This is a genomic window from Klebsiella electrica, assembly GCF_006711645.1.
Lineage (GTDB): Bacteria > Pseudomonadota > Gammaproteobacteria > Enterobacterales > Enterobacteriaceae > Klebsiella > Klebsiella electrica.
Genome location: NZ_CP041247.1, coordinates 4,870,516 through 4,927,621, shown reverse-complemented (window position 1 = coordinate 4,927,621; position 57,106 = coordinate 4,870,516). Strand labels below are relative to the sequence as shown.

Genomic DNA, 57,106 nt, shown 5'->3' with positions numbered 1-57,106 from the left:
GCCAGCTCAACGGTGTTTGATAATTCACAATCGGTCACGCCGATCGTGGCTTTTTTGCCTGCCGCGGGGGAGGTGCATTTATCACGCGACGGGCGTCTGCTGAGCGTCCAGAACTTTGTGATGGGTAACCACGAAGTGGACACCCGGGGGCTGCCATACGGTATTTATGATGTGGACGTTGAGGTTATCGTCAATGGCCGGGTGGTCAGTAAGCGCACCCAGCGGGTGAACAAACTGTTCAGTCGCGGACGCGGAGCGGGCGCACCGCTGGCCTGGCAGGTGTGGGGCGGCAGCTTTCATATGGATAGCTGGTCTGAGAGCGGTAAAAAGACCAAACCGGCGAAAGAGAGCTGGCTGGCGGGCCTGTCGACGTCCGGCTCCGTGGGCACGCTCAGCTGGGCAGCAACCGGCTACGGTTACGATAGCAATGCCGTCGGCGAGACGCGTCTGACCGTCCCGCTGACCGAGTCTGTCAACGTTAACCTGCAAAATATGCTGGCCAGCGATAGCTCCTGGAGCAGCATTGGCAGCATCAGCGCTTCGTTGCCCGGTGGTTTCAGCACCATATGGCTTAACCAGGAAAAAACCATTATTGGCGCCAGGTTACGCCGCAGCGACGCCGACAACCGGGCGATTGGCGGAACCCTTAACCTGAACCCGCTGTGGTCAAAGCTGGGGACCTTTAGCATTAGCTACAACGATGACCGTCGCTATAACAGCCATTACTACACCGCGGATTATTATCAGACTCTCTTTAGCGGCGCTTTCGGCTCGCTGGGTCTGCGTGCCGGTATTCAGCGCTTTAATAATGGCGGCGGCGAGAGCAGTAGCAGTACCGGGAAGTATGTCGCGCTCGACTTCTCACTCCCGCTGGGCAACTGGTTCAGCGCCGGTATGACCCACCAGAACGGTTACACCATGGCAAACCTGTCCGCCCGTAAACAGTTTGATGAGGGCGTGGTACGTACCCTTGGGGCCAATATTTCGCGGGCGATCTCCGGCGATACCGGTAATGACAAAACGCTGAGCGGCGGAGCCTATACCCAGTTTGATACCCGCTATGCCAATGGCACGCTCAATATTAACAGCGGCGCTGACGGCTATGTGAATACCAACCTGACCGCCAGCGGTAGCGCCGGCTGGCAGGGGAGGAATCTTGCCGCCAGCGGCCGCACCGACGGCAACGCTGGCGTGATTTTTAACACCGATCTCGATGATGACGGCAAGCTGAGCGCCAGGGTCAACGGACGGGTCGTCCAGCTTACCGGCAAACGCAACTATCTGCCGCTTTCACCGTACAGCCGTTATGAAGTCGAGTTGCAAAACAGCAAGAACTCACTCGACAGCTACGACATTGTCAGCAACCGCAAGAGCAGTCTGACGCTCTACCCGGGCAACGTGGCGGTGATCGAACCGGAGGTGAAACAGATGGTGACCGTTTCCGGGCGCATCCGCGCCGAAGACGGCACGTTGCTGGCTAATGCGCACATCAATAACCATATTGGCCGGACTCGTACCGATAACACGGGAGGATTCGTGATGGACGTGGATAAAAAATACCCCACCATCGATTTTACCTACGGCAATAACCAAAGCTGTGAAGTCGGGCTTGAGTTGAGTCAGGCGCGCGGAGCGGTATGGGTCGGCGATGTCGTCTGTACGGGTCTGAAAACTTACGCCAGCGCGCAGCAGGCAGGAGAAGGTCATGAAAGCTAAGTGGTTCCCGTTGGTTTGCCTGTTTATCGTCGCGCTGTGTGCGCCGCGGGCAGAAGCGGCGGTAACGAAAACAACCTGGGCGGATGCGGCAGCGGTGCAGTTTGTTTTTGTGGAAAACAACTCCGATGATAACTTTTTCGCCACGCCGGGCGGCGTGCTGGATCCGCGCATGACTGGCGCCAGTCGTTGGACCGGACTGAAATACACCGGTAGCGGCACTATCTATCAGCAGAGTCTGGGCTATATCGATAACGGCTTTAACACCGGGCTGAATGCCAACTGGAAGTTTGACATGTGGCTGGAAAATTCGCCGGTGTCGAATCCCCTGAGCGGCCTGCGCTGCATCAACTGGTACGCCGGCTGCGATATGGCGACCAGTCTGATTTTGCCTCAGGTCACGGATGCAAACGGCTTTTACGGTGTGACGGTGACCCCCGGCGGACAAAAATGGATGCACGGCATGATGTCGGACGCTTTCTACCAGTATCTACAGCAGATGCCGGTTGGCGGCAGCATGTCGATGACGATCAACGCCTGCCAGACCTCCATCTCCTACGATGCAAGCCGCGGGGCGCGCTGCAAAGATCAGGCCTCCGGCGCCTGGTACGTGCGTAAAGTGACCCATACTAAAGCAGCAAACTTAAAGCTTGTTAACACCCATTCGCTGACCGAAGTGTTTATCAATAGCGATGGGGTTCCGACGCTAGGCGAGGGCAGCTCGAACTGTCGCGCGCAGACGATTGGTAGCCGTAGCGGCCTGAGCTGCAAGATGGTCAACTATGCCTTGCAGCATAATGGACTGAGCAACACCTCGATTCATATTTTCCCGGCGATTAACAACACTTCGCTGACATCGGCGGTGAATATCTATGATATGCAGTTCAGCCTCAATGGTAACAACTGGAAGCCGGTCAGCGGCAATGCCTACTACTATACGTTTAACGAGCTGAAAGCCTCGGATTCGGTCTACATCTTCTTTTCCAGCAACTTCTTTAAGCAGATGGTGGCGCTGGGCATCAGTGATATTAATACCAAGGATCTGTTTAACTTCCGCTTCCAGAACACCACCTCGCCGGAGTCCGGCTGGTACGAATTTTCCACCTCCAACTCGCTGATTATCAAACCGCGTGATTTCAGCATCAGCATTATTTCCGATGAGTACATCAGCTCGCCGTCGCGCGAAGGGTATGTCGGCGCGGGGCAGCCTTCTCTGGATTTTGGCTATATCGTCACCACCAGCGGCAAAACCGCCGCCGATGAAGTCTTGATCAAAGTCACTGGCCCGTCGCAGTCGATCGCCGGGCGTTCATACTGCCTGTTCAGTTCGCCGGACGGGGCGACAAAAGTGCCTTTCCCGGCGCTGCTGACGTTTACCACCCGCAGCGGAACGAGCAAAAATTATGACGCCGGCTGTGATGACCGCTGGCGCGATATGACGGATGCGCTGTGGCTGACGACGCCGTGGACGGATGCCTCCGGCGATATTGGCGTGATGAACAAGACGACGGTGAAATTTTCTATACCGATGAACGACAATATTTCGTTAAGAACGGTAGATGACGATGGCTGGTTTGGTGAAGTGAGCGCTTCAGGAGAGATTCATGTTCAGGCGACATGGCGCAATATTAATTAACCTGCTCCGGGCCGTCGCGTGGTTGCTGCTTCTGGGTCTGCCAACGGCGGGAAGGGCGATTTCCGTCGGCAATTTAACCTTTTCGCTGGGCGCAGAGGAGAGCTTTGTCGCCAAACGGGTACTGAATAACAACTCAAGCGCGCGGCTTTATCAGGTTTCGGTCGTCGGAATAGACCGACCGGGGAGTCACGAGGTCCGCTCTCGTCCGGCTGATGGCGAGCTGCTCTTCGCCCCGCGTCAGCTCACCCTGCAGGCCGGGCAAGGGGAATATTTTAAATTCTATTATCATGGCCCGCAGGATAATCGTGAGCGCTATTACCGGGTGTCGTTTCGTGAAATTCCTACCCGAAACCGCATTGGCCGCACTGCGGCCGGCGGGTCTGTCGGTATTGATCCGGTGGTGGTGATGGACACGATTCTGGTGGTACGCCCGCGGCAGGTGCAGTTCAAATGGGCCTTCGATCGGCAGGCGGGAAGCGTCAGCAACAGCGGCAATACCTGGTTTAAACTGCTGATCAAGCCGGGATGTGATGCAACGGAAGAAGAGGGCGAGGCCTGGTACCTACGGCCTGGAGAGGTGGTTCACCAGGCGGCGCTGCGCCAGCCTGGGAATAAATATATTATCTATAATGATAAATTTATTAAAATATCAAAGGATTGCGAGTAGCATTTGTCGGTAAATAAAAAAGCCTCCCGTGGGAAGCTTTTAGCGTATCAGGTCATGACCATCGGCCATTCTGTCGGCGTCTGACTCATGACTTCGATCATGACGTCTTTGATATTGCCCCAGATTTTGGCGATATCCAGCAACGTGATCCCCAATAAGCCGGTGGCGAACCAGCAGGCCGCAACCAGACCGAGGCCGCTACAAATAACGGCTAAACCGGCATACTCACTTTTACGTAGCTGAATGTTCATCGAACTGGCCAAAAACATCAGAACCGCGCTCACCAGCGGCCAGCGCAAAAGTATGACACTGGTAGTTATGGAAGCCATCAACCTCATCCTCAAAGAAAATCGGGTGCCTTTGACAACCTGGTGAGACTGACGATGACGTGGCGCTCTGGCTATCTACGGGCAATCAGGGGAATAATGAAACATTGTTCTTGTTTCATTATGTTGTGTGAACTATATCACATTTGCTGTTTTATTCACCAGTCAAAAATGTGCGTTTTTAGCGGTTTTTAATGCCATATCTTTATTGTGGGTAATAATGGAATGTTCATTTGCCGTGACGTCAAACAGGTAGCCGGGGCTTCCCGGCGTGTGATTTCTTTTTTGTGCTCGTTATCTGCGGCTTTGATTACTTATTCTTACAGATCGTACGGATAAACCGAATCAGAGAACGGCTCTTTCTTATAATGCGGAGAATGTTTCTTGATTCCCTGCGCAATCAGTATTATTCATCATTATTGATAATGGGGTTTTTACATCAAATGGCGGGTTACTGAAAATAGTCTCTGTTGTATAACAACGAGTGTGATCTTTTACCGTGATAAGGTATGTCGCATGGATAAAAAACGGAAATGAATCGTCGCACACTGCGTAACGCGTTGAGAATACTGGGAATGACGCTGGTGGTTCTGCTCCCCATTGTGCTGGCGCTGTGGTTTGCGCAAATCAGAGCAAAAGCAGAAACCTCCGACCGGCTGCATGCATTTTCACAGCTGGCGCTGCAGAAAACGGAAATGGTGGTTGATGAGGCCGATTGCGCGCGCGAAAAAGCCTTGCAGTTTAAAGGGACAATATGCTCTCCCGGACATCAGCAATATATGTTGTCTATTGTTCGCAGCCTGCTTTATATCGATGATTTAATTTATGCCGACGGTACGCGTTTGTTTTGCTCAACTGCGGTCCGCACCGATAGCGCATGGCGTATTCCTGCGGCGAATTATACAAAAAAGCCGGACATCGCTATCTACTACTATCGCGACACGCCTTTCTATCCCGGCTTTGCGATGAACTATATGCAGCGCGGGCACTACATTGCGGTGATTAATCCGCTCTCCTACAGTTCGTTAATATCGAGCGATAAAGATTTATCCTACGGCTTGTACGATACAAAAACCTATCAGTTTTTCTCCACCAGTAAAAATGCCGACGCTCCGGCACTGCATGGCCTGATTCGTCAGGAAGATGCCTTTTTCCGGCAGGGTAACCGGGTGTACACCGTGGCCCATTCCGCCATTCGCCCGATCGCCGTGATTATGTCTACCCCGTACGCCAGCTATTACCAGAGCTTTTATGATCAGGTGACGCTCACCCTCCCGCTGGGGGGCGTTTGCAGCATTCTGATTTTACTGGTGTGGTCGCGCAGCCGACAGCAATACCATTCGCCGCGCAATATGCTGCAGCGCGCGCTCAACCGGCGTCAGCTGTGCCTGCATTATCAGCCGATAATCGATATCGAAAATAACCTCTGCGTCGGAGCCGAAGCGCTGCTGCGCTGGCCGGGATTTGACGGACCGGTGATGACCCCGGCGGAGTTTATTCCGCTGGCGGAAAATGAAGGGATGATTGCGCAGGTCACCGATTACGTGGTGGATGAGTTGTTCTCCGGGCTTGGCGAATTTTTGGCCGCACATCCACATCTGTATATTGCGATTAACCTGTCGGCCACCGATTTCCACTCTTCGCGGCTTATTAGCCAAATCACTGAAAAGGCGCGGAATTACGCGGTGAATAGCCATCAAATTAAAATTGAAGTCACCGAGCGCGGATTTATTGACGTACAGAAAATTATGCCGGTCATCCAGGCATTCCGCGAAGCCGGGTATGAAATTGCCATCGATGACTTCGGTACCGGCTATTCTAATCTGCAGAATCTCCACTCGCTTAATGTAGACATTCTGAAGATCGATAAATCGTTTATCGACACGCTCACCACCAACAGTGCCAGCTACACGATCGCCGAGCATATTATTGAAATGGCTCACAGCCTGCGCTTAAAGACCATTGCCGAAGGCGTCGAAACCGCGGATCAGGTCAACTGGCTGCGAAAGCGCGGGGTCCGGTATTGTCAGGGCTGGTACTTTGCGAAAGCGATGCCGCCGCAGGAGTTCAGGCAGTGGCTGGCCAACGCGCCTGGGCTGCTCAGCCCTTGTATGTGAACGCTCAGGCGGAAATTTGATGGCGATAATCGCTGGGGGTACGATCGAACTCCCGGCGAAATACCCGTGAGAACGTCTGCTGCGACACATAGCCCAGATCCATCGCAATATCAAAGATCGGCCGCTGGGTCGTGCGGAGTGCCTCCGCCGCCAGCAGCAGCCGCCGCTGGCGGATGTAATCGCCCAGCGTTTGATGCATCACGGCGCGGAACATCCGCTGGAGGTACCATTTTGAATACCCCGATTTTCTGGCGACTACATCAATGTTAAGTGGTTGATCGATATGTTCATCAATCCATTCAATAAGCGTTTGGATAATATCCTGATGGGACATAAAGCGGCCTCTCTCAATTCTCGATTCGTCGTTTTGTCTGCGGGCGAGTATAATTCCTCAAGTTAACTTGAGGTAAAGCGCTTTTATGGAAAAGAAATCCCCCCGTATGAAAATGCTGTTGACCCCCGGCGAGGTGGCAAAACGAACCGGCGTGGCCGTCTCTGCCCTGCATTTCTATGAAAGCAAAGGGTTAATCCACAGCCAGCGTAATGCCGGTAATCAGCGGCGCTATCGCCGCGATGTGCTGCGCGCGGTGGCGATCATTAAGATCGCTCAGCGAATCGGCATTCCGCTGTCGACCATTGGCGATGCGTTTGGCGTGTTGCCGGAAGGGCATAACCTCAGCGCGAAGGAGTGGAAGCAGCTCTCATCGCAGTGGCGGGAAGAGCTTGATCGGCGTATTCATACCTTGACGGCGCTGCGCGACCAGCTTGATGGCTGTATCGGCTGCGGCTGTCTGTCGCGACGCGACTGCCCGCTGCGCAACCCGGGAGATAAGCTGGGTGAAGAGGGGACCGGCGCGCGACTGCTGGAGGATGATGTATAAAACTAAAGCGCCACAACAGGGCGCTTTAGTTGTTTTCCGGTCTTTGTCTTTAACATTATCCTGATGGTTCGCAGGAGGGTTTCCCCCGACATCGGCTCCCCTCGGTATTGCGCAAGATGTTGATGGAGGTTCCGGATTGCGCCGACAATTTAATTGTGGCACAGCCCGGCGTTTTCACCCGTTTATTTTGGCGAAATTTTTCCGCTAACCACCGTCAGTTCCTGTCGTGAATTTGAACGAATAACCGGAGAACCGTCCATACTGACGGTACACCCTCCCAATCCATTGCGATCCCAGCGCGTGCGGTGGGCGTTTGAAGAACGCCAGCTGCCTTATCGTATTGTCAGCTACCCGCAGTGAGGCAGTGATTTTTGTGATGACCGCAGTGAATTGCTATCAGCGCAATACAAAAATGTTACCTGATTGCGCATGGACGATAACGTTTGCGCATCGACTGGTTATTTGATGAACGCCATAAGCAAAATTTAGCGAATTAACACAAACTTCAGTTGAAAAGGCGCGTCTAAAGGCTGGATAATCGTTTGCTTTTGTATTTTGCTCACTATTTACCCCGCTTTGGGGGGAGCAAATGCATTCTGACCACCGTATTGTATGCGCGGAGTTAAACGTTTGCTTTTTGCAGCCCCCCTGGCGCTGTGAGAGAGCACAAGGAGATCGCGTTTAACTGGCAGTGGATGGTCCACCACGCATACGGACGAACGATTAAAATTTTCAGGGGAAGTTTTCTATGTCTACGCCTTCAGCGCGTACCGGCGGTTCGTTAGACGCCTGGTTTAAAATTTCAGCTCGTGGCAGCTCCGTGCGTCAGGAGATTGTTGCCGGTTTAACCACCTTCCTGGCGATGGTGTACTCGGTCATTGTGGTCCCGGGCATGTTGGGTAAAGCCGGATTCCCTCCGGCAGCCGTGTTCGTCTCCACGTGTCTGGTCGCCGGCGTAGGCTCTCTGGTGATGGGGCTGTGGGCAAACCTGCCGCTGGCCATCGGCTGCGCTATTTCGCTGACCGCGTTCACCGCCTTCAGCCTGGTGCTGGGCCAGCACATCAGTATTCCGGTTGCGCTGGGCGCCGTGTTCCTGATGGGCGTGCTGTTCACCGTTATCTCCGCCACCGGTATTCGTAGCTGGATCCTGCGCAATTTACCGCAGGGCGTTGCGCACGGCACCGGGATAGGTATCGGCCTGTTTCTGCTGCTGATCGCCGCCAACAGCGTGGGCCTGGTGATTAAAAACCCGCTGGACGGTTTGCCGGTCGCGCTGGGTCACTTCAACAGCTTCCCGGTGATTATGTCGCTGGTGGGGCTGGCGGTGATCATTGGCCTGGAAAAAATGAAAGTGCCGGGCGGTATCCTGCTGACCATTATCGGCGTGTCGATCGTGGGGCTGATTTTTGACCCGAACGTCCATTTCTCCGGTATTTTCGCGATGCCGTCGCTGAGCGACGACAAAGGCAACTCACTGATTGGCAGCCTCGATATCATCGGCGCGCTGAACCCGGTGATTCTGCCAAGCGTGCTGGCGCTGGTGATGACGGCGGTATTTGATGCCACCGGCACCATTCGCGCCGTAGCGGGGCAGGCAAACCTGCTGGATAAAGACGGGCAGATTATCAACGGCGGTAAAGCCTTGACCACCGACTCCCTGAGCAGCGTCTTCTCCGGCGTTGTCGGGGCGGCGCCGGCGGCGGTGTATATCGAATCGGCGGCGGGGACTGCGGCGGGCGGTAAAACCGGCCTCACCGCGGTAACCGTTGGCGTGCTGTTCCTGCTGATTCTGTTCCTCTCTCCGCTCTCTTATCTGGTGCCTGCGTATGCCACGGCACCTGCGCTGATGTATGTCGGTCTGCTGATGCTGAGCAACGTGGCGAAAATCGACTTTAACGATTTCGTCGATGCGATGGCCGGGCTGATCACCGCGGTCTTTATCGTACTGACCTGTAACATCGTCACCGGCATCATGATCGGCTTTGCCACCCTGGTGATTGGCCGTCTGGTCTCCGGCGAGTGGCGTAAGCTGAACGTGGGGACCGTCATCATCGCGGCCGCGCTGGTTATCTTCTACGCCGGCGGTTGGGCCATTTAAGCTTTTCTTGCGCATCGCGGGCGGCTCAGGCCGCCCGTTTTATTTTTAAGCCACATCCTGTTTCCTTTTGCGTTAATCTGAGTAGCGTATTATCCAGAGACATGACGGCTCCGGTGTATACCCGTCATACTTCAAGTTGCATGAGCGTTGGCTGTTCTCGCTCACCCCAGTCACTTACTTCAGTAAGCTCCTGGGGATTCCCTGCGTCGCTGTCTGCCTGCAACTCGAATTATTGAGGGTATAAAATAAGAAAACCCAGCAAACAGGGAACACATGGAAATATTCTTCACCATACTCATTATGACCCTCGTGGTCTCTCTCTCCGGGGTGGTTACACGCGTACTGCCCTTTCAGGTCCCACTACCACTGATGCAAATCGCCATTGGCGCGCTACTGGCGTGGCCGACGTTTGGTTTGCACGTTGAATTCGACCCCGAGCTGTTCCTGGTCTTGTTTATCCCGCCGCTGCTTTTTGCCGATGGCTGGAAAACGCCGACCCGCGAATTTATTGAGCACGGACGAGAAATCCTCGGGCTGGCGCTGGCGCTGGTGCTGGTGACGGTGGTGGGGATTGGCTTCCTCATTTACTGGATCGTGCCGGGTATTCCGCTGATTCCCGCCTTCGCGCTGGCGGCGGTGTTGTCACCGACCGATGCCGTGGCGCTGTCAGGCATCGTGGGCGAAGGACGCATTCCGAAAAAAATTATGGGGATTTTGCAGGGCGAGGCGTTGATGAACGATGCCTCCGGCCTGGTCTCGCTGAAGTTTGCCGTCGCCGTGGCGATGGGCACGATGGTCTTTACCGTCGGCGGTGCGACGGTCGAGTTCCTCAAAGTCGCCATCGGCGGCATCCTCGCCGGGTTTGTGGTGAGCTGGCTGTATGGTCGTTCGATGCGCTTCCTCAGCCGCTGGGGCGGCGATGAGCCAGCGACGCAGATTGTGCTGCTGTTCCTGCTGCCGTTTGCCTCCTACCTGATCGCGGAACATATCGGTGTATCCGGGATCCTGGCGGCGGTGGCGGCGGGGATGACCATCACCCGTTCCGGTGTGATGCGCACCGCGCCGCTGGCCATGCGCCTGCGAGCGAACAGTACCTGGGCGATGCTGGAATTTGTCTTTAACGGCATGGTGTTCCTGCTGTTGGGCCTGCAACTGCCGGAGATTCTGTCGACATCGCTGGTGGCGGCGGAAGCAGATCCTAATGTTGAAACCTGGATGCTGTTTACCGACATTATCCTGATCTACGCCGCGCTGATGCTGGTGCGTTTTGGCTGGCTGTGGACGATGCGCAAATTAAGCCAGCGTTTCCTGAAAAAGAAACCGATGGAATTTGGTTCGTGGACCACCCGTGAGCTGCTTATCTCCTCCGTTGCCGGAGTCCGCGGGGCGATAACCCTCGCCGGTGTGCTGTCGATTCCGCTGCTGCTGCCGGACGGCAACGTCTTCCCGGCCCGCTATGAGCTGATCTTCCTGGCCGCTGGGGTGATTCTGTTCTCGCTGTTTGTCGGGGTGATTGCGCTGCCGATTTTGCTCCGCCACATTGAATCGAGCGACCACGTTCAGCAGCGGAAAGAAGAGCGGCTGGCGCGCGCGGCGACGGCGGATGTGGCGATTGTCGCGATTCAGAAAATGGAAGAGCGTCTGGCGGCCGATACCAAAGAGAATATTGATAACCAGCTGCTGACTGAGGTCAGTTCGCGGGTGATTGGTAACCTGCGCCGCCGCGTCGACGGACGTAACGATGTGGAAACCTCGATACTCGAAGAGCAGCTTGAGCGTCGGTTCCGCCTGGCGGCGCTGCGTTCAGAACGCGGCGAGCTGTATCATCTTCGGGCGACCCGACAGATCAGCAATGAAACGCTGCAGAAGCTGCTCCACGACCTTGACCTGCTGGAAACGCTGCTCATCGAAGATCAGTAATCGCGTACCTTCTCCCCGGCGGCGCTTTTGCTTGCCGGGGAAAAAGGCGCGTGCGGGACGGGTTGGGGTGAAAGCGTCGCTCTGATAAGGCGTTTACGCCGCGACCCGGCACGAAGCCGCCGCGCGCCGCCTCCGGGAACTTACTTCAGCCAGAACGCCTTACTGCATTCCAGCCACGCCTGCGCGCTGTGCGACAGATAAACGCCTTCCCGCCAGATCATCCCCAGCTCCCAGTGCAGCTCGCTCTGCAGCGGTATCGAGCAAAAATTCTCCGCATCGAGACGTTCACAGATCGGTTGCGGCAGGATAGCCACGCCGATGCCCGCCTGCACCATAGCCGCGAGGAAATCCCACTGGCCGCTGCGCACCGCGATGCGCGGCTTCACCTCATGACAGGTAAACAGCGCCATCAGCTGCCGGTTCAGAGCGAAACCTTCGTTATAAATGACCAGCGGATGGGCCGCGAGCGCTTCCGGCGACAGTGACTGAACGCTTTCCCACTCCTCCGTTCTTGGCGTCAGCACGCACAGCGGATGGTTGAAGAGCGGCAACGTGCTCAGGCCGCTGTCTTCATCTACCGGCAGCGCTGTCATGGCGAGATCCAGTTCGCCGTTGCTCACCGCCTGCTGGACCGTCAGGCCACCGAACTCGGCAATTTTCAGCTCCACGCCCGGGTAGCGCTGGCGAAACAGGCTAATCGGTTCGGCCATCAGCATGCCGACCATCGGCGGGATCCCCAGTCTCAGGACCCCTTTGTACAGGTGGTTAATATCATTCAGCTCTGATTCCAGCTGATGAAACTCGCCCAGAATCGCCTGCCCACGCTCGAAGACAACCCGACCGGTATCGGTCAGCAGGAGCCGGCGGCCATCGCGAATCAACAGGGTGCAGTTCAGCTCATCTTCCAGATTTTTGAGCATTTTGCTGATCGTGGGCTGTGTGACGAAAAGTTTTTCCGCAGCGCGCGTAAAACTCTGTTGACGCACCACTTCGACAAAATAGCGCAGCGTTCGGATATCCATAATTATTCCCTGAGACTATACCTGTGATGATTTTAATTCATTTTTGTCCGTTCGGGCGGCTCTCTATACTTTACATCTTGCTTCTTTTTCAGGAATTTCGCTCATGGCCTTCGCGCCAGCTCGTGTGACCCCCTTCGTTGTCCAGCGCCTCCAGGTCCCGGTTCAGGTGCTGATATATGCCGGATTGTTCGTCTGCGCTGAATATTTGGTTAACTGGCTGCATCTGCCGCTGCCGGCGAACCTGGTCGGCATGTTGCTGCTGCTGACGCTGATCGTCTGTCGGGTTATCCCGCTAAAATGGGTGCGGGCTGGCGCCCGCTGGCTGCTGGCGGAAATGCTGCTGTTCTTTGTTCCGGCAGTGGTGGCGGTGGTGAACTATACCCAGCTGCTGATGGCCGACGGCTGGCGGATCTTGCTGGTGATTGCGCTGAGTACCCTGATGGTGCTGGGGGCAACGGCATGGGTGGTGGATAAAGTGTATCGCTATGAAGTCAGCCGGATGAAGCATGAGTGATTTTCAACTGAGCGTCCTGTGCCTGGTGGTGACGCTGGTACTCTATTTCGCCAATAAGCGCCTGTATCGCCGCTTCCACAAGCTGCCGCTGATGCCGCTGGTGTTTACCCCGATACTGCTGGTGCTGATTCTGGTTTTCGGCCACATTTCCTATCAGAACTATATGGGCGAGACCCACTGGCTGTTATGGCTGCTGGGGCCTGCAACCATCGCGTTTGCCGTCCCGGTGTATGACAACCTGGCTATCATTAAACGGCACTGGATGTCGCTGACCGCGGGCGTAACGACGGCAGTGGTTGTCGCCGTGACCAGCTCCGTGTGGCTGGCGCGACTGTTGACGCTGCCGGATGCGATTCAGCGTAGTCTGGCGGTGCGTTCGATCACCACGCCGTTTGCGCTGGCGGCGGCAAAACCGATCGGCGGCCAGCCGGAGCTGGTGGCGCTGTTTGTGGTGATCACCGGCGTGTTTGGTATGGCGGTGGGCGATGCGCTGTTTATGCGGCTCGCCATTCGCGCAGGGATGGCAAAAGGCGCTGGATTTGGCGCCGCCTCGCACGGCGCAGGTACCGCCCGCTCCTATGAGCTGGGACCGCAGGAAGGGGTGGTGGCCAGTCTGGTGATGATGTTGTCTGGCGTGGTGATGGTACTGGCGGCGCCGCTGGTGCGCCTGCTGATGTTTTAATGTTCCCCGGCCGAGCGGCCGGGGAGAGTCAGGTTAGTGCGCCTGGCCGCGTTCGATACCGATCCCGGTTTGCGAACGGATAAACTGAGCGCGGAACTGCTCGCGTTCGCGCATCCCTTCCGCCGAGTTATCGGTGGCGGAGAAGATCCAGATACCGATAAAGGCGATAGCGATAGAGAACAGCGCCGGATACTCATACGGGAATATCGCCTTTTCATGGCCGAGGATCTGGACCCAAATCGTCGGGCCAAGGATCATCAGAATCACGGCGGTCAGCAGCCCCAGCCAGCCGCCCACCATGGCGCCGCGAGTGGTCAGCTTCGACCAGTACATCGACAGCAGTATGATCGGGAAGTTACAGCTGGCGGCGATGGAGAAGGCCAGACCCACCATGAAGGCAATGTTCTGATTCTCAAACAAAATCCCCAGCAGAATCGCCACGATCCCCAGTACCAGAACGGTAATTTTTGAGACCCGCAGCTCATCGCGCTCGCTGGCGCCCTTACGGAAGACGTTAGCATACAGGTCATGAGAGACCGCCGATGCGCCGGCTAGCGTCAAGCCGGCGACCACCGCCAGAATCGTGGCGAAGGCGACCGCTGAAATAAAGCCGAGGAACAGGTTGCCGCCCACCGCATCGGCGAGGTGTACCGCCGCCATATTGTTGCCGCCGATCAGCACGCCTGCGGAGTCTTTGAATGCGGGATTCGCCCCCACCAGCATGATCGCGCCGAAGCCGATAATAAAGGTCAGGATATAGAAATAGCCCATAAACCCAGTAGCGTAGAACACGCTCTTACGCGCTTCTTTCGCATCGCTGACGGTGAAGAAACGCATCAGAATGTGCGGCAGACCGGCGGTACCGAACATCAGGCCGAGGCCGAGCGACAGCGCCGATATCGGGTCTTTCACCAGTCCGCCAGGGCTCATAATCGCCGCGCCTTTCGGATGCACCGCCATCGCTTCAGTGAACAGATTGTTGAAGCTGAAGCCGACGTGCTTCATGACCATAAAGGCCATAAAGCTGGCGCCGCACAGCAGCAGAACGGCCTTGATAATCTGCACCCAGGTGGTGGCGAGCATACCGCCGAAGAGGACGTAGAGCACCATCAGCACGCCGACCAACACCACCGCGACGTGGTAGTTCAGGCCGAACAGCAGCTGAATCAGTTTGCCTGCGCCGACCATCTGCGCAATCAGATACAGCGCCACCACCACCAGCGAACCGCAGGCGGAGAGAGTACGAATCGGCCCTTGCTTAAGGCGATAAGAGGCGACGTCAGCGAAGGTGTAGCGCCCGAGGTTACGCAGGCGCTCGGCAATCAGGAACAGAATAATCGGCCAGCCGACCAGAAAACCGAGGGAGTAAATCAGCCCGTCGTAGCCGGAGGTGTAGACCAGCGCGGAAATACCGAGGAAGGAGGCGGCCGACATAAAGTCGCCGGCGATCGCCAGCCCGTTCTGAAAGCCGGTGATATTTCCGCCCGCGGTATAATAATCGCTGCGCGAGCGCACGCGTTTTGACGCCCAGTAGGTGATATACAGCGTCAGGGCGACAAAGATCAGGAACATGACGATCGCCTGCCAGTTCGTCGGCTGGCGTTGTACCGCGCCGGTAATGGCGTCAGCGGCACTCGCGGAAAAAGGGAGCGTGGCGGCAATCGCCGTCAGGACTTTCTTCATGATGCGTGCACCTCGTTGATAACGCTTTTGGTCAGACGGTCAAATTCGCCATTCGCCCGCCAGACATAAATCCCGGTCAGGACAAAAGAGATGACGATAACGCCGATGCCGATCGGGATACCTCGGGTGACGCTGGTACCGGCATGCAGCGGCGTACCCAGCCAACCGGGGGCGAAAGCGATGAGCAGAATAAAGCCCACGTAGATCACCAACATAATCAGTGACAGGATGGCGGCAAACCTTTGCCGGGTTGCAACTAACTCCCTGAAATGCGCACTATCTTCTATCCGCTGACAAAGTTGCTCATTCATTACAGCGTCTCCAGAGGTACCCTTTTCGTCATCCCCGCGCTGACCGTCGGCAGCACTTATCCGCCCGGCAACATGCTGTCGGGAAGAGAGGGTGCTTACTGCTGTCCTGCTACGTGGAATCCTTAGGGCGTATGATTTATGTCCTCTCCCCTCACGGGGAGAGGGTGTAGGGAATGAGTCCGTTTACGACGGCATCGCGATGGCCTGCTTCTCTTCGAGCAGTTTCTCCACGACACCAGGATCCGCCAGTGTTGATGTATCGCCGAGGTTGCTGGTATCGCCCGCGGCAATCTTGCGCAGAATACGTCGCATGATCTTACCCGAGCGGGTTTTCGGTAATGAATCGGTCCAGTGCAGCACGTCCGGGGTCGCCAGCGGGCCAATCTCTTTGCGTACCCAGTTGCGCACCTCCGCATACAGCTCTGGCGTCGGCTCCTCACCGTGATTGAGCGTCACATAAGCGTAAATCGCCTGGCCTTTGATGTTATGCGGAATGCCGACCACGGCCGCTTCGGCGATTTTCGGGTGCGACACCAGCGCCGATTCGATTTCGGCGGTCCCCAGACGGTGGCCGGATACGTTCAGAACGTCGTCGACGCGGCCGGTGATCCAGAAGTAGCCATCTTCATCACGACGCGCGCCGTCGCCGCTGAAATACATATTTTTGAAGGTGGAGAAGTAGGTCTGTTCAAAGCGCTCATGGTCGCCGAACAGGGTCCGCGCCTGTCCCGGCCAGGAGTCGGCGATAGCCAGGTTGCCTTCGGTCGCGCCCTCCAGCGGAGTGCCTTCATTGTCGACCAGCACCGGCTGCACGCCGAAGAACGGACGCGTGGCGGAACCCGCTTTCAGCTCAATGGCGCCCGGCAGCGGCGTAATCATGAAGCCGCCGGTTTCAGTTTGCCACCAGGTATCCATCACCGGGCATTTCTCGTTGCCGATCTTCTTCCAGTACCACTCCCAGGCCTCCGGGTTAATCGGCTCGCCGACTGAGCCCAGAATACGCAGGGAAGAGCGGTCGGTGCCTTCGATGGCCTTATCGCCTTCCGCCATCAGCGCGCGGATCGCCGTCGGCGCGGTGTAGAGAATATTAACTTTGTGCTTATCGACGACCTGACACATCCGCGCCGGCGTCGGCCAGTTCGGCACACCTTCAAACATCAGCGTGGTGGCGCCGCAGGCCAGCGGGCCGTACAGCAGATAGCTGTGGCCGGTCACCCAGCCCACATCGGCGGTACACCAGTAGATATCGCCCGGATGGTAGTCAAAGACATATTTGAAGGTGGTGGCGGCATAGACCAGATAGCCGCCGGTGGTGTGCAGCACCCCTTTAGGCTTACCGGTTGAACCGGAGGTATAGAGGATGAACAGCGGGTCTTCCGCATTCATCTCTTGCGGCTGGTGCTGGTCGCTGGCTTTCTCGATCAGATCGCTCCACCACAGGTCGCGTCCTTCCTGCCAGTCGATTTTGCCGCCGGTACGTTTGAGTACCACCACATGCTCAATGCTTTTCACATGCGGGTTTTTTAACGCATCGTCAACGTTCTTCTTCAGCGGAATCGCGCGTCCGGCGCGCAGCCCTTCATCGGCAGTGATGACCAGACGAGAGTTCGAGTCGATGATACGGCCGGCGACCGCTTCGGGAGAAAAACCGCCGAAGATAACCGAGTGGATCGCGCCGATACGGGCGCAGGCCAGCATGGCGACGGCGGCTTCCGGCACCATTGGCATATAGATAGCGACGACATCGCCCTTTTTAATGCCGAGGTCGAGCAGGACGTTAGCAAAGCGGCAGACGTCGTGGTGAAGCTCGCGATAAGTAATATGTTTGCTCTGGCTGGCGTCGTCGCCCTCCCAGATAATCGCGGTCTGGTCGCCGCGTTCGGCCAGGTGGCGATCGAGGCAGTTAGCGGCAAGGTTCAGCGTGCCGTCTTCATACCATTTAATAGAGACGTTGCCCGGTGCGAATGAGGTGTCCTTCACGCGCGTGTAGGGCCGCATCCAGTCAAGGATTTTGCCCTGCTCGCCCCAGAAGGCATCCGGGTCGGTGACGGACTGCTGATACTGCGCCTGGTACTGTTCCGGGTTAATCAGGCAACGTTCCGCAATCGTAGCGGGAATAGGGTGTTTATGTATTTGGCTCATGGCTTTTTTTCTCCTGTAGGTTGTTAAATATATGTCAAATAAACGTTAATAGTAGGGGCTTTGGCGGCTTTGTTTGCTATTTGGGGGACAGATCACGCAATAAATAAATTGAATGAAAAGCAATCAAATGAAACTTTGGTGTGAAATAATTTCTGAAATGGATTTATAGAAATTGAATGTATTAAATATTTTTTATAACAAATACTTATGCAACATAAGGTGGGGATATTAGCGGGTTTATGCATAAAACCAGAGTAAACCGCTGTTCTTAAAGACTTGCGTAGCATGCCGTGCAAATGATACTGATATTGCGCGTTAAATAACCCTATAAAGCAACGCAACACAATTCATACCCCTTTCAGTGGGCGCCATTACCTCCTGGAATGGTGCCTTTCATTGAGGAAGTCTGTAGTGAAGAAAAAAACAAAAGTCAGCCTGGCCTGGCAAATTTTGCTGGCCCTGGTGCTGGGCATACTTCTGGGCAGTTACCTGCATTACCACGCCGAAAGCCGTGACTGGTTAATCTCGAACCTCCTGACGCCGGCGGGCGATATCTTTATCCACCTGATCAAGATGATCGTCGTTCCGATTGTCATCTCGACGCTGATTGTCGGGATTGCGGGCGTTGGCGACGCGAAGCAGTTGGGACGTATCGGCGCGAAAACCATTATCTATTTTGAAGTGATCACTACGGTGGCGATTGTGCTGGGGATTACCCTGGCTAACGTCTTCCAGCCGGGCAGTGGTATTGATATGTCGCAGCTGGCCGCGGTGGATATCTCGAAATATCAAAACACCACGGCAGAGGTGCAAAGCCACGCTCACGGTCTGATGGGTACGATACTGTCGCTGGTGCCGACCAACATTGTCGCGTCGATGGCGAAAGGCGATATGTTGCCGATTATTTTCTTCTCGGTGTTGTTCGGCCTGGGGCTCTCTTCGCTGCCAGCGACCCATCGTGAACCGCTGGTGACCGTGTTCCGCTCCATTTCCGAAACCATGTTCAAAGTGACCCACATGGTGATGCGCTATGCACCGGTCGGGGTGTTTGCGCTGATTTCGGTGACCGTTGCCACCTTCGGCTTCGCCTCGCTGTGGCCGCTGGCCAAACTGGTTATCCTGGTCTACTTCGCGATTCTGTTCTTCGCGCTGGTGGTGCTGGGGATCGTGGCGCGGGTATGCGGATTAAGTATCTGGATTCTGATCCGTATCCTGAAAGACGAGCTGATTCTGGCCTACTCCACCGCCAGCTCCGAGAGCGTATTGCCGCGTATTATTGAGAAGATGGAAGCCTATGGTGCCCCGGCTTCTATTACCAGTTTTGTTGTGCCGACCGGCTACTCATTTAACCTCGATGGCTCAACGCTGTATCAGAGTATCGCGGCGATCTTTATTGCTCAGCTGTACGGTATTGAACTGTCGCTGTGGCAGGAAATCACTCTGGTGCTGACGCTGATGGTCACCTCGAAAGGGATTGCCGGCGTGCCGGGGGTCTCCTTCGTGGTGCTGCTGGCGACACTGGGGAGCGTAGGGATTCCGCTGGAAGGGCTGGCCTTTATTGCCGGTGTTGACCGTATCCTCGATATGGCGCGTACCGCGCTGAACGTGGTCGGGAATGCGCTGGCGGTGCTGGTGATCGCCAAGTGGGAACACAAGTTTGACCGCAAAAAAGCACTGGCCTATGAGCGCGAAGTGCTGGGCAAATTTGATAAAACCGCGCAATAAAACACAACGCCCGGCGGCGCTGCGCTTGCGCGGGCCTACAGAGCTTGTGCAGGTGTTGAGATTACGGGTGTTGTAGGCCGGGTCAGGCGTCAGCCGCCGCCCGGCAAAATGCGGGCACCGGGTTCCAACAGGTTTGTCAGCGCTCTTACCGCCCGACGATATCGCGCTGGCTCCAGATAGCTTCTTACATTGCCCGGCGGCGCTGCGCTTGCGCGGGCCTACAGAGGGTGTGCAGGTGTTGAGATCGCGGGGGTTGTAGGCCGGGTCAGGCGTCAGCCGCCACCCGGCAAAACGCGGGCACTCTGTTCAACGCTGGTTTGTCAGCGCTCTTACCGCCCGGCGACATCGCGCTGGCTCCAGATAGCTTCTTACATTGCCCGGCGGCGCTGCGCTTGCACGGGCCTACAGAGCTTGTGCAGGTGTTGAGATTGCGGGTGTTGTAGGCCGGGTCAGGCGTCAGCCGCCACCCGGCAAAATGCGGGCACCGGGTTCCAACAGGTTTGTCAGCGGTCTCACCGCCCGGCGATATCGCGCTGGCTCCAGATTGCTTCTTGCATTGCCCGGCGGCGCTGCGCTTGCACGGGCCTACAGAGCTTGTGCAGGTGTTGAGATCGCGGGTGTTGTAGGCCGGGTCAGGCGTCAGCCGCCACCCGGCAAAACGCGGGCACTCTGTTCGACGCTGGTTTGTCAGCGGTCTCACCGCCCGGCGATATCGCGCTGGCTCCAGATAGCTTCTTACATTGCCCGGCGGCGCTGCGCTTGCGCGGGCCTACAGAGGGTGTGCAGATGTTGAGAGCGCGGGGGTTGTAGGCCGGGTCAGGCGTTAGCCGCCACCCGGCAAAACGCGGGCACTCTGTTCAACGCCGGTTTGTCAGCGGTCTCACCGCCCGGCGATATCGCGCCGGGCCCAGATAGCTTCTTGCATTGCCTGGCGGCGCTGCGCTTGCGCGGGCCTACAGAGGGTGTGCAGGTGTTGAGATCGCGGGTGTTGTAGGCCGGGTCAGGCGTTAGGCCGCCACCCGGCAAAATGCGGGCACTCTGTTCGACGCTGGTTTGTCAGCGGTCTCACCGCCCGGCGATATCGCGCTGGCTCCAGATTGCTTCTTACATTGCCCGGCGGCGCTGCGCTTGCGCGGGCCGACAGAACTTGTGCAGGTGTTGAGATCGCGGGGGTTGTAGGCCGGGTCAGGCGTCAGCCGCCACCCGGCAAAACGCGGGCACTCTGTTCAACGCCGGTTTGTCAGCGGTCTCACCGCCCGGCGATATCGCGCTGGCTCCAGATTGCTTCTTGCATTGCCCGGCGGCGCTGCGCTTGCGCGGGCCTACAGAGGGTGTGCAGGTGTTGAGATTGCGGGGGTTGTAGGCCGGGTCAGGCGTCAGCCGCCACCCGGCAAAACGCGGGCACCCTGTGCAAAGCCGGTTTGTCAGCGCTCTTACCGCCCGGCGACATCGCGCCGGACTTTTTCTTATCTTTTACTTATCCTGTCGAACTCTTCGCAGCCGGTATCAAACCCCTCCTGACAGCTGACGTTGAGCCAGTGCAACGCTTTCTGCTGGTTGGGTTCGATAAAGCCTTGTTCTCCCTGCAGGAACATCATCCCGGCCCAGTATTCCGCATAGCCGGTACGGGACAGCGAGGAGCTGCGTTTAAAATAGTCCGTTGCCCTGGCGTCATCCTCTGTTATCTGCACGCCGCTGGCGTAAATCAAACCTAACAGCATCTGGGCGTCGACGGCGGAGTCGCTTTCTGGATCCTGGGCGGCATCCTGTAACAGGATGATGGCATGGGAATAGTCCGTCGGCCCGGCCTGTTGATTGACCAGCACGCGGGCCAGGATAATTTCTCCTGCCTTGCTGCCAACCTGCACCGCCTTCTCAGCCAGCTCTCTGGCCTGTTTGTAATCGGCCTGCTGCGGGTTGCGAATTTTCAGCTGAGCCAGCAGCGCCAGCGCATCCCCGTCACCGCGATCGGCCGATTTCTGCGCCCAGTATTCGGCCTGCTGATAATCGCCGGAACTGACGTAGGTATCGGCAAGATAGTACTGCGCCCGCGGATCGCCGGCTTCCGCCTGTTGTTTGTACTGGCTGCCGGGATCCGCGGCGCCCGCGGCAAGAGAGAACAGCATCAGAAGTAAATAGAGGTATTTCATTTTTTATTATCGGTCATGAACACAGCGCGCAGTATAAAGGCAGGTGAAGAAGAAGAAAACGACGGGAACTTGTGGGGAATAGCCTGACAATCGTGCCGTCTGTTTTTCCGGGTCGTGGCGTAAACGCCTTACCCGGGCTACCGATTCGCCGTTGTCTGCGGTTCGATAGCCAGGGCAGGCGCGAAGCGCCGCCTCCACGGAGGCGGCCTGATTAACCCATTGCGCTTTCGCGCAGGCGGGCTTTCAGCGTGTTGTACTCATCAATCACATACTGTTCGGCGGCGCGCTGGTCGGCGATGCGCTCAACGTTGACGGCACAGTACTTGTACTCCGGCGTTTTGGTTATCGGGCTTAAGTTCTCCGTGACCAGCTCGTTACAGGCGCCAATCCACCACTGATAGGTCATATAGACCGCCCCTTTATTCGGCCGATCGCTGACCTGCGCGCGGGTGATAATGCGGCCTTTACGCGAGTTAACCCACACCAGCGCCTCATCCTCAATGCCCAGTCGCGCGGCATCGGCGGTATTGATTTGCGCATAGCCCGGTTCATCTGCCAGCGCGGCCAGCGCCGCACAGTTGCCGGTCATCGAACGGCACGAATAGTGGCCCACTTCGCGCACGGTGGAGAGCACCATCGGGTACTCGTCGGTGAGCTTATCGATCGGCGCAACCCAGTCGCAGGTGAAGAACTGCGCGAGGCCGTTCGGGGTGTCGAAGCGCTCTTTAAACAGATAAGAGGTCCCCTGGTCGGCATCGGACTCATCGCGGCACGGCCACATGACGTAGCCCAGCTCGCCCATTTTCTCGTAGGTGGCGCCGTAAAAGTCCGGGCACAGATGCCGCAACTCGTCCCAGATCTCCTGGGTGTTGTTGTAGTGCATCGGATAGCCCATCCGGGTGGCGATTTCGCTGATGATCTGCCAGTCGGTTTTCAGGTCCCACTTCGGCTCTACCGCTTTAAAGAAGCGCTGGAAGCCGCGGTCCGCTGCGGTATAGACGCCTTCATGCTCGCCCCACGAGGTGGACGGCAGGATGACATCAGCCGCCGCGGCGGTTTTGGTCATGAAAATATCCTGGACAATCACCAGCTCCAGCTCGTCAAACGCTTTACGTACGGCAGAGAGCTCGGCGTCGGTCTGCAGCGGATCTTCGCCCATAATGTACGCCGCCCGTACTTCGCCGTGTGCCGCGCGGTGCGGCAGCTCGCTGATGCGATAGCCGGTATGCGCCGGCAGGCTCTCGACGCCCCAGGCTCTGGCGAACTTCTCGCGGTGCTCCGGGAACTTCACGTATTGATAGCCTGGATAAGTATCGGGCAGCGCGCCCATATCGCAGGCGCCCTGAACGTTGTTCTGGCCGCGCACCGGGTTAACGCCGACGCTCGGTTTGCCGAGATTACCGGTGAGGATCGCCAGGCTGGTCAGCGAGCGTACGGTCTCAACGCCCTGATAGAACTGGGTCACGCCCATGCCCCACAGGATGGCGGCAGATTTCGCGCTGGCGTACATGCGGGCACAGGCGCGAATCTCCTGCGCGCTGACGCCGGTGATAGTTTCCACCGACTCCGGCGTATAGCCTTCGACGATTTTGCGATACTCTTCGAAACCCTCGGAACGGCTGGCGACGAAGGATTTATCGTAGAGATCTTCTTCAATAATCACGTGGCCGATGGCGTTGAGCAGCGCAATGTTTGAGCCGTTCTTCAGCGCAATATGCATATCGGCGATGCGCGCGGTTTCGATTTTTCGCGGATCGCAGACGATGATTTTTGCCCCATTGCGTTTGGCGTTAATCACGTGATTCGCCACAATAGGGTGTGAATCTGCCGGGTTGTACCCGAAGATAAACACGAGATCGGTGTTATCAATCTCTGTGATGGCATTACTCATGGCGCCATTACCGACCGACTGGTGCAGACCTGCAACCGAAGGGCCGTGTCAGACGCGAGCGCAGCAGTCGACGTTATTGGTACCAATAACGGCGCGCGCGAACTTTTGCATCACATAGTTAGTTTCGTTACCCGTCCCACGGGATGAGCCGGTAGTCTGAATCGCGTCCGGACCGTACTTCGCCTTAATGGCGCTGAGACGGGTGGCGACGTAGTCGAGCGCTTCCTGCCAGGAGACGGATTCCAGTTTGCCGCCACGCTGACGGCGGATCATAGGGGTTTTCAGGCGCGGGGTGAGGATCTGGGTATCGTTAATGAAATCCCAGCCATAATAGCCTTTCAGACACAGGGTCCCCTGGTTGGTTTTCCCTTGTGCCGCCTCAGCCCGGACGATTTTGCCGTTATCGACCACCAGATTGATTTTGCAACCTGATGCGCAATACGGGCAAACCGTGACGACTTTTTTCATCGGTCTTGCTCCAGTTCATCAATGGGCGCATATGCGCTATCACGCCGTCAACATGCATCTTCTATGCCATGTTTTTATTGTGGATATTGACTGATGATACGTCGATTGTTTGGGCTAAATGCTGACGAAAAGCAGGGCGTCGTCAGTTTTGACGTGTCGAAGAGGGGCGAGATGTGACATGGATTGAAGAAACGCGATCCGATAATGGATTTGTCGGGGGGGCTTTGCTGAATTAATCAGACAGAGATCGTTCCGTGCGGGCAGGGGCAAGTTATGAAACCGGTCATTTTGGTTGTAGATGATGACAGCGCGATTGGCGAACTGCTTAGCGATGTGCTCAGCGCGCATGTTTTTGACGTGCTGGTGTGCCAGACCGGCAGCGATGCGCTGGCGGTGGCGGCCCGGCGGGCGGATATTTCGCTGGTGCTGCTGGATATGATTCTCCCCGACACTAACGGGCTGCTGGTACTGCAACAGCTGCAGCGCAGTCGGCCTGATTTACCGGTGGTGATGCTGACCGGCCTCGGCAGCGAATCCGACGTGGTGGTCGGGCTGGAAATGGGCGCCGATGATTATATTGCCAAACCGTTTAATTCCCGGGTGGTGGTGGCCAGGGTGAAGGCGGTGCTCAGGCGCAGCGGCGCGCTGGGTGTTGAAGGCGCGGGCAGCGGCGCGGGATTGCTCTTTAACGGCTGGCGGCTGGATACGTTTCGCTGCGAGTTGTTTAATCCGCAACAGCAAGCGGTGCCGTTGACCCAGGGAGAGTACAGCCTGCTGCTGGCGCTGGCGCAAAACGCCCGCCGGGTGCTCAATCGCGAACAGTTGCTGGCCTTGACCCATAGCGAGAGCACCGAAGTCTTTGACCGGACAATTGACGTGCTGATTATGCGCCTGCGGCGCAAAATTGAACCGAATTCGCATCAGCCGACGCTTATCAAAACCCTACGCGGCCTGGGCTATGTGTTCGCCGCGGATGTTATCCACGGCGACAGAGCGGCGTAGCCCCGGCAGATGCGGGGCCAGCGGGGGAAATAATGCCCTTACTTCACGGTCCAGCCTTTGTAACTACCGATATTGTTTTTATCGATCAGGGTCACCGGGATCAGCACCGGCGCGGTCGGCGCCGGTTTACCCTGCAGAATGTCATAACCTATCTCTACCGCTTTCGCCGCCATCACCTGCGGGTCCTGCGCCGGCGTCGCCACAAACAGCGAGTTTTTACGTTTCAGCGCCTCTTCGCCGTCCGGACTCCCGTCGACGCCAACGATAAAGAACTCATGACGTTGCGCCTGTTTGGCCGCCAGATCGGCACCGATCGCGGTCGGATCGTTGATGGCAAAGACGCCATCGATCTTCGGATTCGCGGCCAGCAATGAGGTCATAATTTCCAGGCCGCCCTCACGACTGCCTTTGGCGTTCTGGTTGTAGGAGAGCACTTTGATATCCGGGTGGCGCGCAAACTCGGCCTGGCAACCTTCGACGCGGTTCTGCACGGCGGAAACCGGCGGCCCGTTGATAATCACCACATTCCCTTTGCCTTTCAGGCGGTCGGTGATGTATTTACAGGCCATTTCTCCCGCCTGAGTGTTATCAGAGGTGATGGTGGCATTGGCGCCTTCGGCGGCCACGTCCACCGCAACCACCACGATCCCGGCATCTTTCGCGCGTTTCACCGCCGGGCCAATCCCTTTTGAGTCGGCGGCGTTGAGGATAATCATGTCGACTTTGGCGGCAATAAAGTTATCGATCTGCGCCACCTGCTGACCGAGATCGTAACCGCTGGAGACCAGCGTCACTTTCACATTGTCTCCGGCCAGCTTACGGGCTTCCAGCTCCGCGCCTTTGGTGATTTGTACGAAGAACGGGTTGGCTAAATCCCCCACCGTGACGCCGATTGACTTCAGCTCTTTGGCCTGGGTAAAGGGCGCCGCGGCAAGCAGCGCGCCAGCACAGAGTGCGGTTACTATGGGTTTCAAACGCATGCTGTTTTCCTCTGTCTGTAGGGTATTGTTGTTATGCACTTTGATGATGTCGGGTACGGTATTTGTCGATCAGCACCGCAATGATGATCACCGCCCCTTTGATCACCAGTTGCCAGAAATAGGAGACGCCCATCAGCGTCATGCCGTTATTGAGCGTGGCGATAATCAGCGCCCCCACCAGCGTGCCGGTGATCGTGCCGATGCCGCCGACGAAGCTGGTCCCGCCGAGAATAACGGCGGCGATGGCATCCAGCTCATAACCGACGCCGAGGTTGCCGTTCGCGCTGTACAGCCGCGAGGCGCTCATGACGCCGCCCAGCCCGGAGAGCAGGCCGCTCATGCCGTAAACGAACAGCAGCACCAGCCACACTTTGATCCCGGTGAGCCTTGCCGCCTGCATATTGCCGCCTACGGCGTAGATATGAACGCCCAGGGTGGTGCGGCGCAGAATGAACCAGCACACCGCCACCACTATCAGGGCGATCACCACCAGCCACGGAACCGGTCCGAGGTAATCATTGCCGATCCATTCGAAGCTGATATCGGAGTTAATCACCGTGGTGCCGTTGGCCAGCAGATAGGCGGCCCCGCGCAGGGCCGTGTAGGTCCCGAGCGTCACGATAAACGGCGGTAGTCCGGCGAAGGCGACCAGCGCGCCGTTAAACAAACCGAGCAGCAGGCCGAGCATCAGCGCTGCCGGAATCGACAGCAGCGACAGCTCCGGGATCAGCGACACCACCATGGCGGCGACCGCGGTCGTGCCGAGAATCGAGCCGACGGACAGATCGATCCCTCCGGTCAGAATGATGAAGGTCATCCCGGCGGCGAGGACGATGTTGATCGATGCCTGACGGGTAATATTCAGCAGGTTGCTTTCGGTAAAGAAGTTGGGAGCGATAAAGCCAAATACCGCGACGATCAGGATCAAAATCGGCAAAATACCGACCGTTTGTACCAGATCGCCCATCAGGATTTTCTTCGCTGATACCGATTTTACCACCGGCTGCGCGGCGCTCTCTTTCTGTGTTGTCATGGTGATACCGCCTTAAGGTGAGAGTCGTTAACGCCGGTGGCCAGCGTCATAATGCTTTCCTGGCTGATGTCGCCGGCCTGGAGTTCGCCGGCGATGCTGCCTTCGCGCATGACGTAGACCCGATCGCTCATGCCGACGACTTCGGGGAGTTCGCTGGAGATCATCAGGATGGCCACCCCCTGGCGCGCCATCTGGGTCATGATGCGGTAAATCTCGCTTTTGGCACCGACGTCAACGCCGCGCGTCGGTTCATCAAGCAGTAAAATACGCGGACCGATGGCGACCCAGCGGGAGATCAGCAGCTTTTGCTGATTGCCGCCGGAAAGGCCGCCAGCACGTACCTGCGCGTGCGGCACGCGAATATTGAGCAGGGAGATAGCATCGTCGGAGAGAGTCTGCGCCTTTTTGCGATTGAGCATGCCCCAGCGGGCATCCCGTTCGAGGGTGGCCATGGTGATGTTCTCCTGCGCCGCCATCTCAAGGAACAGCCCCTGCTCCTTGCGGTTTTCGGTGAGAAAACCGATGCCCAGATCGATGGCTGCGCGCGGAGAGTGAATGACTACCGGCTCGCCATCAATCTCGATGACGCCGCCGGTGGCCCGGCGCACGCCGAAAATCAGCTGCGCCAGTTCGGAGCGACCGGCACCGACCAGACCGGCGAGGCCGACGATTTCCCCCGCCCGTACCACCAGACTGCTGGCCTTCACTTTGCCGCCGTCGGTCAAATCCTCTACCCGCAGGCGCGGCTGGCCGGGCGGAATATCACGCTCTTTATTGAACAGGTCGCTTAGCGGACGGCCGACCATCATTCGCACCAGTTCGGAGGCGTTGAGCTTGTCGCGGGTCAGGCTGCCGACGTACTGGCCGTCGCGCAGCACGCTGACGCGGTCAGACAGTTCATAAACCTCCGCCATGCGATGGCTGATATAGATAATCGCCATCCCTTCGTCGCGCAGGCGCAGAATCAGTTCAAACAGGCGATGAGTCTCGCGGGAGGAGAGGGCGGCGGTGGGCTCATCCATCACCAGCACCCGGCTGTTGCGATGCAGGGCGCGGGCGATCTCCACCTGCTGCTGTTCGGCAATGGTCAGGGCCATCACCCGGTCGCTGGCCCTGAACTGGGCGCCGAGGCGATCGATGACCGCCTGGGCCTGATTCATCATCTCTTTGCGCTGCACCAGCCCGCCGCGCGCCAGTTCGCTGCCGAGAAAAATATTCTCCGCGACGGTTAAGTTCGGCGCCAGCTGCATCTCCTGGTAAATCAGGGTGATCCCGGCGGCCAGCGCATCTTTTGGCCCTTTAATCACCTGCGGCTGTCCGTCGATCAGGATCTCGCCGCTGGTGGCGGTATACGCCCCGGCGAGGATCTTCATTAGCGTGCTTTTGCCAGCGCCGTTCTCGCCCATTAAGGCGTGGATCTCGCCGGGCCAGACCGTCAGATCGACGCCTTTCAGCGCATAAAACTTGCCAAAGGCTTTGGCAATATTGCGCATGGATAGTACCGGTGTCCCCTGCATGGTGGCTCTCCTGCGAGTGTCTTCGAGGATCGCAGTGCACCACACAACAATAAATGCAAAATGTCAGACGCCGTTCATATTTGTCATATTGATGAATACTGAATCTGGCTCACAATTATGCGCGATGGCTCTCCCGCTGTGGGTCAGCAACCGCCAGGATAAATAAAAAGATCGTGGAGCTGACCATGCCATCCTATCGCTACCGGTTTTTCACCAGCGCTCGCGGGCGCCTGCTGTCGTTTAATTTGCTGATGGTTGCGGTTACGCTGATGGTGGCTGGCGTCTCGCTGCTGGGTTTTCGCCATGCCAGCCTGCTGCAAGAGCAGGTGCAGCAGCAGACGCTGGACGATATGACCGGCAGCATGAATCTGGCGCGTGATACCGCGAACGTCGCCACCTCGGCGGTTCGCCTCTCGCAGGTGGTCGGTGCGCTGGAGTATAAAAGCGAAGCTGAACGCCTGCTGGAGACTCAGCAGGCCCTGAAATATTCACTCTCTCACCTCGCCGCCGCGCCGCTGGCGCAACAGGAGCTGGCGCTGGTGGGCAATATTATTCGCCGCAGCAATGAGCTGCAGCAGAGCGTCAGCGGCATGCTGGAACGCGGGCAGCGTCGTCATCTGCAGCGTAATGAACTGCTCAGTTCGCTGTATCAGAATCAGAGTTATCTCCGGCATATTCAGGATCTTAACGATCGGCATGGCGCGGACGCGATCGATCCCCGGCCGCTGGCGGAGATGGATCGGCTGATCGTTGCGGCCATCCATACGTCGACGCCGCGATCGATAGTCCAGCAGCTGGACAAAGTGAGAGATTTTCTGCCGACAACCAGCCGCGACCCAACGCTGGCGGCAATTCTGCAGGATTTCAACGGCGAGCTGGCCAGGCTGGAGCCGTTATCGGCGCAGCTGGAGGAGAGCGATTTGGCCATCGGCTGGTATATGTTTCACATTAAGGCGCTGGTGGCGCTGCTCAACAGCGATATTAATCAGTACGTTGCCCGGGTCGCGCAGGCGTCTGAACTACGGGCGGCACAGAGCCATCAGGAGCTGCGTTCCATCAGCATGTTTATTTTGCTGTCGGCGCTGTTGGCGCTGGTGATAACCGGCTTCGCCGGCTGGTATATCTACCGTAACCTCGGCTCCAGTCTGACCGCTATCTCGCGCGCGATGTCGCGTCTGGCCTACGGCGAGCAGGAGGTCTCTGTCCCGGGGCTTCAGCGACGCGATGAGCTCGGAGAGCTGGCGCGCGCCTTCAACGTCTTTGCCCGCAATACCGCGTCGTTGGCCCATACCTCCCAGCTGCTGAAAGAAAAAAGTACCCTGCTGGAGACCACCTTTCATGCCATGCGCGACGGCTTCGCGCTGTTTGATAATCAGGGGCTGCTGGTGGTGTGGAATCCGCAGTATCCGCTGCTGCTGGGGCTGGCGGCCAATGACCTGCAGCGCGGCATTCACTATCAACAGCTGCTGGGGCAGGCCGCCCCTCTGGCGGAACATATTCGCGACAATCTGGCCCGCCCGCTGCCCAAACCCCAGGAGCTCCTGCTGGCGAGCGGCCGCACTATTGAACTGCGTTTTAGCCCGGTACCCGGGCGGGGGCTGGTCAACGTGGTGCTCGACAGGACCGAACGCAAAGGGCTGGAGCAGGCGCTGGTTCACAGCCAGAAAATGAAAGCGGTTGGCCAGCTGACCGGCGGTCTGGCGCATGATTTTAATAACCTGCTGGCGGTGATTATCGGCAGTCTTGAACTGGTTCAGCCGCAGGACGCGGACCTGGCGCGGATCTCCCGGGCACGCAAGGCCGCAGAGCGCGGCGCGCTGCTCACCCAGCGGCTGCTGGCCTTCTCGCGTAAACAGGCGCTGCACCCCAATGCCGTGGCGATGAAACCGCTGCTGGAAAACCTGGGCGAGCTGATGCGCCATTCTCTGCCGACGACGTTGAGTCTGGAGATTGAGGCGCAGTCACCCGCGTGGCCGGCCTGGATAGACGTCGGCCAGCTGGAAAACGCCATTATCAATCTGGTGATGAACGCTCGCGATGCAATGGAAGGGCGTGCCGGGGTTATCAAGCTGCGCACCTGGAACCAGCGCGTGGCCCGCAGCGACGGGCGGCGTCAGGATATGGTGGCGCTGGAGGTGATTGACCACGGCAGCGGGATGTCGCAGGAGATTAAGGCCCAGGTGTTCGAACCGTTTTTTACCACCAAACAAACCGGCAGCGGCAGCGGTCTGGGGCTGTCGATGGTCTATGGTTTTGTCCGCCAGTCCGGCGGGCGGGTGGCTATTGAGAGCGCGCCGGGCCAGGGAACCACGGTGCGTTTACAGCTGCCGCGTGCGGCGGTGCAGGCGCCGACCGGCGGCACGTTGCCGGAAGTCGAGCAGACGGTGAGCGGCGAGCGGCTGGCGCTGGTGCTCGAGGATGAGGCCGATGTGCGTCAGACTCTTTGCGAGCAGCTTCATCAGCTCGGCTGGTTAACCCTGGAAGCCGGGAACGGAGAGCAGGCGCTGCAGTTACTTGAGGCTTCGACGGAAATCGCGCTGCTAATTAGCGACCTGATGCTGCCGGGCAGATTGAGCGGAGCCGAGGTGATTAACGAAACCCAGCGCCGTTTCCCGACGGTGGCGGTGCTGCTGATCAGCGGTCAGGATCTGCGTCCGGCGCACAATCCCGCGCTGCCGGACGTGGAGCTGCTGCGCAAACCCTTCAGTCGGACACAGTTGATGCAGGCGCTGCGACAGGTTGTGGCAAATAGCGGCTGCGGGCCAGCGCCGCAGCCCCTTGAGCACCATTAAATGTTGAGGACGATGCGGCAAGAAACTGCACTGCCTGATAAGGCAACGGGCGGCGAATATACGCTTTTATCATGGCGAGCAGCGCCTCGCGTGGAAAACCGGACATGTCCATCACGCCACCGCCGAGGATCACCGCATCGGGGTCGAACAGGTTGATGCTGGTGGCGATGGCGCGGGCGGCATGGAGCAGGAGGGCCTGTACAAAGGGTTCCTCAGTGGCGTGCAAAAACAGTTCACCAAGCGCATAGCTGCGCGGCTGTTGTTCGTACCAGCGTTTGAGCGCGATACCGGAACAGACGGTTTCCAGACAACCATGATTACCGCAACCGCAGATGAGCGCGTTGTCGCCCTGCGGGATATGACCCAGCTCTCCCGCCACGCCATGTGCACCTGTCCACGGCCCGCCGTTTAACCAGATGGCGAAGCCCATGCCGGTACCGAGATAAGCGGCTAACACCTGTTGAGCCTGCAAACCATTTTCCTGCACGTCAAATGAGAGCTGGAGATTCACATCGCGGGAAAACTCGACCGGACAGGCCAGCGAATGCTCCAGCTCATCGGCTAGCGTACGCAAGGTTTCTGGCGGTAACGATAGGTTGGGGGTGGAGATAATCGTCCGTTTATCTCTGCTGACCAATGCCGGAAAGCCCATCACCAGGCCGCAGCAATGTGCCTGAAAGCGGTCAAGCTGCTGCTGAATCAACATCGTGATCCCGCTCACCAGACCGTCAGGCGCGATCGCTTCAGCGGTGCGCAGCTTCTCGCAATGCAGAGTCTCGCCCTGTGCGGTTTGCAGGCAAAAGCGGATATGGGTTGCGCCCATGTCCACTCCTGCGACGACCTTACGCTGTTTTTGCATGAGGGAATACCTCGTTTTTGGCCGCCAGAATCTGCTCTGCCATGACCTGCCACGCGTCGTGAATATTATCGCCATGGTTAAACAGACCGGAGGTCCCGACGATAAAGACGTCCGCGCCTGCCGCCATCAGTTTTTGATAGGTCGCTTTATTGCACGAACCGTCGATCTCAATCTCGAAGGCCAGTCCTGCACGTTCTCGCCACGCTTTTAGCTCGCCGATCTTCTCCAGCATTTCAGGAATAAAGGGTTGGCCCGCGAAACCCGGATCGACGGTCATCACCGTAATTTTGTCCGCCTTGTGGATGTAATATTTCATCGTTTCAACCGGTGTTTCCGGATTGAGAATGAGCCCGACCTTCATGCCATGGCGACGAATCTCCTCTATCAGGCGGAAAGCCTGACCGTTAATAGTTTCCGGATGCAGGGTGATAAAGTCCGCACCTGCCTGCGCCAGCTGGCTAATGTAATCCTGTGGTCGGGTGACCATCAGATGGCAGTCCAGTGGTTTACTGGCCAGCTTCTTCACCTGGCTGACGAAAAACGGCGAGAGCGTCAGGTTAGGGACAAAATGACCGTCCATGATGTCGATGTGGAAGTAATCTGCATGCCGATCGATAAACTCGATCTGTTCTTTGAATTTCAGCAGATCCATACACATTAAAGAGGGGGCAATTTTCATCATAAATTCCTTACTTACTGATAAGACGGTCGAGGGCGACAGCCGCGATAATTAATCCACCCATCACCACCAGCTGGTAGTAGGTTTGTACCTGGAGAATATTCAGCCCGTTGTTGATGGTGCCGATGATCAGGCCGCCAATCACCACTGAAAAAATGCGCCCCTTACCACCAAAGAAGCTGGTGCCGCCGATAATGGCGCTGGCAATGGCGTAGGTTTCAAAGCCCATCCCGGCCAGAGGCTCCGCGGCGCCGAGACGTGCCGTCGAGACCACTCCCGCCAGCCCGGCGCAGATGCCGGATATAATGAACACCAGCAACATATGGAACTTCACATCGATGCCAGAGTAGAAGGCGGAGTTTTTATTGCCGCCGAGGGCGTAGATATTGCGGCCCAGCCGCATCCGGGTGGTCAGGAACCAGAGAATCACGGCCACAATAAGCGAGAAGATGACCGGTACCGGGATCCCCAATACGCTGGCGGCAAAGAAATTGACGAACGCGAAAGAGAAGCCATAGACCGAGTTGGCGTCGGAGATAACCAGGGTGATGCCGCGAAAAATCGCGTTGGTACCGAGGGTAATAATGAACGGGTGTAGGCCGGTCCAGTTGACCAGGCAGCCGTTAATCGCGCCTAGCGCGCCGCCGACCAGCACCCCGCCAATCAGCGCAGCGAGGAACGGATCGACGCCTGCCAGCATGAGTTTGGCGGTTACCATGCCAGAAAGCGCCAGAATCGCCCCTACGGACAGGTCGATGCCTGCTACCAGAATAGCGAAGAATTCTCCCATTCCGATGAGCACCGTCACCGAGCTCTGAACAAATATTTGCGTGATGTTATTGGTCGTCAGAAAGTATTCCGACGACAGCGAGCCGAAAATCGCGACAATAATCGCGAGGATAAAAAAGGTGCCGTATTTATCCCAGAATAGTGCGAAGTTGAACGGCTTTTTGCCATCGGACTCCCTTTTTACTCTTGCGGCAGTGCCCATACCATAATCTCCTCTTCGCTCATGTTGTCGCGATTGGTCAGAATTTGCGTCAGCCGCCCTTCGCAGAACACGGCGATGCGGTCACAGACGGCGATAATTTCAGGAAGCTCGGATGACACCATCAGAATGACTTTTCCGTCATCCGCCAACTGGCGCATCACTTTATAAATTTCGGCTTTCGCACCGACGTCGATTCCGCGCGTCGGTTCATCGAAAATAATGACGTCGGGGTTGCAGCATAACCATTTGGATATCAGGACCTTTTGTTGGTTACCGCCGGAAAGTTCGGTGATGCTCTGATCGACAGAATGGCACTTCAGCGCCAGTAATTTGCGCTGTGCCTCCGCCGTTTTACGCTCGTTCTCTTCATGGAGAAGCCCCATCGCCCCTTTATAGCCGCCGTGTTTCAGGCTCAGGCTGACAGCCATGTTTTGCGCTATAGAGAAATTGCCGAAGAAACCGTTGTCCCGGCGACTCTCCGTGATGTAGCCCATTCCTTTTTTTAAGGCATCTAGCGGCGAGCGTGGGGTAATAGTTTTACCGTTGAGGATGATTTCGCCGCTGCTCCGCTTATCAACACCAAACAGACAATCCATCAGTTCGGTACGCCCGGAGCCCACCAGACCGGCAAAGCCGAGAATTTCACCGCGATTGACGCTAAAGGAGATATCGCGGACCTTTTTCTTATCCCGGCTGGTGACATTTTTTACCTCAAATACCGTTTCGCGCGCGATGTTGCCGCTGTTCTCTTTCATCGCGTTAAAGCGGTTTTGCAACTCACGGCCGACCATCAGACGTACGATATCGTCGTTATTGACCTCGCTGACCATGCCACTGCATACGCTGCTACCGTCCTTCATCACCGTGTAGCGGTCGCAGATCCGGCGTATCTCCGCCAGCTTGTGCGAGATATAGACGATGGCGGTCCCCTCTTTACGCAGCTGGTTCATGATCAGGAACAGGTAATCCACCTCTTTGTTGGTCAGCGAAGAGGTGGGTTCATCCATGATCAGTACTTTGGCATCGAGCATCAGTGTCTTAGCGATTTCCAGCATCTGTTTATGGCTGATCGACAGATTCGCAACTTTCTCGTCTAAATCGACCTTTAATCCGATGCGTAGTAGCATCATTGCCGCTCTGATGCGCATCTCTTTCCAGTCGATAATATTGACGCCGCAGATTTTTTTCGTCAGATGGCGGCCGATATATAAATTTTCCATTACGGTTAATTCATCAATGACGCTGAGCTCTTGATAGATAATGCCGATGCCGAGTCTGGCCGCTAATTTATGGTCGAGCTTGTCATAATTAACATTATTAACCGTGATGGTGCCTTTGGTCGGTTCATGTATTCCTGATAAAACTTTCATTAACGTTGATTTACCCGCACCGTTTTCCCCGAGTAATGCATGTATTTCGTGCGGGTAAACGGTTAAATCGACCGATTTTAATGCGTGAACCGGACCAAAGGATTTGCCGATCCCCGCCATTGAAATATATGGCGTGAGCATAATAACTCCTTACTTATTTTTACCCTCCTGAGGTCAGGAGGGTAAGGGGAGAGCATCGGACTCGTTTCTGGAAAATTATTTTGTGACCAGAACAGAATCCACCAGTTTGAATTCTGGTGTTTTATCCAGTGGAATCACTTTGCCGGTTTTTTCAGCATCAACCATCATCTTCAGTCCCGTCGCGCCGATATTGCCAGGATTTTGCGCAATCGTTGCGGTCATCTGACCGGCTTCAACCATTTTACGCGCTTCAGGGATACCGTCAGTGCCGACCACCAGAACCGTTTGGCTTTTACCGGCGTTGGCTACGGCCTGGGCAACGCCCATTGCCATTGTGTCATTCGCACAGTAAAAGGCTTTCAGGTTAGGGTTTCGCTGTAGCACGTTAGTGGCAACATCAAGCGCCTTAATGCGATCCCAGTCGGCTGGTTGGCTGGCAACAAGCTTGATCTGACTGGCTTTTCTGAATGCCTCCGTTGCACCGTTACGACGGGCTTCGCCTGACGCGTTACCCGCTTTTCCCTCGATGATGGCAACGTCGCCGCCCTCAGCACCCAGTTTCTCGATAATAAAATCGGCTCCTTTTGCCCCCACTGCGACGTTGTCTGTGGTGACGAAACCTTCAACGTTACCGCCCGCTTTCTTCAGGTTATCCATATCGATTTTTTCATCGAGATTGACCAGATAAATCCCTTTCTTCCAGGCTTTCGCCACGGGCATCACCAGGTTGACCGACGAGAGAGGCGCGAAAGCGATGCCTTTATAGTTCTTATTGCTTAAGTCTTCGAATAGCTGCAGCTGTGATTGAAAATCCCCTTCCGAAGGCGAGGCAAAAATATCAACGCTGACTCCCAGCGTTTTGGCCTCATCTTCAATACCTTTTTTCATATCAACCCAGAAAGGATTTGATAATGTTTTTAATACCACAGCGTAATCGGCCGCGGCAAAAGCGCTGGTAGATAACATTACGCCCATAGCCGCGCCGCTGAAAATTTTCAGGTATTTATTCATGACAGTATTCTCGGTGTAGGATACAGTAATATTGATCCCACCGTGGTGGGATCGGTGTTTATTATTTACTTCAGCGCTCCTGGTGAAAAGAAATCAACAATGGCGCCGGTTTTTTGCATATTTAAAGTGGCCTGTTCAATATTTTGTTGGGCTACCGAAACGAAAAAAGCATCTAATAAGGTAAGTTGTAAAATACGCGCTGAGGCGTTTCTCCCTAATAAAGGAGTTTCTGGTGCTGGCGAGCAAATAATAAAATCAGCTAATTTAGCAATCGGTGAATGGTAACTATGGGTAATACAGATAATTTTAGCACCGTTCTTCTTGGCCAACTCTACTGCCGATTTAATATCGCTGGTGCGCCCGGAATGAGTGACGACCAGCACGACGTCGCCTTTTTTCAACAACGAGGCTGACATCATCATGATATGCGCATCCGGATATGTCTGGCAGCGTACGCCGATCCGTAAAAACTTATGCTGTACATCGGCGCAGATAGCATTTGATCCACCGGCACCGTACAGATCGCGCTGGTTGGCCTGGGCGAAGAAACGTGCCGCGCGATGAATTTCATCGACATTAACGATCGACTGACCTTCCATAATGGTACGCAGGGTAATGTTAAAAACCTTATTCACCACGTCCTGAGGTGCTTCATCAAAGGAGAGCTCTGCCGGAAGGACCTGTTCAGATTGCGAAAAATACTCCACCAGGGCGCTACGCAGGTTACGAAAACCGCTAAAACCGAGCAGTTTGGAGACCTTAACGATCATCGCTTCGGAAACCGACAGCGCTTCCGCCACATCTTTAATGGCGGGAGCGTCGCTCAGATTGCCGGGTTTAAGCAACCATTCGACGATTCGGCTCTCGTTTTCGGTCATTCCTTCCTGCTTCATGCGTAGCCAGGGGGCGAGGCCGATACCGTTGGGGAGCGAACTGGATTCTGACTGACTCATCGCTTTCTCTTGTCCATAAAGTGAAGACGTCACTATATCACCACAGGCAAAACAGAAAAGATACAATCAACTTCACAAAAATATTAATTTTATAAAGTTTTATCTTTTATAAAGTTTTGAGTTTGGCTATTTTTAAATAACTCTTTATAAAACAATTGTTTTTATCTTTTTTTCGTAAAATTTAAAACGATAGGTAACATGAGGTATCCATTTTTCTTGCTTGATTTGTGAATTTTAGCGAGGTAAAAATGGCACGTCAGACCGGGTTCAGGCCGATTTCCTGGTCGGTTATTCCGGTTTAAATCACAACTTTATCGATATTCGTAAAGTAAAAACAGGCGAGGTTAAGTATGAAAAGGATTGCAATTGGCTGTGATCACGTCGGGTTTATTCTTAAAAATGATATTGTGGCGCATCTCCGACTGCGGGGGATCGAGGTGCTGGATAAGGGAACATGGTCACCTGAGCGTACCGATTATCCCCGTTATGCCAGCGCTGTCGCGCAGGCCATTCTGACAGGCGAAGCTGAGGGTGGGATCCTGATCTGCGGTACCGGTGTCGGGATCTCCATAACCGCCAATAAATACCCCGGCATTCGCGCGGTGGTGTGCAGTGAACCCTATTCGGCCCAGCTATCGCGGCAACATAATAATACCAATGTGTTGGCCTTCGGCGCGCGCGTGGTAGGTCTTGAGCTGGCAAAAATGATTGTCGATGTCTGGTTGGGGAGCGATTATGAAGGTGGACGTCATCAGACGCGAATTGATGCGATTACCGCGCTTGAACAGTCGCGGATTTGAGATTCCTCCGCTACTCGCCGTGACGACCGTTGATTAACGTAGGGTCAGCCCCCTGAAGAGACTGGCCCTATGAAACGTTACTTTACCGCTTTAATCTTCTGCACGCTGTCGCTGAGCAGTCAGCTGGCGCGCGCTGATATTATTGATGACGCAATCGGTAATATTCAGCAGGCGATTAATGATGCCTATAACCCCGGCGATAGCCGCCCTGATGACGAAGACCGCTATGATGACGGACGTTACCAGGATAGCCGTCAGCATAGCGCCGATCGCCGACGGCAATACGACGATCGGCAGCGACAGATAGAAGATCGTCGCCGTCAGCTCGATGATCGCCAGCGCCAGTTGGATCAGGATCGGCGGCAGCTGGAGGACGACCAGCGACGACTGGATGACGACGATTAACCGTGCTGTCGTTCATCGCCGTGGTGACGCGCGCAGGCCGGGTCAAAGATTAATCCAGCACGATCTCCATGCCGTCATAGCCGGCCTCAAACCCCGGCGGCAGCGGATGGTTCATCAGCCACAGATCAAACTGGTGGCTGATATGGGTCAGAATGACCCGTGGGCAGGCCAGCACCTGGTTAATGGCGCGTACCGTATTCAAATCGCAGTGGTTGCGCGGCGGCTGCGGGCGCGGCTCATGGCTGCAGTCGATCACGATCGCCTGCGGCTGGTTATTCAGTAAGAATTTGAGCGTCTTTTCCGGTAATCCGGCGGTATCCGACAGCCAGGCTACCCGGCTGTGCGCCGACTCCAGCAGATAGCCATACGTCAGCTTCGAGTGATTCAGCGGCAGCGGCGTCACCCGCAATCCCTGGAGTTCAAACACCACAAACGGCTCAACGGTATGGCTGAAGTCCAGCAGGCCGGGGTGTTTAAACAGGTCATCGCAGCCTTCGGGATCCGGCGGGCCAAACACCGGGATCGGCGCGCCGACGCCCCAGCGCAGCGGGAATAATCCCTGAACATGATCCATATGATAGTGGGTAAGCAAAAACTGCTGAAAATGGCCGGCAGGCCAGCGATCCATCAAATCGGGCAGCCCGGCATCCAGCAGTGTGACGGCGTGATTGAAGGTCACGACCGCGCTACAGGGGCGGCGGCGATGAGCCTCATCGCTGTGCGCACGCTGACAGGCCGCGCAGTCGCAGCCGAAAACCGGAACCAGCTGGGCGCCGCCGGTGCCGGTTAAGCGAATAGTCAGGCTCATACTTCCTCCTCACAGCGCTTTTTTAAAACGCAGATGGCTTTGCTTATACCCTTCCCGGAGATAAAAACGGTGGGCGTCGGGGCGGCCTTTCCCGCTGGAGAGCTCCACCATTTGCGCGCCCTGTTCGCGGGCTTCCTGCTCCGCCCACGCCAGCAGCGCCTGGCCGATGTGCAGGCCGCGCCTCTGCGGCAGCACCACCAGTTCCTGCACTTCTCCGATCCAGGCGTTGAAATTAAGCGGGAACTGCAACTGTAGCCCAATCAGTCCGACCGTCTCTCCCTCCACCAGCGCCAGCTGATAGCGCAGGGTGGGATTTTGCAGGTTCATGGCAAACCCGGCGGCGAAATGGCGGCGATCGTACGCTTTCTGCTTAAGTTCGCAAATTAACGCATAGACGGCATCGACGTCGTCCAGGGTCGGAGCGCGGAGTTCACAGGCAGGCATGCTGATTCTCTTGTCGGGCGGAGTGGCGGCGCAGCAGCGTGAAGAACTGCTCGACGGATTGTCCGAGGCTACCGTTGTTGTTCAGGGTCAGGCAGTCGGTGGGGGTATAGCGCGCCGCGCGTTCCAGGCGCAGAGCGATTTCCGTTTCGCTCTCTCGTCCACGTTGCTCCAGGCGCTGGCGCAGCACCTCCGGCGTGACCTGCAGGCAGATGGGCAGGAGCGCGTCCGCATAGCGCGCTCGCGCCTGCGGCAGATGGGCGCGAGAACCATTGGCCACCACGTCAAAACCGGCGTGCAGCCACAGGTCAATTTCGATGCCAATTCCGTAGTAATTGTTATTGGCATGCCAGCTCAGGGCAAACAGCTGGCGCTCGGCGCGGTTGAAAAACTCCTGCTTGCTGAGGGCAATATGATTCTCGCTGCCGGCGTTGAACGGGCGCGTGATATAGCGATGCGCCACCAGCAATTGCGTATTTTCGCGCTGGCGTAAGGCCGCCAGCAGGCTGTCTTTTCCGGAACCGGAGGCACCCACCAGCCAAATCAATTTTCCGCTCATCAGAAGACCCTCTTTCCTTGACGCCAGACGTGGTCAATATGGACATGTTCGCCGCGACGGTGCGCCAGCACCATATCGGCACGTTTACCTTCCGCAATCCTCCCGCGGTCGTCTAACCCCAGCGCCTGGGCCGGATTTTTGCTGACCAGACAAATGGCCTGCGCCAGCGTGAAGGCGTTGTTGTCGTCGTCCGCGATGCGGAATGCCGCATCCAGCAGGCTGGCGGGATAGTAGTCTGACGACAGAATATCAAGCAGGTTGCTGGCTGCCAGCTGGTGGGCGGCGACGTTGCCGGAGTGCGAACCGCCGCGCACGATATTGGGGGCGCCCATCAGCACGTTCATACCGTGCTGACGTGAAGCCTCTGCCGCGGCTAATGTGGTAGGAAATTCGGCGATCACGCTGCCAAGTTGATGTGATTCGACAACATGCTCGGGCGTTGCGTCATCATGGCTGGCGAGCGCGATATTGCGCTCGCGGCATATTGCCGCAATGGTTTGACGATTCGGCTGTGACCAGGTCGCTGCCAGCGCCATCTGCTCCTCCTCGAAGCGGTCCATCTCTTCGTTGGTCAGATGGTATTTTCCCTGATAGTAATCGCGGTACTTGCTGCGATCGGCGTACTGGCGCTGTCCTGGAGAGTGGTCCATCAGGGAGACCATGCTCACCGGATCGCGGCCAACCAGTTTTTCAAACAGCGGCAGCGTAGTGTGGTGTGGCAGCTCGCAGCGCAGGTGCAGGCGGTGTTCGGCACGATTAAGCCCACGTTTTTGTGTCTCTTCGACGGCGTTGATCATCTTTTCCAGATTTTCCAGCCGATCGCCGCCGTCGCGGACGTCGCCAATGGCGACCGCATCCAGTACGGTGGTGATGCCGCTGGCGACCATCAGCGCATCGTGGCTGCTCATCGCCGAATGAGCGGGCCAGTCGACTTTCGGGCGCGGAGTAAAGAATTTGTCCAGATTATCGGTATGCAGCTCAATCAGCCCGGGCAGCAGCCAGCCACCTTCACCGTCGAGCGACTGCGGCAGCTGGCTCTGACTTTCGGCAAAGGCGTAAATTCTGCCCTCCTGTACTTCCAGCGAACCGTGTACCACTTCGTCTTCGAGAACCAGGTTTACATTGTTGATAATCATGCTGTTATTCCCATCGGGTGCAGTCGGTCGGCGACCTGATTGCGGACCGTTTCATCATGGAAAATGCCGACGATAGCCGCACCGCGCGCTTTGGCTTCATTAATCAGTTCCACTACGGCGGCGCTGTTTATGGCGTCCAGCGAGGCGGTTGGTTCATCAAGCAATAAGATCGGGTAGTCCACCGCGAAACCGCGGGCGATATTGACCCGCTGCTGTTCCCCGCCGGAAAAGGTGGATGGCGCCAGATGCCATAATCGTTGCGGAACGTTCAGGCGCGTCAGCAGACGGGCAGCCCGCGAAGCGCAGGTATCGCGCGGGATACCGAGGTCGAGCAGCGGTTGCATCACCACTTCGAGGGCGGAAATCCTCGGGATCACCCGCAGGAACTGGCTGACCCAGCCGATGGTGCGCTTGCGGACTTCCAGCACTTTACGCGGCGAGGCGTTGACCAGATCAACCCATTCGTCGCCGTGGCGGATATGGATATGACCGGTGTCCGGCAGGTAGTTGGCATACAGCGAACGCAGCAGGGTGGATTTGCCGCTGCCGGAATGGCCGTGCAGCACCACGCACTCGCCATTGCTGACCTCCAGAGAGGCATTCTGCAGCACCGGCAGGCGCACGCCGTTTTGCTGGTGGAGTACAAAGGTCTTACTGACATTTTCAACGTGAATCATTATGGCCTCGTGGTTTGGGCGCCGGGTGGCGGCTTCGCCTTACCCGGCCGACAGTGCTGTGTTCGAACGTGACTCATCTGGCCTCGTGGCCCTGACGCCGGGTGGCGGCTTCGCCTTACCCGGCCGACGGTGCTGTGTCCGAACGCGACTCATCTGGCTTCGTGGTCCTGACGCCGGGTGGCGGCTTCGCCTTACCCGGCCTACGGTGCTGTGTTCGAACGCGACTCATCTTGCTTCGTGGCTCTGGCGCCGGGTGGCGGCTTCGCCTTACCCGGCCTACAGTGCTGTGTTCGAACGTGACTCATCTTGCTTCGTGGCTCTGGCGCCGGGTGGCGGCTTCGCCTTACCCGGCCTACGGTGCTGTGTTCGAACGTGACTCATCTGGCCTCGTGGCCCTGACGCCGGGTGGCGGCTTCGCCTTACCCGGCCGACAGTGCTGTGTTCGAACGCGACTCATCTGGCCTTGTGGTCCGGGCGCCGGGTGGCGGCTTCGCCTTACCCGGCCGACGGTGCTGTGTTCGAACGCGACTCATCTTGCTTCGTGGCTCTGGAGCCGGGTGGCGGCGTTGCTTTACCTGGCATACTGACTCTGTGTTCGTAGGCCGGGTAAGCGCAGCGCCACCCGGCGACAGCAACCTCAGTTCTGCAATACCGACGACACCAGCAGCTGGGTATACGGATGATGAGGATCGTCCAGCACCCGGTCGGTTAAACCGCTTTCCACCACCTGACCTTGTTTCATAACCAGCAGACGGTGAGCCAGCAGGCGCGCCACGCCGAGATCGTGGGTGACTATCACCACGGCCAGATTCAGCTCCATCACCAGACCGCGCAGCAGGTCGAGCAGACGCGCCTGCACCGAAACATCCAGACCGCCGGTCGGCTCGTCCATAAACACCAGCTTCGGCTGGGTCACAAGGTTGCGGGCGATTTGCAAGCGCTGCTGCATGCCGCCGGAAAAGGTGGTGGGCAGATCGTCAATACGCGACGGTGGAATTTCGACATCGTTCAACCACTGTTCGGCGGTCGCGCGGATATTTCCGTAGTGGCGTGCGCCGGTGGCCATCAGACGCTCACCGATGTTGCCGCCCGCCGATACCTGACGGCGCAGGCCATCCATCGGATGCTGATGCACCACGCCCCATTCGGTGCGCAGCAGGCGGCGGCGGTCCGCTTCACTCATCGCATACAGCGAGCGGTTTTCATACCGCACTTCACCTTCCTGCGGCGTCAGTCGCCCCGAGAGGGCTTTCAGCAGGGTAGTTTTCCCCGAACCGGACTCGCCCACGATGCCCAGCACTTCACCGGGCCACAGTTCAAAAGAGACGTCGCTGAAGCCTTTGCCCGGCGCATAAAGATGGGTCAGATGATTGACCGCGAGTAACGGATGGCTCATTTGTTCAGCGCCTCGCTCTGTTGGCGGCAATAGTCGGTATCGGAGCAGACAAACATCCGTTTGCCGCTGTCATCCAGCACCACTTCATCAAGGTAGCTGTGGCGGGACCCGCAAATGGCGCAGGGTTCATCCCACTCCTGGACGGTAAACGGGTGGTCGTCGAAATCGAGGCTCTCCACCGGGGTAAACGGCGGCACCGCGTAAATGCGCTTTTCCCGTCCGGCGCCGAACAGCTGCAGCGCGGGCATCATGTGCATTTTCGGGTTATCGAATTTCGGGATGGGCGACGGGTCCATCACATAGCGGCCGTTCACTTTTACCGGGTAGGCATAGGTGGTGGCGATATGGCCGAAGCGGGCAATATCTTCATACAGCTTCACCTGCATCACGCCGTACTCTTCCAGCGCATGCATGGTACGGGTTTCGGTCTCGCGCGGCTCAATAAAGCGCAGCGGCTCCGGGATCGGTACCTGGAAGATCAGGATCTGATCTTCGCTGAGCGGCGTCTCCGGGATCCGGTGACGGGTCTGGATCAGCGTGGCATCGCAGGTCGCCTCGGTGGTCGCGACGCCGGTGACGCGCTTAAAAAACTGCCGTATCGACACCGCATTGGTGGTGTCATCGGCGCCCTGGTCGATCACCTTCAGCACGTCATGCTCGCCGATGATACTGGCGGTCAGCTGAATACCGCCGGTTCCCCAGCCGTAGGGCATCGGCATCTCGCGGCCGCCGAACGGCACCTGATAGCCGGGAATCGCCACCGCTTTGAGAATGGCCCGGCGGATCATGCGCTTGGTCTGCTCATCAAGATAAGCAAAGTTGTAGCCAGTGAGTGGGTTAACCACGTTCGTTCTCCCGTTGCAGGCGTTTCAGCAGCGCCAGTTCGGCCTGGAAATCGACATAGTGGGGCAGTTTGAGATGCGAGACGAAACCGGCCGCCTCGACGTTATCGGCGTGGGCGAGGACAAACTCTTCATCCTGCGCCGGTCCGGCTATCTCTTCGCCGTAATCCGGCGCCTGTAGCGCACGGTCGACCAGCGCCATCGCCATCGCCTTACGCTCGCTCATGCCGAAGACCAGGCCATAGCCGCGCGTAAAGTGCGGCGGTTCGCTTTCCGGCGCCACGAAACCGTTGACCATCTCGCATTCGGTCATCAGCAGTTCGCCGATATTGACCGCAAAACCCAGCTCTTCGGGGACGATCTCAATGGCGACGTAGCCGCTGCGAATTTCACCGGCGAAAGGATGGTTGCGACCGTAACCGCGCTGGGTGGAGTAGGCCAGCGCCAGCAGATAGCCTTCATCGCCACGCACCAGCTGCTGCAGGCGTGACGAACGTGAGCAGGGATAGACCGGCGGCGCGCGGGTGATGTCGTCGGGCCGGGCGTGGGACTCCTGTTCCGCTTTCGCCAGCCCCTGCTGCACCAGCAGGTTAAAAACGTGCGGTGTGGCTTCCGGCGGTCGTTCGGCGGTGTGCAGCGGCGGCGTTTCGCCGTTGGCCAGCAGGGTGAAATCAAGCAGGCGATGGGTGTAATCGTAGGTCGGGCCGAGCATCTGGCCGCCGGGAATATCTTTATAGACCGCCGAAATACGGCGTTCCAGGCGCATGCTGGCGGTATCGACAGGCTCGCTCACCGCCAGCCGCTGCAGGGTGGTGCGATACGCACGCAGTAAAAAAATGGCTTCGACGTTGTCGCCGCTGGCCTGTTTGAGCGCCAGCGCCGCCAGTTCACGGTCGGCGATGCCGCCTTCGGTCATGACCCGATCGACCGCAAGGTTTAACTGCTGGGTAATCTGTTCAATGCTCAGTTCTGGAAGCCGTCCGTCGCCTCGTCGCTTATGTTCCTGTAAGGCGTGAGCGGCGGTTATCGCCTTCTCTCCGCCTTTGACGGCCACGTACATTAGCAAACCTCCACGTGAGTGGTGCGCGGGATAGCCAGCAGGCGCTCGCCGCAGGTGAGGATCAGGTCAATGCCCAGTGGGAACGGGTGCGGGCGTTCGGTCAGCTCATCGATGATGCAATCCGGTAGCTGCGGGGCGATCATGCGCTCTTCGGCAATGCCGGCGCCGGTCAGGCGCAGCATGCGTCCGCCGCTGAGGCTGGCGAGCTGGACAATCAGCGTGACGCCGGTTTCCGGGGCGGCAATGGTTCCGGCGGAAAGAACGTTAAGCTGCTCCGAGCTGATGCGTCCGTCGGTGACGGCGAATACCGCCTGCTGCGGCAGTTCCACCAGCGGCGCGCCGGTATGGAAACGTAAGTTCTGGCCGACGAGATCGTTATGCAGCGCTGCGGAAAGCCAGACCGGCGTTTCGTGATCCGCCAGCGTCAGCAGGAGGCTGGTGGAGGCGATATTCAACGGCTGCCAGCCGTGCTGGAGCTGCTGGAGCGCAACAATGACGCCCGGCTCGCTCATGGCTTTTAGCAGGCGACGAAAACTGTGCTGGGCATCCTGCACCGGTAGGGTAAAAGCGGTTTGTAAGGTCATGCGTTATCTCCGCGAACCAGAGTAAAGAAGTCTACCCGGCTGGCGTTGACTTCGGCGCGTCGGGCTTCAATGCGCGCGCTTCGTTGTGCTTCCAGCGGGGTAATCAGGGTTTCCATTAAGGTGTGAAAATGGTGGGGCGATTGCATCAGCGCGTCGATGGTGGCGCAGCGTTCTGCATGCGGACGATCGCGGCCCAGTATCCAGCTGTAGCCGATCGTGCCGTCAGGCAGGCGAATGGCGGCGCGTGTCAGCGTCGCGTCTCCGGCGAAGAAACGGTCGCCAATCCCGCCCATCCGTGCCTGGAGCTGTACCAGGCCGGTTTCCGGGGTGCGAATCAGTTCATATTCCGGCGCCAGCTGCAGGGTCTGCATCCGCGCCAGCAGTTCCTCGGGTTCACTGTGGGCCAGCACGGACATCCAGCGCTGGCGGGTTGCGGTATCAAAGTGCATTCAGTGCTCCATGGTGAATTCAATCATGTCCGCCCGGGTCAGGCTGACGGAGTACTCCGTAGCCTGCGGTTCACCCGTACGGTGGTTCAGGGTTCTCACGCACAGCAGCGGCGCCATGTTGGGGATCCCGAGAATATTGCTCTCTTTCGCCTGGGCGCGACGGGCGCTGATTTTGGTGCGCGCGCGGGTCAGTTCGACATCCAGCTGTTGGCGCAGGAAATCGTGCAGTGAGCCCTGGGTGAAGGTTTGCAGCACCGGCCAGAAGCGCAGGTCGGTGAAGTAGTGGTCGATCAAACACAGCGCGACGCCGTTGACGCGGCGCAGGGTGCGGAGGTGAATGACGTTCTCGCCTTCATTAATGCCAAAGGCTTCGGCGACGTGGCTGCTGGCCGGGCGCAGTACCGACAGCAGCTTTTCGCTGGTCGGGTGGCTACCCTGATCGAGCAGGTTCTGGCTGAAGCGCGCCTGAGCATTGAGCGGATAGTCGATTGGGCGCATCAGCACCAGCACGCCAACCCCCTGACGACGCTGGACCCAGCCGCGTTCGACCAGCTGATCGATAGCCCGACGCAGGGTATGGCGGTTGACTTCAAAGCGTGTGGCCAGCTGTTGTTCAGCCGGGAGGTAGTCGCCACAGCGGTAGTGATGGCGGAGTTCCTGCTCAAGTCTGGCGGCGATTTCCTGATACCGGGTAGGATAACTGGTCGGATGTCTGGATAAGTGCATGTCAGTCGAGCCTCACTAAGCAGAAGAAGGGATTTCCCTCTGAGAGTGGCCCGATCCTGACGCGTTTTTGTTACATTCCGGTTAACACGCAATGACCGGAGGATGAAGAGTTGGTGCCAGCTGAGTGACAGGGCGGGAGAGCCCGCCCGAAGGGAGAAGCTCTAAGCTTGTTTGACGACGTTCACCATCCACGGGACGCCAAAACGGTCGATAGTTTTACCAAAGCCTTGGGCCCAGAAGGTTTCCTGCCAGGCCATCTCGACGCTCCCGCCGTCGGCGAGGCTATCAAACCAGCGCTTGCCCTCGGCCAGGTCCTGGGTATCGAGTACCAGGGTAAAGCCGGCGTAGCGATCGGTTTTGTCGCCCGGGCTGTCGCCGAGCATGAGTTCGCTGCCCGCGACGCGCAGGCTGGCGTGAGCGATACAGTCCGCGGATAAATGCTGGCCGGAAGGGCAGCCATCCTCGGCATCCTGCGCACTCTGCGGCATTTCGCCGTAGGTGATTTGGTGGATCAGCTCGGCGCCCAGCGTTTGCTGGTAGAACGCTATCGCCGCCGCGCAGTTGCCGCTAAAGGTGATGTAAGGACTTAAGGGCATAACCATTACCTCAGGTAACGAAGACCCATTAAGTGTAGAAGGTGATGAGCCATCCAGACCAGGCGGCAGAGTCGGGTCTGGAGGCGGCGGCACGCGGGAAATAATCAGGCGGTGCGGCGGAAATATATCCGTTCATTTATCCCGGCGACCGTTTCAGTCGCGGGGAAATAAATCCCCGGTGACGGGGAAATAGAATTAGTTCTTTTTGACGAACTCGGATTTCAACTTCATCGGACCAAAACCATCAATTTTACAGTCGATGTTATGATCGCCTTCCACCAGTCGGATATTCTTCACTTTGGTACCTATTTTCAGCATCGAAGAGCTGCCTTTTACCTTCAGATCTTTAATGACGGTCACGCTGTCGCCATCGGCAAGTAAATTGCCGTTAGCATCTTTTACCACCAGGGCGTCATTATCATCAGTTGGCTCGGCATTGTTCCATTCATGGGCGCATTCCGGGCAGATAAACATGCCGTTATCTTCATAGGTGTACTCAGACTGGCATTTCGGGCAGTGTGGGAGTTGCATGACGTTCCTCATGATTACAGGGAAAAACAGGACGTTGGTCCATTAAACGTTGGCTGATAGCCGAAAGTGTGCGTGATTATAGCGTATTTCCGCATTTTTGTCGGGACTTTTTTTATGATAATAGGGCGGAGAAAAAAATTATATTTCGCAACAGGTGCACTACGATATTTCGTAGGGGGACATGTCGGCATGGCCGAGGAAATAAATCACGCTGTTGTCATAATTATGGAACTTATTAATATTATTTGGCTCTGTTATATGGCGGCGTTTTTTTTGTGAAGTTGATCCCGAATTTAAACGCTGTTAGGGTAAAAAAGAGGAGTGCGTAAATTCAGCAGAGTTATGCGTAACGCCATTAACTGACTACTGCCAGAGCAGGCGTCAACAGGTTCGGTTGTACAGACTGTCAGCAGACAGTGCAGGCAAACCTGCTACGCTTGAGAAGAGGAGCACAGCGATTCGCCGCTCCCAACGCACAACGCCGACGGCTTTGCCGTGTGGCGATGATTTGTGTGCTCACGGCGAAGCTTTAGAGGAAAAATATGCTTAAAAGGAAAAAAATAAAGCCAATCACTCTGCGTGATGTCACCATCATTGACGATGGTAAGCTGAAAAAGGCTATCACCGCAGCATCGCTGGGTAATGCGATGGAGTGGTTCGATTTTGGTGTGTATGGTTTTGTGGCGTATGCCTTAGGTAAAGTCTTCTTCCCCGATGCCGATCCCAGCGTGCAGATGATTGCCGCGTTAGGGACATTCTCCGTTCCGTTCCTGATCCGTCCGCTGGGCGGTCTGTTCTTCGGTATGCTGGGCGATAAGTATGGTCGGCAAAAGATACTGGCCATGACGATTGTCATCATGTCGATCAGTACCTTCTGTATCGGTCTGATTCCGTCCTACGCCTCGATTGGTATCTGGGCGCCGATTCTGCTGCTGCTGTGTAAAATGGCGCAGGGCTTCTCGGTGGGCGGCGAGTATACCGGCGCGTCAATCTTCGTCGCTGAATACTCTCCAGACCGCAAGCGCGGCTTTATGGGCAGCTGGCTGGACTTTGGTTCGATCGCCGGCTTTGTGATGGGTGCCGGCGTGGTGGTGCTGATTTCCAGCGTGGTGGGGGAAGAGAACTTCCTCGACTGGGGATGGCGTTTACCGTTCTTCCTGGCGCTGCCGTTAGGGCTGATTGGTCTCTATCTTCGCCATGCGCTGGAAGAGACTCCGGCGTTCCAGCAGCACGTCGATACCATGGAGCAGGGCGATCGTGAAGGGTTACAGGAAGGGCCGAAAGTCTCCTTTAAAGAGATTGCGACGAAACACTGGCGCAGCCTGCTGACCTGTATCGGCCTGGTGATTTCCACCAACGTGACCTACTACATGTTGCTCACCTACATGCCGAGCTACCTGTCGCATAACCTGCACTACTCGGAAGATCACGGGGTGCTGATTATTATTGCGATCATGGTCGGTATGCTGTTCGTTCAGCCGATTATCGGGATGCTCAGCGACCGCTTCGGCCGTCGTCCGTTTATTCTGATCGGTAGCGTGGCGCTGTTTACCCTGTCGATCCCGGCCTTTATCATGATTAACAGCAACATTATCGGCCTGATTTTCGCGGGTCTGCTGCTGCTGGCGGTGGTGCTCAACTGCTTCATCGGGGTGATGGCGTCCTCGCTGCCGGCGATGTTCCCGACCCATATTCGCTTTAGTGCCCTGGCCAGCGCCTTCAACATCTCGGTGCTGATTGCCGGTCTGACGCCAACCCTGGCGGCCTGGCTGGTGGAAAGTACGCAGAACCTGATGATGCCGGCTTACTACCTGATGGTGATTGCGGTCATCGGCCTGATCACCGGCGTGTCGATGAAGGAGACGGCGAATCGTCCGCTGAAAGGTGCGACGCCTGCGGCATCGGATATTCAGGAAGCGAAAGAGATCCTTGGCGAGCACTACGATAACATCGAAAACAAAATCGAAGATATCGATCAGGAAATCGCCGATTTGCAGGAAAAACGCTCTCGTCTGGTGCAGCAGCACCCGCGTATTAACGAGTAATCCGTACCTGCATTAAACGCTGCCGCCGCGGGCTTCCCCGGCGGCATTTTTTATGCCCGTTTATGCGCCGGTGGACGATTTGATTACCCGCCACGGCGGCTGGCTGCCGGGGGCATCGTTAGTCGGTTCTGTATGAGACCGGGGGCGGGTTTCTGCCGGACGGTTGCCCGGCCGACAGATTTTACGCCATCAAAATATTGCCGCTCTTTTGTCGGCCCGCACAGAAGCGCGCACTTTGCTACAGGCTTAGCTATGCGTCAGAAAGCGGGCCAGCTGTTGCTGCAACAGCCGGTTTTCGCGGGTCAGCCGCGCATTCTCATCCAGCAGCGTTAACGCCACCGCGATACCCGGCCAGTCCAGCTCCAGCTCCCGACGCAGGCGCATCGCGCGGTGGACTATCATCACCGCGCTGTCATCGAACAACCAAACCTCGGTTAGCGGCTGGCGCGGCTCAATCACGCCCAGGCCGACGATTTCCCGCAGATCTTCTTCGGAAACGCCGGTATGCAGACAAAACTCGGTCATCGTAAACGTCACTGCCATTTTCGCCATTATGCTTTCCCCCATGCTTGACGCGGCTCGAAGCCAGCCTCTGCATCGGCCAGCTGTTGCCAGAGCGCGCTGGCTTTCTCATTCGGTTTGGGCGGCATGACGATTTTAATCACGGCATATAAATCGCCGGTGGCCGTTTTGCCAGCCAGCCCTTTCCCTTTAATACGTAAACGCTGCCCCGCCTGGCTACCCGGTGGGATGGTCAGCAGAATGCTCTCTTTGAGCGTCGGGATGGTCACTTTGGCGCCAAGCGCTGCTTCCCACGGTGCGAGCGGCAGAACGATTTCCAGGTTATGGCCCACAATATCGAACAGCGGGTGCGGAGCAATGTGGATAACCAGCCACAGGTCGCCGTTTGGTCCGCCGTTTTCTCCCGGCGTTCCCTGACCTTTGAGGCGGATGCGCTGCCCGTCGCTGACGCCAGCGGGGATTTTCACATTCAGGGTCTTCGGCGTTTCGCTTTCGACCATTCCGAAGACGTTATAGACCGGCAGTTTGTAGCTGATGGTGCGCATCTGCTCGGCCAGAGTCTCTTCAAGGAACACCGCGACTTCAATTTCTAAATCATGGCCGCGCGCGGCATGCTGGCGGCGGGACTGGTGCGCCTGCTGGCCAAACATCGACGAGAAGATGTCGTCAAAATCCTGCTGGCTGTAGCTTTGTTCGTGGGCGTGCTGTTGACGGTTAAACTGCGGGTCGTTGCGATGCTGCCAGAGCTGGTCATACTCGGCGCGGCGCTGTTCATCTTTCAGAACTTCCCAGGCTTCGGCGAGATCTTTAAATTGCGCTTCGGCATCGGTTTCTTTGCTGACATCGGGGTGATATTTACGAGCCAGGCGGCGGTAGGCGGTCTTAATTGTTTTTAGATCGTCTGTTGGCTTAACCCCTAGAATGGCATAATAATCCTTTAATTCCATGGCGTTATCTCATTTGACTTACTACGGTGGTCACGACTTTCAGTCATAAGCTTAGGGCAAATGAGGGCGGGTGGGGAAGGAATCTGGCGGAAACTTGACGCCGTCGGGATTGACGGCGTCTGGCGGCGGGCGCTTACCTGGCCGGTCGCGCCCGGCCGCTGCGGCGAAGTCCTTCCAGCAGCACCAGCGCCGCGCCGAGAGCGCCAGCAATAAGCGGTAGCGCATCGGGTGCCTGCGGAAACAGGCGAACGATAGTGGGGTCCGTCACCCACATCGCGCCGGCTATCCAGCCGATAAGGGCGCCTCCCAGCAGGATAACGATCGGGAAGCGGTTAAGGATCGCCAGCACCAGTTTACTGCCGACCACGATGATTGGGATGCTGATCAAGACACCCAGCGCGACCAGCAGCAGGTGGCCTTTGCCGGCGGCGGCGACCGCCAGCACGTTATCCATCGACATAATGACATCGGCCACCGTGATAGTGACGGCAGTCCGCCACAGGCTGCCTGAGCTGCCAATCTCTTCATCTTCATCCTGACGGGCAACCAGCTTGATACCGATCCATAGCAGCAGGAGCGCCCCGACAATTTTCAGCCACGGCAGAGCGAGCAGGTAGACGGCGATGGCCAGCAACAGAACGCGGGCCAGGATGGCGCCGAAGGTGCCAATAACAATCGCCTTTGTACGCTGCTGGGGCGGCAGCTTGCGGCACGCCATGGCGATCACCACCGCATTATCGCCGCCCAGCAACAGGTCGATTGCGATGATTTGTAGCAAAATAACAACAACATCCCACTGATTGAATAGCTCGTTCATGCCTGACTCATACCATGTAAAAAAAGGTTCCCTCAAGGGAAAACCGCAGCAAGCGTACCCCTGTTCTGACGTATTGACCACCGTCCGGAAAAAGAGCGCGGGAGTTGCCCTGGCGTGATTTTGAAAAATAAAGTTACGAATCAATGCATCGTGCCGGGATGATTCACCGGAAAAGGGTGGTACTTTGTTTTGTCACACCCACCTGCCGTTTACTCATCGCAAGGATTATCCTCATGGCTGGTACGAAAAAAATATTGACTGGCGCGCTGCTGGGCGTCTCGCTGCTTCCGGTTTTGGCCATTGCCGCACAGGCGCCCGAAGCAACCTTTACCCCGGAGCAGGAAGCCCGCATTGGCAAAATTGCCGCGGATTATTTAGTCGCACATCCTGAGGTGCTGCTCCAGGCGAGTCAGAAGCTTCAGCAGATTCAGCAAGAACAGCAGGCGAGCGCGGCCACTCAGGCCGTGATTAAAAACCAGGCTGCGCTGACCCAGGATAAAAATACCCCAACCTACGGACCGGCGAATGGCAAGGTGACCGTGATCGAATTCTTTGATTATCAGTGTATTTACTGTAGCCGCCTGGCGCCGGTAATGGAGCAGGTGATTAAAGAAAATCCGCAGACCCGGTTTGCGTTTAAAGAGTGGCCCATTTTCGGCAGTCGCTGGGAGGCTTCGCTGACGGCAGCGAAGACCGGCCTGCAAATTTATCAGCAGAAGGGTGCAGAAGCTTATCTGACCTACCATAACGGGATTTATGCCACCGGGCGTAACGAAGGGAAGCTGACGGCTGCGGATGTGCAGCAGCAGGCGAAGAAAGTGAATTTCGACGCCGGGAAAGCGCCGGATGTTGAGGCGGTCCTCGAGAGCACCAACCAGCTGGCGCAGGAGATTGGCTTAAGCGGAACGCCGGGCGTGATCGTGATGCCGACTACCGGCGCCACCGAAGCCACGATCACCGTCTTCCCGGGGCTTGCGGATAAAGACTCGCTGGATGCGGCGATTAAGAAGGCCGGTGGCTGATAATCGAGCGTCCGCCTGGCGGCGGGCGCTTCTTGTTAGCGTTGGCAGCAGCGCGGCCATGACACTAGGCATCTCGCGCCCCTGGATCAGCACGCACTCAATACAGGCGTTGGCGATCGCCGAAGCCAGCTTCTCCGCATTGGGTTCAGTGTTGCGCAGTATTTCATCCATTCGCGCCGTCTGGCGCTGGTTCTGGTCTTTCCCGTTTACTGGTGGTCGATGTCTGGTCTGCTAAAAGGCTGGAGCGATCGGGTGTTTTCCAGCGGTTGGGTCTATGAGGAGACCGCCGATGGCAAGGTGCTGAAGAAGCTGGGTCGTCTGCGGGTAAATCTGGTTGCGTTAGGCGCAGCGAGCCAGAAAACGTATGATAAGCATGGTTTAGCGATGCTTTTAATGCGCAAATTGTCCACGGGATTTTTGATTACTGCGGGGCTGCGGTAGCCAGTTCAAACCTGCTGCTGTCGCCTGAGCTGGAAACTGCGGAAGCCCATCTGGAGGCCGGGCGCCAGCCTGGCAGGGCGATGTCTGGCTGATGCGCATGTCGCGAGCTAATCGCGATGCGCAGTTTCAAACGAAATGCTTCTGGCGACATTTTTGGTGTTAGCGAGACGTGCCGTATTGTATAATCATTCAATTCCCCCTTTGGAAAACAATGATGAATAAATTACAGCGTTTCGAAAGTCTTGGCGATAATTGTGAGTTTGCTTTCTTTCTAAGAGAGTCAGGTTATGATGAAGGAAGCTTGTTTCGCTGGACATTAATAAAAAACTATCATGCTCTTCTAAAGTTAATAGAATCTGATTTTGCAGATTTTTATATTTATGAAAACTTGACACCTTCCTGGCAGGATATGGTGCTTGACCAAAAACATGACCTTTGTTTTCATACTGAAATGTATAGTGACAATATAAATGATTGCTGGTCCTGGCGTTATCCTGAGCAGGAAAATAATCTTATTTATAAAAAAGAAATGGATAAGATTAAATATTTAACTGATAAGTTCAGAAAAAGCCTTGCTGATGAAAATAAAATTTTTGTCGTAAAAAGTAATGGCAATAATCTTGATGATATTGCATTGGCACTATCAAAGGAGTTTAAGAAACATGGTAACAGTAAAATACTGTACGTGAAAAGTGATGCGGATAGTTCAAAGGTCGGCGAAATCACTAAAGTCACTGATAACTTTTTTACTGCGGTAATCGATAGATTTGCAGACTATAGTCGTGCGAATGAGTACTCGCGTGAAGGCTGGCAGGCAATAATTAATAATGCTGTAGCAGTTATGTGATTTTCAGGCAGCGTATTATTATACGCTGCCTTTTTCAACTTGTCGTAATAAAGCATGTTTTTGGATAATGATTCAAAAGTGAATAATTATAAACAGCTTCATTTTTGTAGTATGAGTTAGGATAGAAGTTTACTTCTTTACCAAGCAGAGATGCTAAAATTGCCACATGCAGTCTGTCGGTGTTGACAATTTTATACTCTTCAAGAAAATTTATCATGCAACGGGTAGAGTTGCGCGCCAGAAATTCATTATCCCAATAGTCGCCGTTCCAGGTGAGCGAAATATCATGGTTGTTTTCTTTATAGTCTCCAGTTAGCGATTCGGAGTCCGTTCTGAAGCAATTGGCCTGTTTTTTATAGACAGGTTTAAGTGACAGGTATTTACTAAGATCGAGATAAAATGCCATATCATCAGTAATGAATACGTTCTTGTTTGTTTCGTAGTTGAGAGATTTAATATAATCGAAAGTGGTATTTTCTCGGCAAAAAACAACTAGCTTATCAATGTTGCTGGTGAATAAATCGCTATACCCTCTGATTGTCGACGGCATGATTATTACTTTATGAAATTTTTTAATATTATTGTGGATAAAGTCACGACCTTCAGAATACAATCCTTCTATCAAGTTTCCTCCGCCGCCAAAAATTAAAATATCAGTATCAGAGTTGTAGTGCTCGTCATCTCTGTAAGGGACATAGGTAAGAGCATTTCGTTCGAAAAAATCATACGTCGCAGATGCAATCACGCCATCACCAGCATTACCAGGGTTTGCCTTATAGACAAATCGATGAGATGGATGATAGGATTTTAGAAATAAATCAAATTTTAACTCTGCATTGGCCATTTTTTATCCTGTTTAACAGAAGCTACCGATTGCTATCTTATACTACTTCAACTCACTCATTATTATAGAAAAGTCTAGGTTACTAAGGAAAGATTACAATGAAGAAAGTTCTTATAATGACGCCGGACATTGAGGGGCCTGTCCGTAACGGCGGCATTGGTACTGCTTTCACTGCCCTTGCCACTACTTTGGCAAAAAAGGGGTATGATGTCGATGTATTGTATACATGTGGTGACTATTCGGAATCATCTGTATCAAAATTTAGCGACTGGTCACGTATTTATAGTACCTTTGGTATCAATCTGCTAAGCACCGGGCTGGTAAAAGAGATTAATATTGATGCGCCTTATTTTAGAAGGAAAAGCTATTCAATTTTGCTATGGTTGAAAGAAAATAATATCTATGACACTGTTATTTCTTGTGAATGGCAGGCAGATCTTTATTACACTTTATTAAGTAAAAAGAATGGTACTGATTTTGAAAACACGAAGTTCATTGTAAATACTCACAGCTCAACGTTATGGGCTGATGAAGGTAATTACCAGCTCCCATATGATCAGAATCATCTTGAACTCTATTATATGGAGAAAATGGTGGTTGAGATGGCGGATGAAGTTGTTAGTCCGTCTCAGTATTTAATTGACTGGATGTTGAGTAAGCACTGGAATGTACCTGAAGAACGCCATGTCATTTTAAATTGTGAGCCATTTCAAGGGTTTGAAACAAGAAGCGATGTTATAGTTAAAACAAATGAAAAACCAGCTTCTGGCGTTGAGCTTGTATTTTTCGGCCGGCTTGAAACCCGTAAAGGGCTTGATATATTCCTCCGCGCATTAAGAAAACTATCTGACGAAGATAAAGAGACCGTCTCTGGTGTAACCTTCCTCGGAAAAAATGTCACTATGGGGAAAACTGATTCATTTACCTATATTATGAATCAGACTAAAAATTTGGGACTCGCAGTTAATATCATCAGCGATTATGATCGTACCAATGCCAACGAATATATAAAAAGAAAAAATGTATTAGTCATCATCCCATCGCTTGTAGAAAACTCACCCTATACCGTTTATGAATGCTTGATTAATAACGTTAATTTCCTCGCCTCAAACGTTGGCGGAATTCCAGAGCTTATTCCGCAGGAACATCATGCGGAGGTTCTGTTTACTCCTACACCTGTCGATTTATACGGTAAAATTCACTATCGGTTAAAAAATATAAATATCAAACCAGGGCTTGTTGAATCACAAGAAAATATTAAAGAAGCCTGGTTTGCCGCAGTTGAACGAAAAAACAACTGCGTATTCAAGAAAATCGATGAAGCTAACAGCCCATTA

The 57,106-nt window shown here is 55.9% G+C and carries 52 protein-coding genes and 2 pseudogenes (2 of these 54 running past the window's edge); 19 read left to right on the top strand and 35 right to left on the bottom strand.

Going from position 1 to position 57,106, the window contains the following annotated elements; genetic code table 11:
- The 3 genes in view from Electrica_RS23570 to Electrica_RS23560 are tightly spaced (each overlapping or abutting the next) and all read left to right on the top strand, a layout consistent with a single transcriptional unit that may run on beyond the window.
- On the top strand, positions 1–1,716 hold the 3' portion of the coding sequence (locus Electrica_RS23570; RefSeq protein WP_141965600.1) for a fimbrial biogenesis outer membrane usher protein. 816 nt of this gene lie to the left of the window's left edge; only the last 1,716 of its 2,532 coding nucleotides appear in the window; its start codon lies beyond the left edge, outside the window; the stop codon is at positions 1,714–1,716.
- Positions 1,706–3,349 (top strand): fimbrial adhesin EcpD, encoded by a 1,644-nt coding sequence (gene ecpD / locus Electrica_RS23565; RefSeq protein WP_141965598.1) that lies wholly within the window; start codon positions 1,706–1,708, stop codon positions 3,347–3,349. Before Electrica_RS23570 ends, ecpD begins: the two co-directional genes overlap by 11 nt.
- On the top strand, positions 3,318–4,016 hold the full coding sequence (locus Electrica_RS23560; RefSeq protein ID WP_141965575.1) for a fimbria/pilus periplasmic chaperone: 699 nt from the start codon (positions 3,318–3,320) through the stop codon (positions 4,014–4,016). Before ecpD ends, Electrica_RS23560 begins: the two co-directional genes overlap by 32 nt.
- Positions 4,017–4,063: 47 nt before the next feature.
- Here the strand turns inward: Electrica_RS23560 and Electrica_RS23555 are convergent, their stop codons facing one another.
- Positions 4,064–4,345, bottom strand: a complete 282-nt coding sequence (locus tag Electrica_RS23555; protein ID WP_131049872.1) for a YjcB family protein — start codon at positions 4,343–4,345, stop codon at positions 4,064–4,066.
- 530 nt (positions 4,346–4,875) lie between these two features.
- Here Electrica_RS23555 and Electrica_RS23550 point away from each other — a divergent pair.
- A complete protein-coding gene (locus Electrica_RS23550) occupies positions 4,876–6,459 on the top strand; it encodes an EAL domain-containing protein (protein ID WP_141965573.1) in 1,584 nt (527 codons plus the stop codon).
- A gap of 4 nt (positions 6,460–6,463) precedes the next feature.
- On the opposite strand, the gene soxS is transcribed toward Electrica_RS23550, so the two are convergent.
- Positions 6,464–6,793, bottom strand: coding sequence for a superoxide response transcriptional regulator SoxS (soxS, locus tag Electrica_RS23545; RefSeq protein WP_004856516.1), 330 nt, complete (start codon positions 6,791–6,793; stop codon positions 6,464–6,466).
- Between the two features lie 85 nt (positions 6,794–6,878).
- Between soxS and soxR the strand changes: the two genes are divergently transcribed.
- The 3 genes from soxR (at position 6,879) to Electrica_RS23515 (ending at position 11,358) form a co-directional block, all read left to right on the top strand.
- On the top strand, positions 6,879–7,340 hold the full coding sequence (soxR, locus tag Electrica_RS23540) for a redox-sensitive transcriptional activator SoxR (protein WP_100685326.1): 462 nt from the start codon (positions 6,879–6,881) through the stop codon (positions 7,338–7,340).
- A gap of 748 nt (positions 7,341–8,088) precedes the next feature.
- Entirely contained in the window at positions 8,089–9,438 is a 1,350-nt protein-coding gene (locus tag Electrica_RS23525; RefSeq protein ID WP_100685327.1) for an NCS2 family permease, read from the top strand.
- Between the two features lie 273 nt (positions 9,439–9,711).
- Positions 9,712–11,358 (top strand): Na+/H+ antiporter, encoded by a 1,647-nt coding sequence (locus tag Electrica_RS23515; RefSeq protein WP_141965571.1) that lies wholly within the window; start codon positions 9,712–9,714, stop codon positions 11,356–11,358.
- A 140-nt stretch (positions 11,359–11,498) separates the two neighbouring features.
- On the opposite strand, the gene Electrica_RS23510 is transcribed toward Electrica_RS23515, so the two are convergent.
- Positions 11,499–12,380 carry a LysR family transcriptional regulator gene (locus Electrica_RS23510; RefSeq protein WP_100685329.1) on the bottom strand — a complete coding sequence of 294 codons (882 nt, stop codon included), beginning with the start codon at positions 12,378–12,380 and terminating at the stop codon, positions 11,499–11,501.
- A 103-nt stretch (positions 12,381–12,483) separates the two neighbouring features.
- Between Electrica_RS23510 and Electrica_RS23505 the strand changes: the two genes are divergently transcribed.
- Positions 12,484–12,894 (top strand): CidA/LrgA family protein, encoded by a 411-nt coding sequence (locus Electrica_RS23505; RefSeq protein ID WP_141965569.1) that lies wholly within the window; start codon positions 12,484–12,486, stop codon positions 12,892–12,894.
- Positions 12,887–13,576 carry an LrgB family protein gene (locus Electrica_RS23500; RefSeq protein WP_131049875.1) on the top strand — a complete coding sequence of 230 codons (690 nt, stop codon included), beginning with the start codon at positions 12,887–12,889 and terminating at the stop codon, positions 13,574–13,576. Before Electrica_RS23505 ends, Electrica_RS23500 begins: the two co-directional genes overlap by 8 nt.
- 33 nt (positions 13,577–13,609) lie before the next feature.
- Here the strand turns inward: Electrica_RS23500 and actP are convergent, their stop codons facing one another.
- The 3 genes from actP to acs all read right to left on the bottom strand — a co-directional run bounded on the left by actP (position 13,610) and on the right by acs (position 17,712).
- On the bottom strand, positions 13,610–15,259 hold the full coding sequence (actP, locus tag Electrica_RS23495; protein ID WP_141965567.1) for a cation/acetate symporter ActP: 1,650 nt from the start codon (positions 15,257–15,259) through the stop codon (positions 13,610–13,612).
- Entirely contained in the window at positions 15,256–15,570 is a 315-nt protein-coding gene (locus tag Electrica_RS23490; RefSeq protein WP_131049877.1) for a DUF485 domain-containing protein, read from the bottom strand. Before Electrica_RS23490 ends, actP begins: the two co-directional genes overlap by 4 nt.
- Before the next feature lie 183 nt (positions 15,571–15,753).
- On the bottom strand, positions 15,754–17,712 hold the full coding sequence (gene acs, locus Electrica_RS23485; RefSeq protein WP_141965565.1) for an acetate--CoA ligase: 1,959 nt from the start codon (positions 17,710–17,712) through the stop codon (positions 15,754–15,756).
- A 411-nt stretch (positions 17,713–18,123) separates the two neighbouring features.
- On the opposite strand from acs, the gene gltP reads away from it, so the two are divergent.
- Positions 18,124–19,437: a glutamate/aspartate:proton symporter GltP gene (gene gltP, locus Electrica_RS23475; protein WP_100685336.1), complete on the top strand. Its 1,314-nt coding sequence runs from the start codon at positions 18,124–18,126 to the stop codon at positions 19,435–19,437.
- 1,466 nt (positions 19,438–20,903) lie between these two features.
- On the opposite strand, the gene Electrica_RS23470 is transcribed toward gltP, so the two are convergent.
- Together Electrica_RS23470 and fdhF are read right to left on the bottom strand one after the other, a co-directional pair.
- On the bottom strand, positions 20,904–21,587 hold the full coding sequence (locus Electrica_RS23470; RefSeq protein WP_131049879.1) for a tetratricopeptide repeat protein: 684 nt from the start codon (positions 21,585–21,587) through the stop codon (positions 20,904–20,906).
- Between the two features lie 211 nt (positions 21,588–21,798).
- Positions 21,799–23,946, bottom strand: coding sequence for a formate dehydrogenase subunit alpha (gene fdhF, locus Electrica_RS23465; RefSeq protein WP_141965563.1), 2,148 nt, complete (start codon positions 23,944–23,946; stop codon positions 21,799–21,801).
- A 273-nt stretch (positions 23,947–24,219) separates the two neighbouring features.
- Here fdhF and Electrica_RS23460 point away from each other — a divergent pair, with 273 nt between their 5' ends.
- Positions 24,220–24,948, top strand: a complete 729-nt coding sequence (locus Electrica_RS23460; protein ID WP_131049881.1) for a response regulator transcription factor — start codon at positions 24,220–24,222, stop codon at positions 24,946–24,948.
- Between the two features lie 38 nt (positions 24,949–24,986).
- Here Electrica_RS23460 and Electrica_RS23455 read toward each other — a convergent pair whose 3' ends face one another.
- The 3 genes from Electrica_RS23455 to Electrica_RS23445 are packed head-to-tail and all read right to left on the bottom strand — an operon-like array spanning position 24,987 to position 28,478.
- Positions 24,987–25,928: an ABC transporter substrate-binding protein gene (locus Electrica_RS23455; RefSeq protein ID WP_131049882.1), complete on the bottom strand. Its 942-nt coding sequence runs from the start codon at positions 25,926–25,928 to the stop codon at positions 24,987–24,989.
- 31 nt (positions 25,929–25,959) lie between these two features.
- The gene (locus tag Electrica_RS23450) at positions 25,960–26,961 is read right to left on the bottom strand and encodes an ABC transporter permease subunit (protein WP_141965561.1); all 1,002 of its coding nucleotides are present in this window, start codon (positions 26,959–26,961) and stop codon (positions 25,960–25,962) included.
- A complete protein-coding gene (locus Electrica_RS23445) occupies positions 26,958–28,478 on the bottom strand; it encodes a sugar ABC transporter ATP-binding protein (protein WP_100686575.1) in 1,521 nt (506 codons plus the stop codon). Before Electrica_RS23445 ends, Electrica_RS23450 begins: the two co-directional genes overlap by 4 nt.
- A gap of 185 nt (positions 28,479–28,663) precedes the next feature.
- On the opposite strand from Electrica_RS23445, the gene Electrica_RS23440 reads away from it, so the two are divergent.
- Complete coding sequence (locus Electrica_RS23440; RefSeq protein WP_141965559.1) at positions 28,664–31,270, top strand: ATP-binding protein; 2,607 nt, start codon at positions 28,664–28,666, stop codon at positions 31,268–31,270.
- Here Electrica_RS23440 and alsK read toward each other — a convergent pair.
- From alsK to Electrica_RS23410, 6 genes are all read right to left on the bottom strand, one after another.
- Positions 31,182–32,129 (bottom strand): allose kinase, encoded by a 948-nt coding sequence (alsK, locus tag Electrica_RS23435; RefSeq protein ID WP_141965557.1) that lies wholly within the window; start codon positions 32,127–32,129, stop codon positions 31,182–31,184. The two genes, Electrica_RS23440 and alsK, sit on opposite strands and share 89 nt — an antisense overlap.
- Positions 32,113–32,808 (bottom strand): D-allulose 6-phosphate 3-epimerase, encoded by a 696-nt coding sequence (alsE, locus tag Electrica_RS23430; protein ID WP_142255935.1) that lies wholly within the window; start codon positions 32,806–32,808, stop codon positions 32,113–32,115. Before alsE ends, alsK begins: the two co-directional genes overlap by 17 nt.
- A 10-nt stretch (positions 32,809–32,818) precedes the next feature.
- Positions 32,819–33,799, bottom strand: a complete 981-nt coding sequence (gene alsC / locus Electrica_RS23425) for a D-allose ABC transporter permease (RefSeq protein ID WP_131049888.1) — start codon at positions 33,797–33,799, stop codon at positions 32,819–32,821.
- Positions 33,778–35,310, bottom strand: coding sequence for a D-allose ABC transporter ATP-binding protein AlsA (gene alsA / locus Electrica_RS23420; protein ID WP_141965555.1), 1,533 nt, complete (start codon positions 35,308–35,310; stop codon positions 33,778–33,780). The genes alsC and alsA overlap by 22 nt, the downstream gene beginning before the upstream one ends.
- Positions 35,311–35,385: 75 nt before the next feature.
- On the bottom strand, positions 35,386–36,321 hold the full coding sequence (alsB, locus tag Electrica_RS23415) for a D-allose transporter substrate-binding protein (protein WP_131049890.1): 936 nt from the start codon (positions 36,319–36,321) through the stop codon (positions 35,386–35,388).
- 65 nt (positions 36,322–36,386) lie between these two features.
- Positions 36,387–37,274 (bottom strand): MurR/RpiR family transcriptional regulator, encoded by an 888-nt coding sequence (locus Electrica_RS23410; protein WP_004856567.1) that lies wholly within the window; start codon positions 37,272–37,274, stop codon positions 36,387–36,389.
- A gap of 350 nt (positions 37,275–37,624) precedes the next feature.
- Between Electrica_RS23410 and rpiB the strand changes: the two genes are divergently transcribed.
- Positions 37,625–38,074 carry a bifunctional allose-6-phosphate isomerase/ribose-5-phosphate isomerase RpiB gene (gene rpiB / locus Electrica_RS23405; protein WP_131049892.1) on the top strand — a complete coding sequence of 150 codons (450 nt, stop codon included), beginning with the start codon at positions 37,625–37,627 and terminating at the stop codon, positions 38,072–38,074.
- A gap of 69 nt (positions 38,075–38,143) precedes the next feature.
- Positions 38,144–38,479 (top strand): DDRRRQL repeat protein YjdP, encoded by a 336-nt coding sequence (yjdP, locus tag Electrica_RS23400; protein WP_141965553.1) that lies wholly within the window; start codon positions 38,144–38,146, stop codon positions 38,477–38,479.
- A 49-nt stretch (positions 38,480–38,528) separates the two neighbouring features.
- Here the strand turns inward: yjdP and phnP are convergent, their stop codons facing one another.
- From phnP to Electrica_RS23335, 13 genes are all read right to left on the bottom strand, one after another.
- The gene (phnP, locus tag Electrica_RS23395; RefSeq protein ID WP_141965552.1) at positions 38,529–39,287 is read right to left on the bottom strand and encodes a phosphonate metabolism protein PhnP; all 759 of its coding nucleotides are present in this window, start codon (positions 39,285–39,287) and stop codon (positions 38,529–38,531) included.
- A 9-nt stretch (positions 39,288–39,296) separates the two neighbouring features.
- A complete protein-coding gene (gene phnO / locus Electrica_RS23390) occupies positions 39,297–39,731 on the bottom strand; it encodes an aminoalkylphosphonate N-acetyltransferase (protein WP_141965550.1) in 435 nt (144 codons plus the stop codon).
- Positions 39,718–40,287 (bottom strand): ribose 1,5-bisphosphokinase, encoded by a 570-nt coding sequence (gene phnN, locus Electrica_RS23385; protein WP_141965548.1) that lies wholly within the window; start codon positions 40,285–40,287, stop codon positions 39,718–39,720. The genes phnO and phnN overlap by 14 nt, the downstream gene beginning before the upstream one ends.
- Positions 40,287–41,423 carry an alpha-D-ribose 1-methylphosphonate 5-triphosphate diphosphatase gene (phnM, locus tag Electrica_RS23380; RefSeq protein ID WP_141965547.1) on the bottom strand — a complete coding sequence of 379 codons (1,137 nt, stop codon included), beginning with the start codon at positions 41,421–41,423 and terminating at the stop codon, positions 40,287–40,289. The genes phnN and phnM overlap by 1 nt, the downstream gene beginning before the upstream one ends.
- Positions 41,420–42,100 carry a phosphonate C-P lyase system protein PhnL gene (gene phnL, locus Electrica_RS23375; protein ID WP_100686569.1) on the bottom strand — a complete coding sequence of 227 codons (681 nt, stop codon included), beginning with the start codon at positions 42,098–42,100 and terminating at the stop codon, positions 41,420–41,422. The genes phnM and phnL overlap by 4 nt, the downstream gene beginning before the upstream one ends.
- Before the next feature lie 637 nt (positions 42,101–42,737).
- Positions 42,738–43,496 (bottom strand): phosphonate C-P lyase system protein PhnK, encoded by a 759-nt coding sequence (gene phnK, locus Electrica_RS23370; RefSeq protein ID WP_141965544.1) that lies wholly within the window; start codon positions 43,494–43,496, stop codon positions 42,738–42,740.
- The gene (locus tag Electrica_RS23365) at positions 43,493–44,341 is read right to left on the bottom strand and encodes an alpha-D-ribose 1-methylphosphonate 5-phosphate C-P-lyase PhnJ (RefSeq protein WP_100686273.1); all 849 of its coding nucleotides are present in this window, start codon (positions 44,339–44,341) and stop codon (positions 43,493–43,495) included. Before Electrica_RS23365 ends, phnK begins: the two co-directional genes overlap by 4 nt.
- Positions 44,334–45,398, bottom strand: coding sequence for a carbon-phosphorus lyase complex subunit PhnI (locus Electrica_RS23360; protein WP_100686274.1), 1,065 nt, complete (start codon positions 45,396–45,398; stop codon positions 44,334–44,336). The genes Electrica_RS23365 and Electrica_RS23360 overlap by 8 nt, the downstream gene beginning before the upstream one ends.
- Positions 45,398–45,982, bottom strand: coding sequence for a phosphonate C-P lyase system protein PhnH (gene phnH / locus Electrica_RS23355; RefSeq protein WP_100686275.1), 585 nt, complete (start codon positions 45,980–45,982; stop codon positions 45,398–45,400). Before phnH ends, Electrica_RS23360 begins: the two co-directional genes overlap by 1 nt.
- Positions 45,979–46,431 (bottom strand): phosphonate C-P lyase system protein PhnG, encoded by a 453-nt coding sequence (phnG, locus tag Electrica_RS23350; protein WP_100686276.1) that lies wholly within the window; start codon positions 46,429–46,431, stop codon positions 45,979–45,981. The genes phnH and phnG overlap by 4 nt, the downstream gene beginning before the upstream one ends.
- Positions 46,432–47,157 carry a phosphonate metabolism transcriptional regulator PhnF gene (gene phnF, locus Electrica_RS23345; RefSeq protein ID WP_141965543.1) on the bottom strand — a complete coding sequence of 242 codons (726 nt, stop codon included), beginning with the start codon at positions 47,155–47,157 and terminating at the stop codon, positions 46,432–46,434.
- 161 nt (positions 47,158–47,318) lie between these two features.
- Entirely contained in the window at positions 47,319–47,753 is a 435-nt protein-coding gene (gene yjdN / locus Electrica_RS23340) for a VOC family metalloprotein YjdN (protein ID WP_141965541.1), read from the bottom strand.
- Positions 47,754–47,948: 195 nt separating this feature from the next.
- A complete protein-coding gene (locus Electrica_RS23335) occupies positions 47,949–48,284 on the bottom strand; it encodes a zinc ribbon domain-containing protein YjdM (protein ID WP_100686279.1) in 336 nt (111 codons plus the stop codon).
- Between the two features lie 542 nt (positions 48,285–48,826).
- On the opposite strand from Electrica_RS23335, the gene proP reads away from it, so the two are divergent.
- On the top strand, positions 48,827–50,329 hold the full coding sequence (gene proP, locus Electrica_RS23330; RefSeq protein ID WP_131049901.1) for a glycine betaine/L-proline transporter ProP: 1,503 nt from the start codon (positions 48,827–48,829) through the stop codon (positions 50,327–50,329).
- Positions 50,330–50,575: 246 nt separating this feature from the next.
- On the opposite strand, the gene cbpM is transcribed toward proP, so the two are convergent.
- From cbpM to Electrica_RS23315, 3 genes are all read right to left on the bottom strand, one after another.
- The gene (cbpM, locus tag Electrica_RS23325; protein WP_100686282.1) at positions 50,576–50,881 is read right to left on the bottom strand and encodes a chaperone modulator CbpM; all 306 of its coding nucleotides are present in this window, start codon (positions 50,879–50,881) and stop codon (positions 50,576–50,578) included.
- Positions 50,881–51,798: a curved DNA-binding protein gene (gene cbpA, locus Electrica_RS23320; protein WP_131049903.1), complete on the bottom strand. Its 918-nt coding sequence runs from the start codon at positions 51,796–51,798 to the stop codon at positions 50,881–50,883. Before cbpA ends, cbpM begins: the two co-directional genes overlap by 1 nt.
- Before the next feature lie 133 nt (positions 51,799–51,931).
- Entirely contained in the window at positions 51,932–52,615 is a 684-nt protein-coding gene (locus Electrica_RS23315) for a TerC family protein (RefSeq protein WP_141965538.1), read from the bottom strand.
- Positions 52,616–52,848: 233 nt separating this feature from the next.
- On the opposite strand from Electrica_RS23315, the gene Electrica_RS23310 reads away from it, so the two are divergent.
- The gene (locus Electrica_RS23310; RefSeq protein ID WP_141965536.1) at positions 52,849–53,637 is read left to right on the top strand and encodes a DsbA family protein; all 789 of its coding nucleotides are present in this window, start codon (positions 52,849–52,851) and stop codon (positions 53,635–53,637) included.
- Between the two features lie 39 nt (positions 53,638–53,676).
- Here the strand turns inward: Electrica_RS23310 and Electrica_RS29010 are convergent.
- A pseudogene (locus Electrica_RS29010) lies at positions 53,677–53,838 on the bottom strand (TetR/AcrR family transcriptional regulator); the annotation flags it as partial.
- On the opposite strand from Electrica_RS29010, the pseudogene Electrica_RS23300 reads away from it, so the two are divergent.
- A pseudogene (locus Electrica_RS23300) lies at positions 53,821–54,170 on the top strand (NAD(P)H-dependent oxidoreductase); the annotation flags it as partial. The pseudogenes Electrica_RS29010 and Electrica_RS23300 sit on opposite strands and share 18 nt — an antisense overlap.
- Before the next feature lie 119 nt (positions 54,171–54,289).
- Positions 54,290–54,925: a hypothetical protein gene (locus tag Electrica_RS23295; RefSeq protein ID WP_228267380.1), complete on the top strand. Its 636-nt coding sequence runs from the start codon at positions 54,290–54,292 to the stop codon at positions 54,923–54,925.
- 34 nt (positions 54,926–54,959) lie between these two features.
- On the opposite strand, the gene Electrica_RS23290 is transcribed toward Electrica_RS23295, so the two are convergent.
- Positions 54,960–55,769 (bottom strand): polysaccharide pyruvyl transferase family protein, encoded by an 810-nt coding sequence (locus tag Electrica_RS23290; RefSeq protein WP_131049906.1) that lies wholly within the window; start codon positions 55,767–55,769, stop codon positions 54,960–54,962.
- A gap of 98 nt (positions 55,770–55,867) precedes the next feature.
- On the opposite strand from Electrica_RS23290, the gene Electrica_RS23285 reads away from it, so the two are divergent.
- Positions 55,868–57,106, top strand: partial view of a glycosyltransferase gene (locus Electrica_RS23285; RefSeq protein WP_100686287.1) — the 5' portion only. The gene runs 984 nt beyond the window's last position; 1,239 of the gene's 2,223 nt are visible here — the first part of the coding sequence; it begins with the start codon at positions 55,868–55,870; its stop codon lies beyond the right edge, outside the window.

Coding starts and splice junctions, on each gene's coding strand:
- ecpD (WP_141965598.1), top strand. CDS start 1,706: ATGAAAGCTAAGTGGTTCCCGTTGGTTTGCCTGTTTATCGTCGCGCTG.
- Electrica_RS23560 (WP_141965575.1), top strand. CDS start 3,318: ATGTTCAGGCGACATGGCGCAATATTAATTAACCTGCTCCGGGCCGTC.
- Electrica_RS23555 (WP_131049872.1), bottom strand. CDS start 4,345: ATGGCTTCCATAACTACCAGTGTCATACTTTTGCGCTGGCCGCTGGTG.
- Electrica_RS23550 (WP_141965573.1), top strand. CDS start 4,876: ATGAATCGTCGCACACTGCGTAACGCGTTGAGAATACTGGGAATGACG.
- soxS (WP_004856516.1), bottom strand. CDS start 6,793: ATGTCCCATCAGGATATTATCCAAACGCTTATTGAATGGATTGATGAA.
- soxR (WP_100685326.1), top strand. CDS start 6,879: ATGGAAAAGAAATCCCCCCGTATGAAAATGCTGTTGACCCCCGGCGAG.
- Electrica_RS23525 (WP_100685327.1), top strand. CDS start 8,089: ATGTCTACGCCTTCAGCGCGTACCGGCGGTTCGTTAGACGCCTGGTTT.
- Electrica_RS23515 (WP_141965571.1), top strand. CDS start 9,712: ATGGAAATATTCTTCACCATACTCATTATGACCCTCGTGGTCTCTCTC.
- Electrica_RS23510 (WP_100685329.1), bottom strand. CDS start 12,380: ATGGATATCCGAACGCTGCGCTATTTTGTCGAAGTGGTGCGTCAACAG.
- Electrica_RS23505 (WP_141965569.1), top strand. CDS start 12,484: ATGGCCTTCGCGCCAGCTCGTGTGACCCCCTTCGTTGTCCAGCGCCTC.
- Electrica_RS23500 (WP_131049875.1), top strand. CDS start 12,887: ATGAGTGATTTTCAACTGAGCGTCCTGTGCCTGGTGGTGACGCTGGTA.
- actP (WP_141965567.1), bottom strand. CDS start 15,259: ATGAAGAAAGTCCTGACGGCGATTGCCGCCACGCTCCCTTTTTCCGCG.
- Electrica_RS23490 (WP_131049877.1), bottom strand. CDS start 15,570: ATGAATGAGCAACTTTGTCAGCGGATAGAAGATAGTGCGCATTTCAGG.
- acs (WP_141965565.1), bottom strand. CDS start 17,712: ATGAGCCAAATACATAAACACCCTATTCCCGCTACGATTGCGGAACGT.
- Electrica_RS23470 (WP_131049879.1), bottom strand. CDS start 21,587: ATGAAATACCTCTATTTACTTCTGATGCTGTTCTCTCTTGCCGCGGGC.
- Electrica_RS23460 (WP_131049881.1), top strand. CDS start 24,220: ATGAAACCGGTCATTTTGGTTGTAGATGATGACAGCGCGATTGGCGAA.
- Electrica_RS23455 (WP_131049882.1), bottom strand. CDS start 25,928: ATGCGTTTGAAACCCATAGTAACCGCACTCTGTGCTGGCGCGCTGCTT.
- Electrica_RS23450 (WP_141965561.1), bottom strand. CDS start 26,961: ATGACAACACAGAAAGAGAGCGCCGCGCAGCCGGTGGTAAAATCGGTA.
- Electrica_RS23445 (WP_100686575.1), bottom strand. CDS start 28,478: ATGCAGGGGACACCGGTACTATCCATGCGCAATATTGCCAAAGCCTTT.
- Electrica_RS23440 (WP_141965559.1), top strand. CDS start 28,664: ATGCCATCCTATCGCTACCGGTTTTTCACCAGCGCTCGCGGGCGCCTG.
- alsK (WP_141965557.1), bottom strand. CDS start 32,129: ATGCAAAAACAGCGTAAGGTCGTCGCAGGAGTGGACATGGGCGCAACC.
- alsE (WP_142255935.1), bottom strand. CDS start 32,808: ATGAAAATTGCCCCCTCTTTAATGTGTATGGATCTGCTGAAATTCAAA.
- alsC (WP_131049888.1), bottom strand. CDS start 33,799: ATGGGCACTGCCGCAAGAGTAAAAAGGGAGTCCGATGGCAAAAAGCCG.
- alsA (WP_141965555.1), bottom strand. CDS start 35,310: ATGCTCACGCCATATATTTCAATGGCGGGGATCGGCAAATCCTTTGGT.
- alsB (WP_131049890.1), bottom strand. CDS start 36,321: ATGAATAAATACCTGAAAATTTTCAGCGGCGCGGCTATGGGCGTAATG.
- Electrica_RS23410 (WP_004856567.1), bottom strand. CDS start 37,274: ATGAGTCAGTCAGAATCCAGTTCGCTCCCCAACGGTATCGGCCTCGCC.
- rpiB (WP_131049892.1), top strand. CDS start 37,625: ATGAAAAGGATTGCAATTGGCTGTGATCACGTCGGGTTTATTCTTAAA.
- yjdP (WP_141965553.1), top strand. CDS start 38,144: ATGAAACGTTACTTTACCGCTTTAATCTTCTGCACGCTGTCGCTGAGC.
- phnP (WP_141965552.1), bottom strand. CDS start 39,287: ATGAGCCTGACTATTCGCTTAACCGGCACCGGCGGCGCCCAGCTGGTT.
- phnO (WP_141965550.1), bottom strand. CDS start 39,731: ATGCCTGCCTGTGAACTCCGCGCTCCGACCCTGGACGACGTCGATGCC.
- phnN (WP_141965548.1), bottom strand. CDS start 40,287: ATGAGCGGAAAATTGATTTGGCTGGTGGGTGCCTCCGGTTCCGGAAAA.
- phnM (WP_141965547.1), bottom strand. CDS start 41,423: ATGATTATCAACAATGTAAACCTGGTTCTCGAAGACGAAGTGGTACAC.
- phnL (WP_100686569.1), bottom strand. CDS start 42,100: ATGATTCACGTTGAAAATGTCAGTAAGACCTTTGTACTCCACCAGCAA.
- phnK (WP_141965544.1), bottom strand. CDS start 43,496: ATGAGCCATCCGTTACTCGCGGTCAATCATCTGACCCATCTTTATGCG.
- Electrica_RS23360 (WP_100686274.1), bottom strand. CDS start 45,398: ATGTACGTGGCCGTCAAAGGCGGAGAGAAGGCGATAACCGCCGCTCAC.
- phnH (WP_100686275.1), bottom strand. CDS start 45,982: ATGACCTTACAAACCGCTTTTACCCTACCGGTGCAGGATGCCCAGCAC.
- phnG (WP_100686276.1), bottom strand. CDS start 46,431: ATGCACTTTGATACCGCAACCCGCCAGCGCTGGATGTCCGTGCTGGCC.
- phnF (WP_141965543.1), bottom strand. CDS start 47,157: ATGCACTTATCCAGACATCCGACCAGTTATCCTACCCGGTATCAGGAA.
- yjdN (WP_141965541.1), bottom strand. CDS start 47,753: ATGCCCTTAAGTCCTTACATCACCTTTAGCGGCAACTGCGCGGCGGCG.
- Electrica_RS23335 (WP_100686279.1), bottom strand. CDS start 48,284: ATGCAACTCCCACACTGCCCGAAATGCCAGTCTGAGTACACCTATGAA.
- proP (WP_131049901.1), top strand. CDS start 48,827: ATGCTTAAAAGGAAAAAAATAAAGCCAATCACTCTGCGTGATGTCACC.
- cbpM (WP_100686282.1), bottom strand. CDS start 50,881: ATGGCGAAAATGGCAGTGACGTTTACGATGACCGAGTTTTGTCTGCAT.
- cbpA (WP_131049903.1), bottom strand. CDS start 51,798: ATGGAATTAAAGGATTATTATGCCATTCTAGGGGTTAAGCCAACAGAC.
- Electrica_RS23315 (WP_141965538.1), bottom strand. CDS start 52,615: ATGAACGAGCTATTCAATCAGTGGGATGTTGTTGTTATTTTGCTACAA.
- Electrica_RS23310 (WP_141965536.1), top strand. CDS start 52,849: ATGGCTGGTACGAAAAAAATATTGACTGGCGCGCTGCTGGGCGTCTCG.
- Electrica_RS23295 (WP_228267380.1), top strand. CDS start 54,290: ATGATGAATAAATTACAGCGTTTCGAAAGTCTTGGCGATAATTGTGAG.
- Electrica_RS23290 (WP_131049906.1), bottom strand. CDS start 55,769: ATGGCCAATGCAGAGTTAAAATTTGATTTATTTCTAAAATCCTATCAT.